Annotated in this window: 58 protein-coding genes (2 of these 58 cut by a window edge); 23 read left to right on the forward strand and 35 right to left on the reverse strand. The window is 59.5% G+C overall.

The window, feature by feature from the left end; genetic code table 11:
- From AC1DX3_RS02125 to fabD, 6 genes are all read right to left on the reverse strand, one after another.
- Nucleotides 1-243, reverse strand: the 5' end (the start) of a protein-coding gene (locus tag AC1DX3_RS02125) for a YicC/YloC family endoribonuclease (RefSeq protein ID WP_476987575.1). It extends 636 nt beyond the left edge of the window; the window shows 243 of its 879 coding nt (coding positions 1-243); the start codon lies at nt 241-243; its stop codon lies off the left edge, out of view.
- A 24-nt stretch (nt 244-267) separates the two neighbouring features.
- A complete protein-coding gene (gene mltG, locus AC1DX3_RS02130; protein WP_476987576.1) occupies nt 268-1,398 on the reverse strand; it encodes an endolytic transglycosylase MltG in 1,131 nt (376 codons plus the stop codon).
- Nucleotides 1,395-2,681, reverse strand: coding sequence for a beta-ketoacyl-ACP synthase II (gene fabF, locus AC1DX3_RS02135; RefSeq protein ID WP_476987577.1), 1,287 nt, complete (start codon nt 2,679-2,681; stop codon nt 1,395-1,397). The genes mltG and fabF overlap by 4 nt, the downstream gene beginning before the upstream one ends.
- A 96-nt stretch (nt 2,682-2,777) precedes the next feature.
- Nucleotides 2,778-3,017, reverse strand: a complete 240-nt coding sequence (locus tag AC1DX3_RS02140) for an acyl carrier protein (protein ID WP_476987578.1) — start codon at nt 3,015-3,017, stop codon at nt 2,778-2,780.
- Nucleotides 3,018-3,245: 228 nt separating this feature from the next.
- Nucleotides 3,246-3,986, reverse strand: a complete 741-nt coding sequence (fabG, locus tag AC1DX3_RS02145) for a 3-oxoacyl-[acyl-carrier-protein] reductase (protein WP_476987579.1) — start codon at nt 3,984-3,986, stop codon at nt 3,246-3,248.
- Between the two features lie 244 nt (nt 3,987-4,230).
- Entirely contained in the window at nt 4,231-5,178 is a 948-nt protein-coding gene (gene fabD, locus AC1DX3_RS02150) for an ACP S-malonyltransferase (protein WP_476987580.1), read from the reverse strand.
- A gap of 207 nt (nt 5,179-5,385) precedes the next feature.
- On the opposite strand from fabD, the gene AC1DX3_RS02155 reads away from it, so the two are divergent.
- From AC1DX3_RS02155 to AC1DX3_RS02185, 7 genes are all read left to right on the forward strand, one after another.
- Nucleotides 5,386-7,347 carry an alpha/beta hydrolase family protein gene (locus tag AC1DX3_RS02155; protein WP_476987581.1) on the forward strand — a complete coding sequence of 654 codons (1,962 nt, stop codon included), beginning with the start codon at nt 5,386-5,388 and terminating at the stop codon, nt 7,345-7,347.
- A 34-nt stretch (nt 7,348-7,381) separates the two neighbouring features.
- Nucleotides 7,382-9,394, forward strand: coding sequence for an alpha/beta hydrolase family protein (locus AC1DX3_RS02160; protein ID WP_476987582.1), 2,013 nt, complete (start codon nt 7,382-7,384; stop codon nt 9,392-9,394).
- 24 nt (nt 9,395-9,418) lie between these two features.
- Entirely contained in the window at nt 9,419-9,949 is a 531-nt protein-coding gene (locus AC1DX3_RS02165) for a peroxiredoxin (protein WP_476987583.1), read from the forward strand.
- A gap of 158 nt (nt 9,950-10,107) precedes the next feature.
- Complete coding sequence (rpsF, locus tag AC1DX3_RS02170) at nt 10,108-10,491, forward strand: 30S ribosomal protein S6 (protein WP_476987584.1); 384 nt, start codon at nt 10,108-10,110, stop codon at nt 10,489-10,491.
- Between the two features lie 14 nt (nt 10,492-10,505).
- Entirely contained in the window at nt 10,506-10,781 is a 276-nt protein-coding gene (gene rpsR, locus AC1DX3_RS02175; protein ID WP_476987585.1) for a 30S ribosomal protein S18, read from the forward strand.
- A 13-nt stretch (nt 10,782-10,794) separates the two neighbouring features.
- On the forward strand, nt 10,795-11,382 hold the full coding sequence (rplI, locus tag AC1DX3_RS02180) for a 50S ribosomal protein L9 (protein WP_476987586.1): 588 nt from the start codon (nt 10,795-10,797) through the stop codon (nt 11,380-11,382).
- A 363-nt stretch (nt 11,383-11,745) separates the two neighbouring features.
- Entirely contained in the window at nt 11,746-11,949 is a 204-nt protein-coding gene (locus AC1DX3_RS02185) for a cold-shock protein (protein ID WP_476987587.1), read from the forward strand.
- Between the two features lie 57 nt (nt 11,950-12,006).
- On the opposite strand, the gene AC1DX3_RS02190 is transcribed toward AC1DX3_RS02185, so the two are convergent.
- Complete coding sequence (locus tag AC1DX3_RS02190) at nt 12,007-12,504, reverse strand: hypothetical protein (RefSeq protein WP_476987588.1); 498 nt, start codon at nt 12,502-12,504, stop codon at nt 12,007-12,009.
- Nucleotides 12,505-12,527: 23 nt separating this feature from the next.
- Entirely contained in the window at nt 12,528-12,965 is a 438-nt protein-coding gene (locus AC1DX3_RS02195) for a hypothetical protein (protein WP_476987589.1), read from the reverse strand.
- 433 nt (nt 12,966-13,398) lie between these two features.
- Here AC1DX3_RS02195 and AC1DX3_RS02200 point away from each other — a divergent pair, with 433 nt between their 5' ends.
- The 9 genes from AC1DX3_RS02200 (at nt 13,399) to AC1DX3_RS02240 (ending at nt 25,262) form a co-directional block, all read left to right on the forward strand.
- On the forward strand, nt 13,399-15,828 hold the full coding sequence (locus tag AC1DX3_RS02200; protein WP_476987590.1) for a TonB-dependent receptor plug domain-containing protein: 2,430 nt from the start codon (nt 13,399-13,401) through the stop codon (nt 15,826-15,828).
- 279 nt (nt 15,829-16,107) lie between these two features.
- The gene (locus AC1DX3_RS02205; protein ID WP_476987591.1) at nt 16,108-17,592 is read left to right on the forward strand and encodes a replicative DNA helicase; all 1,485 of its coding nucleotides are present in this window, start codon (nt 16,108-16,110) and stop codon (nt 17,590-17,592) included.
- Nucleotides 17,593-17,675: 83 nt separating this feature from the next.
- On the forward strand, nt 17,676-18,452 hold the full coding sequence (locus tag AC1DX3_RS02210) for a hypothetical protein (protein ID WP_476987592.1): 777 nt from the start codon (nt 17,676-17,678) through the stop codon (nt 18,450-18,452).
- A gap of 42 nt (nt 18,453-18,494) precedes the next feature.
- A complete protein-coding gene (gene alr, locus AC1DX3_RS02215) occupies nt 18,495-19,541 on the forward strand; it encodes an alanine racemase (protein ID WP_476988025.1) in 1,047 nt (348 codons plus the stop codon).
- A 48-nt stretch (nt 19,542-19,589) separates the two neighbouring features.
- Nucleotides 19,590-20,963: a DNA repair protein RadA gene (gene radA, locus AC1DX3_RS02220; RefSeq protein ID WP_476987593.1), complete on the forward strand. Its 1,374-nt coding sequence runs from the start codon at nt 19,590-19,592 to the stop codon at nt 20,961-20,963.
- A 92-nt stretch (nt 20,964-21,055) separates the two neighbouring features.
- A complete protein-coding gene (locus AC1DX3_RS02225; protein WP_476987594.1) occupies nt 21,056-21,556 on the forward strand; it encodes a CvpA family protein in 501 nt (166 codons plus the stop codon).
- Between the two features lie 48 nt (nt 21,557-21,604).
- The gene (purF, locus tag AC1DX3_RS02230) at nt 21,605-23,116 is read left to right on the forward strand and encodes an amidophosphoribosyltransferase (protein WP_476987595.1); all 1,512 of its coding nucleotides are present in this window, start codon (nt 21,605-21,607) and stop codon (nt 23,114-23,116) included.
- A gap of 16 nt (nt 23,117-23,132) precedes the next feature.
- Nucleotides 23,133-23,873: an SDR family NAD(P)-dependent oxidoreductase gene (locus tag AC1DX3_RS02235; protein WP_476987596.1), complete on the forward strand. Its 741-nt coding sequence runs from the start codon at nt 23,133-23,135 to the stop codon at nt 23,871-23,873.
- 69 nt (nt 23,874-23,942) lie between these two features.
- Nucleotides 23,943-25,262, forward strand: a complete 1,320-nt coding sequence (locus tag AC1DX3_RS02240; protein WP_476987597.1) for an aminotransferase class III-fold pyridoxal phosphate-dependent enzyme — start codon at nt 23,943-23,945, stop codon at nt 25,260-25,262.
- A 49-nt stretch (nt 25,263-25,311) separates the two neighbouring features.
- Here the strand turns inward: AC1DX3_RS02240 and der are convergent, their stop codons facing one another.
- From der to AC1DX3_RS02275, 7 genes are all read right to left on the reverse strand, one after another.
- Complete coding sequence (gene der, locus AC1DX3_RS02245) at nt 25,312-26,961, reverse strand: ribosome biogenesis GTPase Der (RefSeq protein WP_476987598.1); 1,650 nt, start codon at nt 26,959-26,961, stop codon at nt 25,312-25,314.
- Between the two features lie 58 nt (nt 26,962-27,019).
- Entirely contained in the window at nt 27,020-28,429 is a 1,410-nt protein-coding gene (locus AC1DX3_RS02250) for a PQQ-like beta-propeller repeat protein (protein ID WP_476987599.1), read from the reverse strand.
- A 38-nt stretch (nt 28,430-28,467) separates the two neighbouring features.
- On the reverse strand, nt 28,468-29,235 hold the full coding sequence (locus AC1DX3_RS02255) for a tetratricopeptide repeat protein (RefSeq protein ID WP_476987600.1): 768 nt from the start codon (nt 29,233-29,235) through the stop codon (nt 28,468-28,470).
- Nucleotides 29,236-29,391: 156 nt separating this feature from the next.
- Complete coding sequence (gene panB, locus AC1DX3_RS02260; RefSeq protein WP_476987601.1) at nt 29,392-30,210, reverse strand: 3-methyl-2-oxobutanoate hydroxymethyltransferase; 819 nt, start codon at nt 30,208-30,210, stop codon at nt 29,392-29,394.
- Between the two features lie 36 nt (nt 30,211-30,246).
- Nucleotides 30,247-30,663 carry a hypothetical protein gene (locus AC1DX3_RS02265; RefSeq protein ID WP_476987602.1) on the reverse strand — a complete coding sequence of 139 codons (417 nt, stop codon included), beginning with the start codon at nt 30,661-30,663 and terminating at the stop codon, nt 30,247-30,249.
- Nucleotides 30,660-31,244 carry an RNA polymerase sigma factor gene (locus AC1DX3_RS02270; RefSeq protein ID WP_476987603.1) on the reverse strand — a complete coding sequence of 195 codons (585 nt, stop codon included), beginning with the start codon at nt 31,242-31,244 and terminating at the stop codon, nt 30,660-30,662. Before AC1DX3_RS02270 ends, AC1DX3_RS02265 begins: the two co-directional genes overlap by 4 nt.
- A 33-nt stretch (nt 31,245-31,277) precedes the next feature.
- Nucleotides 31,278-31,658, reverse strand: coding sequence for a DUF6249 domain-containing protein (locus AC1DX3_RS02275; protein WP_476987604.1), 381 nt, complete (start codon nt 31,656-31,658; stop codon nt 31,278-31,280).
- Nucleotides 31,659-32,068: 410 nt separating this feature from the next.
- Between AC1DX3_RS02275 and AC1DX3_RS02280 the strand changes: the two genes are divergently transcribed.
- From AC1DX3_RS02280 to AC1DX3_RS02290, 3 genes are all read left to right on the forward strand, one after another.
- Nucleotides 32,069-32,668, forward strand: a complete 600-nt coding sequence (locus AC1DX3_RS02280; protein WP_476987605.1) for a PadR family transcriptional regulator — start codon at nt 32,069-32,071, stop codon at nt 32,666-32,668.
- A 59-nt stretch (nt 32,669-32,727) separates the two neighbouring features.
- A complete protein-coding gene (locus AC1DX3_RS02285; protein ID WP_476987606.1) occupies nt 32,728-33,486 on the forward strand; it encodes a siderophore-interacting protein in 759 nt (252 codons plus the stop codon).
- Between the two features lie 71 nt (nt 33,487-33,557).
- On the forward strand, nt 33,558-34,202 hold the full coding sequence (locus AC1DX3_RS02290) for a hypothetical protein (RefSeq protein ID WP_476987607.1): 645 nt from the start codon (nt 33,558-33,560) through the stop codon (nt 34,200-34,202).
- 13 nt (nt 34,203-34,215) lie between these two features.
- Here AC1DX3_RS02290 and AC1DX3_RS02295 read toward each other — a convergent pair whose 3' ends face one another.
- The gene (locus AC1DX3_RS02295) at nt 34,216-35,175 is read right to left on the reverse strand and encodes an alpha/beta fold hydrolase (protein ID WP_476987608.1); all 960 of its coding nucleotides are present in this window, start codon (nt 35,173-35,175) and stop codon (nt 34,216-34,218) included.
- 356 nt (nt 35,176-35,531) lie between these two features.
- Nucleotides 35,532-35,972 carry a hypothetical protein gene (locus tag AC1DX3_RS02300; RefSeq protein WP_476987609.1) on the reverse strand — a complete coding sequence of 147 codons (441 nt, stop codon included), beginning with the start codon at nt 35,970-35,972 and terminating at the stop codon, nt 35,532-35,534.
- A 581-nt stretch (nt 35,973-36,553) separates the two neighbouring features.
- Here AC1DX3_RS02300 and AC1DX3_RS02305 point away from each other — a divergent pair.
- Nucleotides 36,554-36,679 carry a hypothetical protein gene (locus tag AC1DX3_RS02305; RefSeq protein WP_476987610.1) on the forward strand — a complete coding sequence of 42 codons (126 nt, stop codon included), beginning with the start codon at nt 36,554-36,556 and terminating at the stop codon, nt 36,677-36,679.
- Between the two features lie 11 nt (nt 36,680-36,690).
- On the opposite strand, the gene AC1DX3_RS02310 is transcribed toward AC1DX3_RS02305, so the two are convergent.
- Nucleotides 36,691-37,305 carry a hypothetical protein gene (locus tag AC1DX3_RS02310; RefSeq protein ID WP_476987611.1) on the reverse strand — a complete coding sequence of 205 codons (615 nt, stop codon included), beginning with the start codon at nt 37,303-37,305 and terminating at the stop codon, nt 36,691-36,693.
- Between the two features lie 377 nt (nt 37,306-37,682).
- On the opposite strand from AC1DX3_RS02310, the gene AC1DX3_RS02315 reads away from it, so the two are divergent.
- A complete protein-coding gene (locus tag AC1DX3_RS02315; protein WP_476987612.1) occupies nt 37,683-38,294 on the forward strand; it encodes an SOS response-associated peptidase family protein in 612 nt (203 codons plus the stop codon).
- Between the two features lie 52 nt (nt 38,295-38,346).
- The gene (locus tag AC1DX3_RS02320) at nt 38,347-38,847 is read left to right on the forward strand and encodes a hypothetical protein (protein ID WP_476987613.1); all 501 of its coding nucleotides are present in this window, start codon (nt 38,347-38,349) and stop codon (nt 38,845-38,847) included.
- A gap of 552 nt (nt 38,848-39,399) precedes the next feature.
- Here AC1DX3_RS02320 and AC1DX3_RS02325 read toward each other — a convergent pair.
- The 17 genes from AC1DX3_RS02325 to AC1DX3_RS02405 all read right to left on the reverse strand — a co-directional run bounded on the left by AC1DX3_RS02325 (nt 39,400) and on the right by AC1DX3_RS02405 (nt 56,880).
- On the reverse strand, nt 39,400-40,377 hold the full coding sequence (locus AC1DX3_RS02325) for an RDD family protein (protein ID WP_476987614.1): 978 nt from the start codon (nt 40,375-40,377) through the stop codon (nt 39,400-39,402).
- Between the two features lie 153 nt (nt 40,378-40,530).
- On the reverse strand, nt 40,531-40,902 hold the full coding sequence (locus AC1DX3_RS02330; protein WP_476987615.1) for a type II toxin-antitoxin system PemK/MazF family toxin: 372 nt from the start codon (nt 40,900-40,902) through the stop codon (nt 40,531-40,533).
- Nucleotides 40,902-41,201 (reverse strand): AbrB/MazE/SpoVT family DNA-binding domain-containing protein, encoded by a 300-nt coding sequence (locus tag AC1DX3_RS02335; protein WP_476987616.1) that lies wholly within the window; start codon nt 41,199-41,201, stop codon nt 40,902-40,904. The genes AC1DX3_RS02330 and AC1DX3_RS02335 overlap by 1 nt, the downstream gene beginning before the upstream one ends.
- 304 nt (nt 41,202-41,505) lie before the next feature.
- Entirely contained in the window at nt 41,506-42,666 is a 1,161-nt protein-coding gene (locus AC1DX3_RS02340; RefSeq protein ID WP_476987617.1) for an alpha/beta hydrolase-fold protein, read from the reverse strand.
- A gap of 518 nt (nt 42,667-43,184) precedes the next feature.
- On the reverse strand, nt 43,185-44,048 hold the full coding sequence (locus AC1DX3_RS02345; RefSeq protein ID WP_476987618.1) for a hypothetical protein: 864 nt from the start codon (nt 44,046-44,048) through the stop codon (nt 43,185-43,187).
- Between the two features lie 21 nt (nt 44,049-44,069).
- A complete protein-coding gene (locus AC1DX3_RS02350; protein WP_476987619.1) occupies nt 44,070-45,014 on the reverse strand; it encodes a VOC family protein in 945 nt (314 codons plus the stop codon).
- A gap of 844 nt (nt 45,015-45,858) precedes the next feature.
- A complete protein-coding gene (locus tag AC1DX3_RS02355; RefSeq protein WP_476987620.1) occupies nt 45,859-47,337 on the reverse strand; it encodes an MDR family MFS transporter in 1,479 nt (492 codons plus the stop codon).
- 126 nt (nt 47,338-47,463) lie between these two features.
- On the reverse strand, nt 47,464-49,092 hold the full coding sequence (locus AC1DX3_RS02360) for an ABC-F family ATP-binding cassette domain-containing protein (protein ID WP_476987621.1): 1,629 nt from the start codon (nt 49,090-49,092) through the stop codon (nt 47,464-47,466).
- Between the two features lie 119 nt (nt 49,093-49,211).
- Nucleotides 49,212-50,420, reverse strand: a complete 1,209-nt coding sequence (locus tag AC1DX3_RS02365; protein WP_476987622.1) for a serine hydrolase domain-containing protein — start codon at nt 50,418-50,420, stop codon at nt 49,212-49,214.
- Between the two features lie 79 nt (nt 50,421-50,499).
- Entirely contained in the window at nt 50,500-51,357 is an 858-nt protein-coding gene (locus AC1DX3_RS02370) for an ankyrin repeat domain-containing protein (protein WP_476987623.1), read from the reverse strand.
- A gap of 67 nt (nt 51,358-51,424) precedes the next feature.
- A complete protein-coding gene (locus AC1DX3_RS02375; protein ID WP_476987624.1) occupies nt 51,425-51,790 on the reverse strand; it encodes an arsenate reductase in 366 nt (121 codons plus the stop codon).
- Nucleotides 51,791-51,844: 54 nt separating this feature from the next.
- Nucleotides 51,845-52,264, reverse strand: coding sequence for a response regulator (locus AC1DX3_RS02380; protein WP_476987625.1), 420 nt, complete (start codon nt 52,262-52,264; stop codon nt 51,845-51,847).
- A gap of 120 nt (nt 52,265-52,384) precedes the next feature.
- Nucleotides 52,385-53,524 (reverse strand): sensor histidine kinase, encoded by a 1,140-nt coding sequence (locus AC1DX3_RS02385; protein ID WP_476987626.1) that lies wholly within the window; start codon nt 53,522-53,524, stop codon nt 52,385-52,387.
- Between the two features lie 146 nt (nt 53,525-53,670).
- Nucleotides 53,671-53,910 carry a hypothetical protein gene (locus AC1DX3_RS02390; protein ID WP_476987627.1) on the reverse strand — a complete coding sequence of 80 codons (240 nt, stop codon included), beginning with the start codon at nt 53,908-53,910 and terminating at the stop codon, nt 53,671-53,673.
- A gap of 51 nt (nt 53,911-53,961) precedes the next feature.
- Nucleotides 53,962-55,083, reverse strand: a complete 1,122-nt coding sequence (locus tag AC1DX3_RS02395) for a glycoside hydrolase family 130 protein (protein ID WP_476987628.1) — start codon at nt 55,081-55,083, stop codon at nt 53,962-53,964.
- A 274-nt stretch (nt 55,084-55,357) separates the two neighbouring features.
- Nucleotides 55,358-55,774 (reverse strand): CBS domain-containing protein, encoded by a 417-nt coding sequence (locus tag AC1DX3_RS02400; RefSeq protein WP_476987629.1) that lies wholly within the window; start codon nt 55,772-55,774, stop codon nt 55,358-55,360.
- A gap of 254 nt (nt 55,775-56,028) precedes the next feature.
- Entirely contained in the window at nt 56,029-56,880 is an 852-nt protein-coding gene (locus AC1DX3_RS02405) for a glycosyltransferase family 2 protein (protein WP_476987630.1), read from the reverse strand.
- Between the two features lie 235 nt (nt 56,881-57,115).
- On the opposite strand from AC1DX3_RS02405, the gene AC1DX3_RS02410 reads away from it, so the two are divergent.
- Nucleotides 57,116-57,120: the beginning of a hypothetical protein gene (locus tag AC1DX3_RS02410; protein WP_476987631.1), read on the forward strand. It continues 952 nt past the right edge of the window; 5 of the gene's 957 nt are visible here — the first part of the coding sequence; its start codon is at nt 57,116-57,118; its stop codon lies off the right edge, out of view.

The following is a 57,120-nucleotide window of genomic DNA, read 5'->3' on the forward strand; positions in this document are numbered from 1 at the left end:
ATTGAGGCTAACTCCCGCCGACTTGCCGGCAGCGCCGACGGTCACGGTGACATTCATCTGGYCACGCTGGAAGTGAACCTTGGCGAGGTCGCGTCCGATACGTTCAGCGGCTTCGAAACCCGGCGGACAACGATATTTGACGTCGAGACCGCGGCCATTGACGCTGCGCATTTCCAGCGTCCAGGTCTGGCTGTCGATTCCGCCCTCGCAACGGGCAAATCCGGTCATACTCGAAAGGCTCATGGTCTTTCTCCGGATGATGTTGGGTTAGTGTGATTTGCCACGCAGGCGCACGGCCGAGGGCTGCGACGCTATAGTTTTCGCGCTCGATGTCTCCGCCACGGTCGGAGCCGCATCCGAGGCCGATGCGTCGGAGTACGCCGACGAGGTGTAGACCTCAACCGTGCCTTCCATGGCGCGCCACTTGGCGACATTGGCCAAATGTTCTTCGTAGGTAGCGGCAAAAACGTGACCGCCGGTGCCGTCGGCAACGAAATAAAGGTCATTAGTTTTGGCGGGATTGAGCGTTGCCGCCAGGGCCGCCTTGCCCGGATTGGCAATCGGTGTCACCGGCAGCTTATCGATCGTGTAGGTGTTCCACGGCGTCGGCGTGTCCAGTTCGGCTCGCGTCAAGCCGCGCCCCAGGGGCTCACCGTGCGAAATGCCATAGATCACGGTCGGATCCGACCCCAGGCGAATACCCTGGCGCAGGCGATTGATAAACACGGCCGCGACCCGCGGGCGTTCGCTGGCCAGGCCGGTTTCACGCTCGACGATGGACGCCATGATCAAGGCGTCTTCCTTGGTGGCAAAGGGCAGTCCGGGAGCGCGCTTGGCCCACAGGTCGTCGAGCGTCTTACGCCCGGCTTCCAGCATGCGATCGAGCACGGCCTGGCGCGTTTCGCCACGCTGATAAAGATAGGTTTCCGGCAGAATGGCGCCTTCGGGCGGCACGTCGACATCGCCGACCAGATTCGGCGTCGCCATGAGGATGCGGACCGCCTGGGCCGAGGTCCGGCCTTCGGGGATGGTGATCAGGTTTTGAACGACCTTGCCCTGCTCCATCAGGCTGAGCGCGCCGATCAGCGACGTACTTGCCGGAAAATCATAGGTGCCCGCCTGCAGACCATTTTCGTGACCGCGAAAACGCGCGGCGACGCGGAACAGGGTTGCCGAGCCGATGACACCGTTTTTTTTCAATTCCCGGCCCATGGCGGCAACGCTCATGCCGTGATTGAAGGTGACTTCGGTCATGGCCTTGGGGCCCGGCCCAAACAATTGCGCCCACAGGAAAAGGCCACCCGACAATAGAAGAAGCACGACCCCCGCCGCCAGTCCGGCCAGCGGCGCCGCCAGCTTGCCCGGCTTCTTCATGGGAGGGTGCGGCGCCTGGCTCATCCCTGAACTTTACCGAGGATGAGCGCCGCATTGGTGCCGCCGAAGCCGAAGCTGTTGGACAGGACCATATCGATCTTCATCTTCTTGGCCGTATGCGGCACCAGGTCGATGGGGGTTTCAACGTCGGGGTTGTCGAGATTGATGGTCGGCGGCGCCACCTGGTCGCGAATGGCCAGGGCACAGAAGATGGCTTCGACGGCGCCGGCGCCGCCCAGGAGGTGACCTATCGCCGACTTGGTCGACGACACGGTACCCGTCTGAGCGCGTTCGCCGAGGAATTTCTCGATAGCCTTCAATTCGATGCCGTCAGCCATGGTCGAGGTGCCATGGGAATTAACGTAGTCGATGTCCTTGGGGTCGACGCCGGCGTTCTTGGCCGCGGCCACCATGGCGCGGTAACCACCGTCACCGGTCTCGGACGGCGCCGTGATGTGATAGGCGTCGCCGGACAGGCCATAGCCCAGGACTTCGGCATAGATCTTGGCGCCGCGCGCCTTGGCGTGTTCATATTCTTCGAGGACCACGATACCGGCGCCTTCGCCCATGACGAAACCGTCGCGATCCTTGTCATAGGGACGCGAGGCCTTTTCAGGCGCGTCGTTAAAAGCCGTGCACAGGGCGCGGCACGCGATAAAGCCGGCAATGCCGATCGGCACGATGGCCGATTCCGCGCCGCCGGCAACCATGACGTCGGCGTCGCCGCTCTTGATCAGGCGAGCGCCGTCACCGATGGCGTGAGCGCCGGTGGCGCAGGCTGTGACGACAGCATGGTTCGGCCCCTTGAGATGGTGGCGAATCGACACTTGGCCAGAGGCCAAATTGATCAGCGACGACGGGATGAAGAAGGGCGAAATGCGCTTCGGCCCCTTGTCGCGCAGCTCCAGGGCAGTTTCGGCAATGATGCCCAAGCCGCCGATGCCGGAACCGATGATGGTGCCAGTGCGTTCCTGGTCTTCTTCGCTTTCAGGGTGCCAATTGGCGTCGTTAAGCGCCTCATCCGCAGCCGCGATGGCATAGAGGATGAAGTCGTCGACCTTGCGGCGTTCCTTGTTGGTCAGGACCTTCGAAGGATCGAACGAACCTTCGATATCGGGTCCGCCACCGCCGCGACCATCGACCGTCGGCACTTCGCAGGCCACCGTACAGGCATAGTCGGTCGTGTCGAACGCGGTGATTGGACCAGCGCCGGACTTGCCTTCAAGCAGACGTTTCCACGAAATATCGACCCCGTTGCCGAGAGGCGAAACAAGACCCAGACCAGTGATGACGACGCGACGAACCATAGGCAGAAAACCCCGATAGCAATGCACAAAAAACTAAGCGCGGCCAAACCCTTGGCAAAGGGCCTGAAAACCGCGCTCCAGCCAAAGCTTAAGACCTTAAGAGGCCAGCTTTTCCTGAATGTAGTTGACGGCGTCGCCGACGGTCAGGATGTGCTCAGCCGAGTCATCGGGGATTTCGATATCGAATTCTTCTTCGAAAGCCATGACCAGCTCGACGATGTCGAGGCTGTCGGCTTCCAGGTCGTCGATAAAGCTCGCCTTTTCCGTGACCTTGTCCGGATCGGCATCCAGGTGGTCGATAACGATCTTGCGAACACGTTCGAGAACTTCAGACATTTATAGTCCCTTCAGAGGTTTAGTAGGCGAGAGCCAAAAGCGTTGGGGCCCAGGCGGGGGAGGACAGAATCCAGACTTTGTCTTGTAGGCACAGATTTCCCGTGTTTCAAGCCATTTAAGCGTTGCCTAGCACACTCTTAACCAACACAAAAGCGACTTCCTATATAGGTGCCGCCCGGCGATTATCCAAATTCTGCAAAGGCAAAGCGCTTTGCGTTGTGTGGAGGATCAGATCATGGCCATGCCGCCGTTGACATGCAAGGTCTGGCCGGTGACATAGCCGGCACTGTCGCTGGCCAGGTAGACGGCCGCGGCGGCGATATCGGCGCCTTCGCCCAGCTTGCCGACGGGAATCCGCGTCAGGATGGTGGCGCGTTGAGCGTCGTTCAGTTCGTCGGTCATCGGTGAGGCGATAAAGCCCGGCGCGATACAGTTGACGGTGATGTTGCGGCTGGCGACTTCCTGGGCCAAGGCCTTGGAAAAGCCGATCATGCCGGCCTTGGAGGCGGCGTAGTTGGTCTGGCCGGGATTGCCGGTGACGCCGACGACCGAGGTGATGCCGATGATGCGGCCGAAGCGGCGCTTCATCATGCCCTTGGTGGCGGCGCGCGCCAGGCGGAAATAGGCTTCGAGATTGACCTTGATGACGGTTTCCCAGTCTTCGTCCTTCATGCGCAGGATCAGGCCATCGCGCGTAATGCCGGCATTGGCGATCAGGATGTCGATGCCGGCACCGGCAGCCTCTTCGGCCTTGGCGACCAGGCCATCGACGGCAGCGGAATCCGACAGGTTACAGGCGACGACAAAGGCGCCCTCGCCCAGTTCGGCGGCCAGATCGTGCAAGACGTTTTCGCGCGTGCCGGACAGCACGACCTTGGCGCCTTGCTTCTGCAGGGCGCGCGCCATTTCGGCGCCGAGGCCACCCGTGGCGCCGGTGACGAGCGCGGTTCTTCCGGTCAGTTCGAACATGGTTGAGTCCTTTGGCTATAGGCCGCGCCGTTTACGGCAATGCGGATAACGGATCAAGAAGAAAGGTATGCGACCACGACACACCGTGCGTCCTCTCAGAACGCATTTAAGAAGGCGATCCACAGATTACACAGATTGCACGGATTAAGATGGCGCTTTGCGCCGAGAAATCGGTCGAAACCAACGCGGCGCGGATTCTAAAGAATCTGTGCAATCTGTGTAATCTGTGGATCGCCTTTCTTGTTTAACTCTTCAAACTGGCGGCGAAGGCTTCGAAATCCGCCGCGCCGTTGAGCGCCACGGCATTGGCTTCGGGTGCGATGCGCTTGGCAATGCCGGTCAAGACCTTGCCGGCGCCCAATTCGGCAAAGGCGGTGACGCCGCCCTCCCCCGCCAGCCACTGCATGCTTTCGCGCCAGCGCACGCGGCCAGTGACCTGACTGACCAAGAGGCCGGCGATTTCGCTTTTGTCGCCAACGGGACGCGCCGTCACATTGGCGACGAGAGTCGAAACCGGCTGGTTGATCGTCACCTTAGACAAGGCATCGCGCATTTCCTCTGCGGCCGGCTCCATCAGCGGGCAGTGGAACGGCGCCGAAACATTCAGCATCATGGCCTTGGCGCCGAGCTCCTTGGCTTTTTCCATGGCCAGTTCGACGGCTTGCTTCATACCCGAGATGACGATCTGACCGGCATTATTGTCATTGGCGACGACCACGACACCCGCCGCCGAGCCGGCTTCGCAGGCCGCTTCAGCCAGGGCCAGGTCAGCCTTGCCGATCAAGGCCGCCATGGCGCCGACGCCGACCGGCGTGGCGCGTTGCATGGCTTGACCGCGCAGCTTCAGCAGCCGCGCCGTATCCGCCAGGGAGAAAGTGCCCGCGGCGGCATGGGCGGAATATTCACCGAGACTGTGGCCGGCGACGTATTTGGCCTGGCTGCACGTGATACCGAAGTCCTTCTCGAGGACCCGCGCCACCGCCAGCGATACCGCCATAATCGCCGGTTGGGCGTTTTCGGTCAGGGTCAACTGGTCTTCGGGCCCGCCACGCATCAAGTCGAACAACTTCTGGCCCAGCGCTTCGTCGATTTCATTGAAAACGTCGCGCGCTGTCTGGAAGGTATCGTACAGTTCGGCGCCCATGCCGACACTTTGCGAGCCCTGGCCGGGAAATACAAAAGCCAATGTCATGATGCGCCTCCGAGAAGTTATCTGGCAAAAATTTGGCCGACTCCGTTAGGCCAAACCGGTCGCGAGAGCAAGCGTCAGCGCATTTTTTGCCGCGCTCCACCATTACGAGTTGCGAAATAAAATTCTAAGCCTGCAAAAATCTCTTTGCTTGCCAGAATCCGGAGGCAGCCGTAGTTTGCATGTTACATAATCCTTTGGGGGGAAATCATGACCAATCTGTCTCGCCGCCATCTGCTGGCTGCCGTCGCGGCCGCCGGTGTGCCGATCGCACTGGGAACCGGTTTTGCCGCCCGTGCCGGTGACGCACCCGTACCGCCGCCCTTGACCGTCTACGGCAAGCTTCCGACTATCAGCAATGTTGCCCTGTCGCCCGACGGCACGCGGGTCGTCCTGCAGATGAACAAGGACGGCGGCATCGTCATGTACGATTATAATCTCGCCACTGGCGAGGTCGCCGCAGCCGCCATCGAAGGCGACAAGATCCGCGACCTGATGTGGGCCGATAACAAGAGCATCTTCGTCACCACGTCCAAAACATCCAAGTTCGCCGATCAACTGGTCGAGGAATGGATCGGCTTCATCATCGACGTCCATGCCGGCAAGCGCTATCAGCTATACAGCGATCAGCAGGACTACCGCGCCGTCATCGGCGGAGATACCTATCGCATCAAGGTCAACGGCGGATATCGCATTACCGCACGCAATGCCAGCTTCAGCGGTTATGGCATCACGACCGAGGTCAATACGGCGCTCTATGGCTTTACCACGGACGGGCATCGCGGCTTTAAAATCGACGAGGACGGCCGCCGTATCAACGACTGGGCTATTCGCGGCGACGGCACGGTTGTCGCCCGTTCGGAATATGATGACGACACCAAGATGTGGACCCTGCGATACAAGTCCGACAAGGGCTGGAAGACCATCTATTCAGTCAAGGCCGAACTTGATGTCCCCAATCTGCTGGGATTGGGGCGCGACGGCCAGTCCGTGCTCATCTATCTGCGCGACGGTGAAATGAAGGATAAATATGTCGAGGTCGGCGCCGACGGCACGATGGGTACGCCCATGGATATCGGTGGTTCCAACCACTATCCGATTTTCGACAGCATCAATTTCAATCTGGTCGGCTTCGGCAATGAAAATGGCGTCGACACCTACACCTTCTACGATCCGACCTACGCCAAACTGCCGGCCCTGATCAAGAAGGCCATCGGCGACGGCATGCACATCGATCTGGTCGGATTCGCCGAAGATCCTTTGCATGTCCTGATATTCGTCGAGGGCGAAGGTAATTCCGGCACCTACTATTCCATCGATTTCCGCAAAGGCGGGTACAAAGAAATCGGCCAGCAATATCCCGACCTGCCGCCCGAATGGGTGGCGGAGAAAGCGCCCTACTCTTATAAGGCCGCCGACGGGCTGGATATCCCGGCCTGGCTGACCCTGCCGGTCGACCGCGACCCGGTCAAACTGGCCCTCGTCGTCCTGCCCCATGGCGGGCCTCAGACTGCGGAGGGCGGAAACTTCGACTTCCTGTCCCAGGCACTTAGTTCGCGCGGCTACGCCGTCCTTCAGCCCAACTATCGCGGCTCCGACGGTTACGGCAGCGACTTTACCGCCAAGGGCTATGGCGAATTCGGCCGCAAGATGCAGACGGATCTGTCCGACGGCGTACGCGACCTGGTGCAAAAAGGCATGGTCGATCCGAAGCGCGTTGCTATTTTCGGCGGCTCCTATGGCGGCTATGCCGCTCTGGCCGGCATCACTCTGGACCCGGGCGTTTACAATTGTGCCGTATCCCTGGCCGGCATTTCGGATATCAAAGCCTTCATGGCCTATGAACTGGAGCGATCCGGCTATAAGGGCGACAGCTATGGCATGCTGTACTGGCAGCGCTACCTCGGCGACGACAGCCGTTGGGACGACATCTCGCCGATCAAGCATATCGATGCCGTCAAGGTCCCGGTCATGCTGATTCACGGCAAGGACGATACGGTGGTGCCTTTCAATCAGAGCAACGAGATGTATCAAGCCTTGCAAAAAGCCGGCAAGCCGGTCGAGTTCGTGCAACTGAGCCAGGAGGACCACTGGATGTCACGGGAACCGACCCGCATCCAGATCGTCGAGTCCATGGTCAACTTCATGCTGAAAAACAATCCGCCGGTCTGACGACCGCAACCTCTTTTTGTATCGGAAGACGTCGATGGACAGTTTCGCCTTTTCGCGCAGGGGACTGTTGGGCGCTGCTGGCGCGGCGGCCTTGTCCGTGGCATCGCATGCCCGCGCCGCCGCCACGCCGCCGCCGTTGAGCCTGTACAGCAAGCTTCCTCATGTTGAGAGTGTTGCTTTGTCTCCTGATGCCAAGCGGATCGCTTACGGGACGACTCAGGATGGTCAGAAGATCATCTGCGACTGCATTATTGCAACAGGCCAGACCTACACTGCCCAATTGGTGGGGCCCGTGTTACGGGGCCTGACATGGGTCGACAACACAACCATACTTTCGGTCAGCACCAAGGTTTTCGGTCTGCGTGAATTCGCCGGCGGCAAGAACGAATACCTGCAGGCCGTTATTATGAACATTCCGGCCAAGCGTTTCTTCCAGCTCTATAATAACCTGCAGCTCTTCAACCCGATCGTCACCGGTAACGTCAACCGGGTGACGATCAATGGCGAAACGCGGATCACCGCGTCCAATGTCAAGCTGGTCAATGAAGAATGCAAGTCTCTGTACAGCTTCTCCATTCGCAATGGCCAAGGCCGTGTTTTGGACGAAGCCGAATTCAACATCCTGCAATGGGTCGTGACACCCGAAGGCCTGCCGCTTGGTCGCTCGGAACGCAATCGCATGACCGGGCTGTGGTCGTCGAAATACAATGACGGCACAGTCAGCACAGGTAAATGGCGAACGATTTATAGCGAGAAAACCGAGGCCGACGTCCCCGGCCTGGAAGGCCTCGGCCGCGATGGTAAGTCCCTTCTCGTCTACATGCCGACAGGTGAAAAAGGCGGGAGCTATTACGAAGTCGCACCCGACGGCACGTTCAGCGCGCCCCTGCCGATCGGCGGAAACGACGTCAGTCCGATGTTCCATCCACAAACCCGAGCACTGGCCGGCTTTGCGGACAATCGCCCCAGCGGCGTTACCTACACCTTTTACGATCCTCAACTGCAAAAGGTCAGTCAGGTTATCAACAAGGCCCTGCCCCAGGCCTACTTCAACCGACTCGCTTCTTTCGCCGACGATCCGCGAAAACTGGTGGTTTATAGCGAGGGACCGAGCGATTCCGGCACCTACTACTATATCGACATCGCCACCGGCGATAATCAGATACTGGACAATACCTATCCGGATCTGCCGCCGGAATGGCTGTGCGAAAAAAAGATATTTACCTATACGGCGGCTGACGGCTTGGCTATTGAGGGCTTTATCACCTTGCCGCCGAAAACATGGTTGGCCGGGCGCGAAGCCAAAAATCTCGCCTGCGTCGTCCTGCCCCATGGTGGGCCACAGGCCCAAGACGACATTGCCTTCGATTGGATGGCCCAGGCCCTGGCGTCACGCGGCTATGTCGTTCTCCAGGTCAATTTTCGCGGCTCTGACGGTTATGGCAAGACCTTCATTGAAGCCGGTTACGCCGAGTGGGGTCGCAAAATGCAGACCGACCTGTCCGACGGCGTGCGCGACCTGATCGCTCAGGGGCTAGTCAGGGAACAATGCGTCGCTATCGCCGGTGCTTCCTACGGCGGCTACGCAGCACTGGCCGGCGCCACCATCGATACCGGCGTTTATAACTGCGCCGTCGCTATCGCTCCGGTTACGGACTTGACCAGCTTCGTCGACTGGGTGCGTACCGAGGCGGGCGGCGATCCCGACAGCCCTTCCGTTTTGTATTGGAAACGATTTATGGGCGACAAGTCCGCCTGGTCGGCGGCATCGCCGGCGCAACAAGCGGCCAAATCAACCATCCCCATTCTCCTTATCCACGGCAAGGATGACGATACCGTGCCGATCGATCAGAGTTACCGCATGCGCGACGCCCTGCAGAAAGCCGGCAAGCCATGTGATCTGGTGCTGTTAAAAGATGAGGACCATTACCTGTCCAAGGAACCGACCCGCATCCAGACCCTCGACACCATGGTGACGTTTTTTATTGAAGCACAATCCGCCGGTCTGAGCCCAACCGGTCTTGCAGGTGTTACATTTAAGGCCTAATCTTCGCCAAACAGGAGATACGTCATGAAGGCTCTCGCCCCTACCCTCGCCCTCGCCGCCCTGGCATTTGCAGCTGCTACACCGTCCTTTGCCGCGCTCAAGGTCGGAGATCCGGCGCCAGATTTCCAGCTTCCGGCCGCCACCAATGGCAAGGTTGCCAACTTCTCCTTGAAGGCGGCCCTGAAAAAGGGGCMGGTCGTGGTCTATTTTTACCCAAAGGCCTTCACCGGCGGCTGTTCGCTGGAAGCCCACGAGTTCTCGGAAGCCATGCCAAAGTTCGCCGCCAAACATGTAACGGTTGTCGGCGTCTCCGGTGACGACATCGAAGTCCTGAAGAAGTTCTCGGCCGAAACCTGCGCAGGCAAGTTCCCGGTCGCCGCCGATCCGCATGCCGTGGCTTCGATCCAATATGACGCCAAGATCCCGTTCACACCCATGGCCAGCCGCATCTCCTATGTCGTCGGTCAGAACGGCAAGATCGCCTTCGTCCACGACGATCCGGACGCTGCGACCCACGTCAGTTCGCTTTTAACCGCCGTCGGCGCCGGCAAATAAGGCTCTCGCCTTATCCCCCTTGCCTTTCAAGCGATCTTCCTCTATACGCCCCGTTCCCCCGAAGGGTGGTCGGTCGGCATTGTGCCGTACCCGATCCATCAAAGCCGTGAGACTTCCGCTCACGGCCGCGCCACCCTTCACCACGGAAGAGGATAAACATGCCCTTTTACGAACACGTCGTCATCGCACGACAAGATATTTCGCCTCAACAGGCGGAAGCTCTCAACGAGACCCTGAAAGCCCTGATCGAAGATCAAGGCGGCCATATCGGCAAGATCGAATACTGGGGTCTGCGCAACCTGACCTATCGCGTCAAGAAGAACCGCAAGGGTCACTATTCCCTTCTGGCCATCGACGCCCCGGCCCCGGCCGTGAAGGAAATGGAACGCCAGCTCTCGATCAACGAAGACGTCATCCGCTATATGACCGTCCGCGTCGAAGAGCTCGATCTCGAACTGTCGCCCGTCCTGTCGCGCCGTGACCGTCCCGAACGTTCGGAACGTCCTGAGCGTGGCGAACGCACGCCTGACTTTGCAGAATAAGGAAGGGTTGACCTATGTCTGAAGAAGCCTCCACCGCCCCCGGCGCTCCCGTCGGTAACGGCCCCGCCCGTCGTCCTTTCTTCCGCCGCCGTAAGGTGTGTCCGTTCTCCGGCGCCAATGCCCCGAAGATCGATTATAAGGACGTCAAGCTCCTGCAACGTTACATCTCGGAACGCGGCAAGATCGTCCCCTCGCGCATCACGGCCGTCAGCCAAAAGAAGCAACGCGAACTGGCCAAGGCCATCAAGCGCGCCCGCTTCCTGGCCCTGCTGCCTTACGTTGTGAAGTAAGGAGCACACAACCATGAAAATCGTACTCCTCGAACGCGTCGAGAATCTCGGCACCATCGGCGACGTCGTCGCGGTGAAGGACGGCTTTGCCCGTAACTTCCTGCTGCCCCGCCACAAGGCCCTGCGCGCCACGTCTGCCAACCTGAAGGTCTTCGAAGCCCAGAAGGAACAGATCGTCGCCCGTAACGCCACCGCCAAGGCCGCTGCCGAAAAGGCCGCCGAAGCCCTGGATGGCACGTCCTACATCATCATCCGTCAGGCTGGTGATTCCGGTCAGCTCTACGGTTCGGTCAACGCCCGTGACGTCTCCGACGCCATCGCCGAAGCCGGCCAAAAGGTCGAACGCAACCAGATCGTCCTGAACACCCCGATCAAGACGATCGGCGTTCATGAGATCAAGGTGCGCCTGCACGCCGAAGTCTCGCTGACCATCTCAGTCAACGTCGCCCGCTCGCAGGACGAGGCCGAACGCCAAGCGGCCGGTGAAAACGTCATCGCCTCGCAATTCGAAGAAGATCGCGTCGCTGCCGAAGAGGCTGCCAGCGATATGCGCGAAGGCGGCGCCGGTGAAGCCATGCAAAACGCGCCCTACGAAGCCTAAAGCTTCGAAAGGCGCGTTTTGCTTCTTTCCCCCTCAAGCCGGGCGGGCTTCGCGCAAACGTGCGCGGTGGCCGTCGGCCTTGCCAAACTTCACGATGAAGTTTGGAATAGGTACCAGTTTAACCCTCGGAAGTTCCGTGCTTCCGAGGGTTTTTCTTGTCCAGTAGGCAGTTGAGAGGCCGGTGCGGCCAAACTAACTTGCTATCCCAGAGAAAAGGTCTATGTTCGCCTCATTCGAGATTCAGGTTTGACTTGCACGACCGCCATCACGGCACGCTCCCAAGACGCACTCTTTTCGGATTTTAAGTTCGCGTAATTCCACACGGACTTCATGCACGAAGGTGCGCTAAACACGGAGGCCATCATGGCTACGGGTACTGTCAAGTGGTTCAACCCACAAAAAGGTTTTGGTTTCATTCAGCCCGATACGGGCGGTGCGGACGTGTTCGTCCACATCAGCGCCGTTGAACGCGCTGGTCTGAACAACCTCAACGAAGGCCAAAAGATCAGCTTCGACGTCACGTCCGAAAAGGGCAAGAGCTCGGCGACGAACCTGCAAAAGATCTAAATCTTTACAGATTTTGTCTGAAAGAAACCCCGGAAAGCCAGGCTTTCCGGGGTTTTTTCATTCAACAACCGATACCGTAGCGAAGGTGGCCAGAGGTGGCTTGGGCAACCATGCCACCAGCGCCTCATGGACGACCGGGGCGCACGTGTCATGATTGCCCGGTACATAGCGCGCCCATAGAAGGTCTTCCATATAGATCAACACATATTTTCCGCCGGGCTGGCTCGACGAGAGCGCTCTTATGACATATGGCGACATGCCCGCGGCTTCGGCTGGCGCAGTAACGCCTAGGTCAGCAAGGTCCTTGTCGGTCAAGGCGGCAAACGACTTTTTCTTGAGCCAGACAAGGGTGGAATTGAACTTCTCTTTCGGCACCGGTACGAAAACCGTATTGGCCTTGATGTTTACGTCATTGATAGCATCGCGCTGGCCAGGCGGGTGCTTCCAAGGGTCATCTGCGGGCATGCAACCGAAGACCTTTTTGGTATCGCAGGCGCCGAGCAAACCGGCCACACCAAACACACCCGTCAAGGCCAGTATATTGCGTCGATTCATATCCATTCCCCGTAACACGCGGCTCAGGACGACTTGTCCCTGTAGATGAAGCTGGCCGCGACCTGCCCCAGCAGGCAAGCCAACAATGCCGCTAACAGGTTATAGTATATCATTTTTGTCGGTTCAATACCGAGCGCGAGTTTATCGAAGCTCATCCCCAACCACCCGACCGCCCAAACGACGAGGCCGGCTATATAGGCAGCCCGTAAATTGACACCGACCCATTCGCGAATGGCAGCATAAACGAAAGTGCCAGCCCACCCGGCGATCAAGGCCTGAACGCCCCAGAAGATCAAGGAATTGGCTTCGGGCGGCATGCGGAAGATTTGGGCCGCGACGACGCTCCACGCTTTCCAGTCGCCGGCGAGGATAACGCCGTTCAAAATCGATTCAATGACATAGATAACGATACCCGACACTAAACCGGCCAGGACGAACCGCACAATATCCAGTTGTTTCATGACGCGGCCCTCCCAAGCCGTTTTTTAAGTGAGTCGAGATTACACCATCCATGACAGCTGTACATCAGGGCATTTGGGCCTCTCGTTGTCGCTTTTCTGTCGTATTTTAACCACACCTATCAGGCGAATTCATGATCGGAAAATCTCCATAAAGCATGACGCATGCCTACTTTTCAGGCTTTTGACACATTAGATATTTCACACATCTTGCTGCAATAGATAACATTTCACCTATGAATCTATTGAATAAAAACATAATTTATCGCTTCTTTATAATCGCAATCCGCCATCTGCACACAGGAGAAGTTAGTTTTCCTAATGCGACGCCTGAAATCTTATTGCACCGCACCCCCTTTTAATTGCCAGAATTAGGACGAAATTACAGGCGTTCGGGCAACCCTCCCCGCTGCCCCGCTATCCAGGATACCTCCCCATGCCTAAAGCTGCTTCCCTCTATCTCAGCACTGCCCTCGTCCTTTCCCTTTCAGCTGGCTTCGCCGCTCCTGTTTTTGCTCAGGACACGACGGCTGCTGCTGCCGATGAACCCGTTGAGATCGTCATAACCGGCCAGCGCGCCAGTCACCGTTCGCGTCTCGATACCCTGGCCCCGGTCGACGTCGTCAAAAGCGATGCCCTGCAAGCCCAGGGCTCGACCGAACTGGCCCAGGCGCTTTCGCGGGTCGCCCCCAGCCTGAACTTCCCACGCCCTGCCGGCGTCGACGGCACCGATAATATTCGTCCGGCCTCCCTGCGCGGCCTGTCGCCGGATCAGACCCTGGTCCTGGTCGATGGCAAGCGCCGCCACACCTCGGCCCTGGTCAATATCAACGGCTCCGCCGGCCGCGGTTCCTCCGCCGTCGATCTCAACGCCATTCCCGAAACCGCGCTTGACCGTCTCGAAATCCTGCGCGACGGCGCCTCGGCCGAATATGGTTCGGACGCCATTGCCGGCGTCGTCAACCTGCATCTGCGCGAAGCCGATCACGGCGGCGGCGTCACCGCCTCCTACGGCCAGTACGACACCGACATCAAGGCCGCCAGTTCGTCGCGCCACGCCAGCGACGGTGGCACCAGCGCGCTGAGCGCCTGGGTCGGCCTACCGCTCGGTTCCGACGGCTTCCTGACGCTCTCGGGCGAACTGCGCAAGCGTGAAGCTACCTCGCGCGGCGATATCGACAAGAACTTCTCGCCAGCCATCGTCAGCAGTCGCTACGGCGATCCGGAACAACGCACTGTTTCTCTGTTCGCCAATGCCGGCAAGCCGTTGAACGACGACTGGAAACTCTACGGCAACGCCAGCTATTCCGATACCGACTCCAAGAGCGCCGCCTTCTTCCGCCATTCCTACAGCACCGGTAACGTCCTCTCGATCTACCCTAACGGCTTCCTGCCCATCATCGAAGCCAAGTCAAAAGACTATGGCGCAACTGTCGGCATCAAGGGCACCTGGGGCGCCTGGGCGTCCGATTACAGCCTGACCTATGGCGGCAATACGCTCGACTACAACACGCTCAACAGCGTCAGTCCGTCCTACGGTGCGGATTCGAAGACCAGCTTCTATGACGGGCAACTGAAATATGACCAAACCGTCTTCAATGCCGACATCAGCCGCCCGTTCGACGTCAATGGTCTGGCCAGCCCCCTGACCCTCGCCCTGGGCGTCGAAGCCCGCCACGAAACCTACGCCATCAAGGCCGGTGAACTGCAATCCTACGGCTCCGGACCTCTGTTCAGCTCGACCGTGTCCCCCGGCGCGCAAGGCTTCGGCGGTTTTCAACCGGCGAACGTCATCGATCGTGACCGCAACAGCATCGGCGCCTATGCCGACGTCGCTGCCGACATTAGCGATCGCCTGAGCTTCGACTTCGCCGCCCGTATCGAAAACTATTCCGATTTCGGGGGCAATGTCTCGGGCAAGCTGGCCGGCCGCTACCAGTTGACCGACAGCTTCGCCGTCCGTGGCTCATTGGCCAGCGGCTTCCGTGCGCCGTCCCTGGCGCAACAATACTTCACCTCCACCGCCAGCGTCGTCACCGGCGGCAATGTCGTCCTGACCGGCACCTATCCGGCCACCAGCCCCGTCGCCGCGACCTTGGGCGCCTCGGCCTTGCAACCGGAAAAATCGACCAGTCAGACCCTGGGCGTCGTCTTTAACAAGGGGCCGCTGGAAGTCACGCTGGACGCCTACAATATCCACATCTCGGACCGTATCGTCCTGTCGGAAAACATCTCGGGCGGATTCTCGCCCCAGGTCGCTGCCCTTCTGGCCCCCTATGGCGTCAGTGCCGCGCGCTTCTTCCTCAACGGTATCACCAGCTACACCTCAGGCGTCGACCTGGTCGCCAATTATCGCATCCCGACCGATCACCTCGGCCGCTTCAACCTGCAACTGGCGCTCAACAACACCAATACGGTGATCGACAAATATCCGTCGGTCAATGTCCTGTCGAGCCTGTCGCCCGCTCCGCCCCTGTTCGCACGCGTCCGTCAGTACATCCTGACCAATTCGTCCCCTGAAACTAAGGGCACCTTCGCGGTCGATTGGAACGGCGGTCCCTGGGCCGTCACGGCACGCGCCACCTATTATGGCGACGTCATCGATCCGGCGGCCGTCGCAGCCAACGATATCCACTCGGGCAAGAAAACCATCACCGACCTGACCGGCAGCTACAAGTTCGCCACCGGCACGACGGTGACGCTCGGCGCCGACAACCTGTTCGACGTCTATCCCGATGCCACGCCGGCAGCGCTGAATTCGGTTACCGCTACCGGCAACGGTACCGGCGCCCTTGCGTTCACGCGGTTCTCGCCGTTCGGCTTCAATGGCCGCTACGTTTACGCCAAGGTCGCACAATCTTTCTAAGGCCAGGGTGCGAGCACCCTGGACCCGATACTGACGCTTCATAACAACGGCCGATGCTTTTATCGGCCGTTGGCAGCGGGCAAGCGCCCGCCCGAGCTGATGCGAGGAGCTATGCGGCGTTTGAGCTAAACAGCCCGGTTCACGCCTCCCGCAGCTTTGCCTGCGGGAGGCTTTTTTATCCCCATAGTTCACAGGGTGTGAAAAGGCCGAAAGTGGACAGTCACGAATCAAGGCACTATGTGACGGGACTCCGCTTGCCGCCGTCTGTTTAAATAGTTAATGCCCGCCATGCCCGATACCCTGTCCCCCCCTGTCGCCGAACCCACGGTTCAATCCCTGCCGCACAATCTCGAGGCGGAACAGGCCCTGCTGGGCTGCCTGCTGTTTGATAACGGCGCCTACGAACGTCTCTATGACGGCCTGATGGCGCGACACTTCTACGAACCCTTCCATCAGCGCCTGTTCTCGACCATCGAAGAGCAGATCCGTGTCGGCCATCTAGCCGAGCCCATCGTCCTGCTCGACAAATTCAAGAACGACCAGGCTTTCAACGACCTCGGCGGCATCCGCTATTTCGCCGACCTGGTCGATCGCGCTCCGCCGGCCGCCAATGCCTCCGACTATGCCCGCGTCATCTATGATCTGGCCCTGCGCCGCGAACTGATCCGACTCGGCGGTGAAATCGCCAAGGCCGCCACCGGTGAAGTCGCCGCCCGCGACCAGATCGAAATGGCGGAAGCCCAACTCTTCGAACTGGCGGAAAAAGGTACGTCCTCGACCGGTTTCATGACCTTTGCCGATGCCGTCACCGGCGCCTTGAACCAAGCGGAAGAAGCTTTCCACCGCGATGGCGGCCTGTCGGGTGTTTCCACCGGCCTACTCGATCTCGATCGCCAGATCGGCGGCCTGCATAAGTCCGACCTGATCATCCTGGCCGGGCGCCCCTCGATGGGCAAGACGGCGCTGGCCACCAATATCGCCATGAATATCGCTCGGGTCTATGCCTACGAACCCCAGCCGGATGGTACGCGCAAGACCGTCCGCGGCGGCGTTGTTGCCTTCTACAGCCTGGAAATGTCGGGCGAACAGCTGGCGACGCGTCTGTTGGCCGACGCGTCGGGCGTGTCGTCAGACCGTCTGCGCAAGGGCGAAATCAATGTTGAGGAATTTGGCCGGCTGAAAGAGGCCGCCATGGAAATCAGTGCCTCGCCGCTCTATATCGACGATACCGGCGGCTTGGCCCTGGCCAAGCTGACCGCGCGTGCCCGCCGTCTGAAGCGTACGGCCGGCCTCGATTGCATCATTGTCGACTACCTTCAGTTGGTGACGACCGGCGACCAATATGCCAATAACCGCGTCCAGGAAGTTTCCGCCATCACCATGGGTCTCAAATCCCTGGCCAAGGAACTTCAGGTCCCCGTCATCGCCCTGTCGCAGTTGTCGCGGAACGTCGAAAGCCGCGACGACAAACGTCCGCAGCTCTCCGACCTGCGGGAATCGGGTTCGATCGAGCAGGACGCCGATATCGTCATGTTCGTCTACCGTGAAAGCTACTATCTCGGCCGCGCCGAACCCAAGGAAGGGACCGAAGAGCACCTGAAATGGCAGGAAGATATGGACCTGACGCGCGGCATGGCCGAAGTCATTATCGGCAAGCAGCGTCACGGTCCCATCGGCACGGTCAGGCTGTCCTTCGACGAAAACGTCACCCGCTTCGGCAATCTGGCCCGCCAGGACCGCTATGCCGACTATGATCGGGAGTAATCCGGCGAACCGCGATATCAAAAAACGTATCGAAAATTAACGCTATCCAACCCGATGCTAGGCGCTCACCTTGGGAGGGTTTGATGTCGTTGGAAATCTCGCGTCGTAGCTTTGCCACACTCGCTATTGCCGGCCTGCTGACCCCGGCTATCGCCTTCGCTCGGGTACGTATCCGGCCAGCCACGGTCATGGTCGTCGCCAGCCTGCACAAGGGCCACCTGACCGACCCGAATTACACCTATGACGACCTCAATAAAATCATCAAGGATTTCAAAGCCGACTGGGTTGGTGTTGAGATACGACCTGAAGACATGAACGCCGACCCAGCCTATGTTCAATCCTGGTACCCGCAGGAAATGTGGAATTTGAAAGCCGCCTATGGTGACAAGGCGTTCGGCTTCGACTGGTTCGGCGACGATCTGAACGGCCAACCCATCCCTGCCGACTGGCGAACGTCAAGCGCCATCAAGACACTTGAATCCCAGGCTGACAGCGCGCCTGAGCTGCAAACGCCGGACAGACAGGCGCTTTCCGTTAAACTCGACACGCTGCGTGCCCAGCAGGACGCCCTGCTGGCTAAAACCAATCCGCGTGGGCTGAACGACGGCCGCTACGACGCGTTGTGCGTACAATATTACGACACGCTGAAACAGTATTTCGACGGCACGAAGTTCGCGGATGTCAGTACCTTCTACACCGCTCGCGATGCCCACATCACCGCCAATATCGCCGCCTTCATCAAGGCGCATTCCGGCGATCGTATCGCTATCGTCACCGGGGCCGATCACCACGGACCGGTCACGCGCTATATTCGCGAAAAGATGCCCGATGTGAAATTGCGTCGCGTGACACAAAGATAGCGCTTTTCGCCGCAGCCTTTGCTGTGCTAGCGCAAGTCCATGATGCCGAAGCTTACCGCGGCGCGCCTGGATATCGATCTGGCCGCGCTGCTCGCCAATTACCGCACCTTGCAAACCGTCGCCCCGGCCAGCGAAATCGCCCCCGTGGTCAAGGCCGACGCCTACGGACTCGGTATGGCCAGGATTGCGCCATGGCTAGCGAAACACGGCGCGCAGACCTTTTTTGTGGCCCGGCTACAGGAAGGCATAGCCCTGCGCAAGATCCTGAGTGAGGTCGTGATCTACGTCCTGGACGGGCTCGGAGCCGGCGAACTGACACTTTTCGCCGAGCATGATCTGCGTCCTGTGGTGAACAGTGTCGAACAGGTTGATCGGTTGGGCGGTTCGAAGGTCCTGGCCGCGCTTCACATCGACACCGGCATGAACCGTCTGGGCATCCGGCCGGAAGAGGTCCAGGGCCTGCCCGGCGATTTCAAACCGGTCATGATCATCAGCCACCTGGCCTGCGGCGATGAGTTGGGTCATCCGCTCAATGCGCAACAACTTGAGGCCTTCAAAGCTATCGTTCAACGCTTTCCCGGCGTACCCGCATCCTTTGCCAACAGTGCCGGCGCCTTCCTGGGTAGTGAGTACCAGTTCAACCTCATTCGTCCAGGCAACAGCCTTTACGGCGGCGGACCGTTCGGTATCGCTCACCCGGACATAAAACCCGTCGCCCACCTGCGTGCGCCCGTCCTCCAGGTGCGTGATCTGAAGGCCGGCGAAACCGTCGGTTATGGCGCCACCTTCACCGCATCACGCGACATGAGGCTCGCCACCGTCGGTCTGGGTTATGCCGATGGCCTGCTGCGCAGCTTTGCCGCCAGCGGTTTCGCGACCGTCCAAGAGGCGCGACGTCCGCTGACCGGGCGAATCTCGATGGATGTGTTTAGCCTCGACGTTACCGGCCTCGAGGTCGCGACCGGGGATTGGGTCGAAATCCTCGGCGGCCAGCAAAACCTAGATGAGGTCGCCACTGCTTCCGGCACGATCGGCTATGAGTGGCTGACTCGCTTGGGAGCCCGTTTGCCAAGGCACTACACGACTTGACACCCGGCCCAAATCGGAACATATCAGGAACAATATTCCGGAGTGCCCATGGCCCGCGACCAAGCCGTTTATGTCTGTCAATCCTGCGGCGCCGTCCATAACAAATGGGCGGGCCAATGCAGCGGTTGCAATCAATGGAACACTCTGGTTCAGGAAGCTTTTTCGGCGCCACCGGGTGGATTGCGGCCGGAACCCGCCGGAAAAATATCGCGGCTAAATAAGCTTCAATTCGAATCTCTTGAGAGCGAAGACGAAGATCCGGTCCGCATGGTGACCGGCATCGAAGAGTTCGACCGCGTGTGCGGTGGCGGCGTGGTTCCGGGTTCGGCCATCCTGATCGCCGGCGATCCCGGTGTCGGCAAATCGACCCTTCTGCTCCAGGTTGCCGCCAATGCCGCCATGAAGAACCTGAAGGTCGCCTATATTTCCGGCGAAGAGGCCGTCGAACAGATCCGAGGCCGCGCCAGCCGTATGGGCCTCAACAAGGCGCCGGTCGACCTGGCGGCCGAAACGGCGCTCCGCAGTATCCTCGAAGCTCTGAAGCACAACAAATACGACCTCGTCGTCATCGATTCGATCCAGACCCTGTGGTCGGACGCTATCGAAGCCGCGCAAGGCTCGGTCAGCCAGGTGCGCGCCTGCGCCGGCGAACTGGTGCGCTTGGCCAAGAAGACCTCGACCTCGATCATCATGGTCGGCCATGTCACCAAGGAAGGCCAGATCGCCGGTCCGCGCGTCGTCGAACACATGGTCGATGCCGTCCTGTCGTTCGAGGGCGAGCGCGGCTATCCCTTCCGCATCCTGCGCGGCACCAAGAACCGTTTCGGCGCCACCGACGAGATCGGCGTCTTCGAAATGGGCGACTCCGGCCTGCGCGAAGTGCCCAATCCTTCTGCCTTATTTCTAGGTGACGGGAATGAACGCGCTTCAGGCTCGGCGGTGTTCGCTGGCATCGAAGGCTCGCGGCCAGTCCTGGTCGAGATGCAGGCGCTTGTGGCACCTTCGGCCTATGGCACGCCACGCCGCGCCGTTGTCGGTTGGGATTCCGGGCGTCTGGCTATGATCCTCGCTGTATTGGAAGCGCGCTGTGGCGTCGGCTTCGGCCAAAAGGATGTCTATCTCAATGTCGCCGGCGGTCTCAGGATCTCGGAGCCGGCGGCCGATCTGTGCGCCGCCATGGCGCTGGTATCGGCCTTGACCGACAAGCCCTTGCCGCGCGACTGTGTTGTCTTCGGCGAGATCAGCCTGTCGGGCGACGTCCGTTCGGTATCGCGGTCCGAGGGCCGGATGAAAGAGGCGCTAAAACTGGGCTTTTCCAGCGCCATCACCGCCCAGGCGGCGGCCGACAACGCCCCTCTGAAAGTACGGGGTTATACCACCCTGGTCGACGCCATTACCTCGCTCATGCCGCCCGAGAGCTGACCACGTACGTTAACCTTCATTGTGATTTTGTCGGATCAATGATATCAGGACGGGATTGAAAAGTTGGTCCGGCGGACCATATGGGGGATAATATGGAGCCTTATGACCTGCTTTTCTTAGGCCTTTTGGCCATTTCGTGTTTCGCGGGCTTCGTACGCGGTGGCACCAAGGAACTCGTCAATCTGATCTCCTTCTTCCTGGCCCTGTTCCTCGCCATCGTCGGCAAAGGTTTTATGGTCGGCGCCTTTCACCTGGACACCATTACCGGCTATGTTGCGGCCTTTATCCTCTTCCTGGCCATCTATTTCGGCGTGCGTTACCTCGGTCACGCCCTGTCGGAGAAAATCCAGCAGCAGAAAGCGCTCAACGTCTTCGACCGCGTCCTGGGGATCGCCATCGGAATCTTCCGTACACTGGTGGTTTTGGGCGTATTCCATTTGATTTTTTCCGCGGTCACGCCTATTGACCGGCAACCTCAATGGTTCAAGCACGCCAAGGTCCATGCTTTAGGTGTCCGCTGCGCCAAGTTAATCCAGGCCTTTATCCCCGCGGGCACCAGCGCCGCCAATAAGGTCGCCGAAGACAACCCGTAACCGGTCGTTCCCACAGGGGCGACCTTCGCGTTTTGAAAAGAAGATACCATGCTGTTGCCCCAGCCTGCCATGTCTGACCTCTGTGATCCCCTTGCTACCGAACGTGACTCCGAAGATGACCGGCCCCGCCTCGAATGCGGGGTCTTCGGTATCTACGGCATGCCCGATGCCAGCGCCGTCACCGTTCTGGGGATGCACGCCCTGCAGCACCGCGGCCAGGAAGCCTGCGGTATCGCCAGTTGCGACGGCCGCCGCTTCTATACCGAGCGCGAACATGGTCTTGTCGGTGACGTCTTTACCGGCGCCGATCTGATCAAACGCCTGCAAGGTAACGCCGCCATCGGCCATACGCGTTACTCGACCGCCGGGGGTTCCTTCATTCGTAACGTCCAGCCGATGTTCGCCGATCTCGACTCCGGCGGCATCGCCATTGCCCACAACGGCAATCTGACCAATTTCATGCGGCTGCGCACCAAGCTGGTGTCCGGTGGCTCAATCTTCCAGTCGACCTCCGATTCGGAGGTCATTTTGCATCTGATCGCCCGTTCGCGCGCCTTCAAGACCATCGACCGGTTTATGGAAGCCTTGCACGAGCTTGAGGGCGGCTTCGCTTTGGTCGCCCTTACCCGCACCATGCTGATCGGTGCCCGCGATCCCCTGGGCATCCGTCCGCTGGTCATCGGCAAGCTGGGCGACTCCTACGTCCTGGCGTCCGAAACCTGTGCGCTCGACATGATCGGCGCCACCTTCGTGCGCGACGTCGAAAACGGCGAAGTCGTCCAGATCGACGAAAATGGCCTGAAGTCCTATAAGCCGTTCGACGTCAAACGCGCCCGGCCCTGCCTGTTCGAATATGTCTATTTCGCCCGCCCGGATTCGGTGGTCAATGGCAAGTCGATCTACGACGTCCGTAAGGCGATGGGTCGGCAACTGGCCCTGGAACATCCCGCCGACGCCGACGTCATCGTCCCCGTACCCGATTCCGGCGTCCCGGCATCCCTGGGCTTTGCCGAGCAATCGGGTACGCCCTTCGAACTGGGCATTATCCGCAATCACTATGTCGGCCGTACCTTCATTCAGCCGACCCAGAATATCCGTGACCTCGGCGTGCGCAAGAAGCACTCGCCCAACCGCGTTGTCCTCGAAGGCAAGCGCGTCGTGCTGATCGACGATTCCATCGTCCGCGGCACGACATCGGTCAAGATCGTCCGCATGGTCCGCGAAGCCGGCGCCAAGGAAGTTCATTTGCGCTCGGCCTCGCCGCCGATCATGTGGCCGGACTTCTATGGCATCGACATGCCCGACCGCGAAAAGCTGCTGGCTGCCAATCACAGCCTGGAAGAAATGCGCGAGATGCTGGAATGCGATTCTTTAGGCTTCCTGTCCGTCGACGGCCTCTATAAGGCTATGGGCCACAACCGCCGCGATCCGGACCAGCCGCAGTTCACCGACCATTATTTCACCGGCGACTATCCGACACGCCTGACCGACCGCGAAGATGCCGCCGAAGACGGCGACAAGCCCGGGCAGCAATTGTCGTTGCTGGCCAACACGCACTAACCTCAAGAGAATAACGATGACCGCTTTGTCACAACAGGGCCGCATCGCGCTGGTCACCGGCGCGTCGCGCGGCATCGGCCGCGCCGCCGCCATCGGTCTGGCCAAGGCCGGCGCCACGGTCATCGCCTGCGGTCGCAGCAAGGCGGGGCTGGAAGAAACCGACGATGCCGTTTTCGCGGCGACCGGTCAGCACGCCACCTTAATCCCGTTCGATACTGCCGACGGCGACGCCTTCGACCGCCTGGCCGCCGCTGTGTATCAGCGCTTTGGTCGTCTCGACGTCGTCGTCCATGCGGCTGCCGTGCTCGGCACCTTGTCGCCGGTGACACACCATGAACCCAAGGATTTCGAGCGTATCGTTACGGTCAATCTGACGGCCACCTATCGCCTGCTGCGGGCTCTTGAACCTTTGATGCGCCTGTCACCGTCCGCCCGGGCCATTTTTTTGACAACCGGCGACAGCGTCACCCACGGTCGCGCTTTCTGGGGCCCCTACGGCGCGACCAAGGCGGCGATGGAAAGCCTGGTCCGTGCCTGGGCCGATGAGGTCGAAATTACCAATATGCGCGCCATCCTGCTGGCGCCCGGCGCCATGCGTACCAAGATGCGCGCCTCGGCCTATCCCGGGGAAGATCCCGAGAGCCTGCCCCATCCCGACGAAATCGCGCCGCTGATCGTCGAATTGGCAGATCCGGCGCAGCCGGTACCGACCGAGATTGTGAATTTTCCGACCTGGCAGGCGCAAAAGGCAGTTTAATGTCTAGACATTAAGTCATTTTGTGTGATTTGACTTTCAAATTGTCGGAAAATGGCGTTAAATTGCGTCATGACTCATTATCCCCAGCCGCAAAGCGCCGCCCTGCTCGAAGAGCTCGGCAAATATGTCATCGCCGAGCCCTTCCCGTTCGTGGTCGATCTCGCCAATAGCCGTGGACTTACCCTGGCCACGGTCGACGGCGACCGCATCACCGACTGGACCGGTCTCTACGGCTCGAAGCTGCTGGGCTACAACCATCCGCGTCTGTTTGAGCCCGACTACGCACGCGAGCTGGTTTTGGCCGCCAACAACAAGATGGCCAATCCCGATTTCCTAACGCTGCAGTGCTTGGCCTATTACCGGCTGCTGCATCGCCTGGCGCCGCGTTGCATGCAGGGCCAGCATGTCGAGGTCTACGCAGTCAATTCCGGTGCCGAAGCCGTTGAAAACATGATGAAATACCTCATCAACCTGCACAATCACAAGCAGGCGGCCAAGGGAAAGACCAAGACGGCCCATCGTTTTATCTATTTCGATCAGGCCTTCCACGGCCGCACCGTCTACGCCCTCAATATCACGCAGTTGGGCCACGACCCGATCGCCACCAAGGATTTCCAGGGCATCATCCAGGGCAATCTGCAAGTGCCCTTCCCGGAATACGATTCGCGCCGCTCTCAGGTCGAGAACGAAGCCGAAGCCGACCGCGTTCTTGGACTGATCGAAGCCTTCATGCAGCAATATCGCGACGAGATCGCCGGTGTTATCCTCGAGCCGCTGCAAGGCGCCGGCGGCCATCGCTTGGCCTTGCCACGGTTTTACCAGGGTCTGTCGCGCCTGTGCCATCAATACGATGTCGGTTGGGGCCTCGATGAGGTCCAAACTTCGGGTGGTCAAACCGGCGCCATCTTCTCCATCGACCTGTTCGACGTCCCCTATCCGCCGCAATCCATCGCGGTCGCCAAGAAGTTCGGCAATGGCGCCGTCTATATGCTCAACCCCATGGAGGATGTCGGCGTGCTCGATTCGACCTGGGGCGGGACCCTGGCCGACATGGTGCGCTTCGTCCAGGAATGGCAGATCGTCGAAGACGAGAAGCTGTTGGAGGCCGTACCTGGCAAGGGTCAGCGCCTGTTCGACGGTCTTAAGACTTTGGTTGAGCGGTTTCCCCATCTTATCAGCAATGTCAGGGGGCTCGGCCTCTATCAGGGCTTCACCCTCAACGCCAAAAAGGACAAGGGGCGGCTGGTCGACCTGGCATTGGAAAGTGAAAACCTGCTGCTGCTGGGCGCCGGCACGGACAGCATCCGCTTCCGCCCGCCGCTCGACGTCACCGATGCCGATATCGACGCTATGTTGGCCATGCTGGCGCGGGTGCTGGAAAAGCTTTAAACCTTATAAAAACCGGCCGGATCTGTTTCAGGTCCGGCCGATTACATATCTATCGTTTCTTCGGCGCCGGTTTGCCGCGCGGGATAGGTGCGCCGCGAGCGCGACCGCCCGGTGCCGCTGCGCCGGGCTTGGTGCTGGGGCCCATGGCGCGCGCCTTGACGGCCTTGGCCTTGGAGACATCTTCGCGCGCCTTCACCTTGACCTTCGGGACGGCCACGGTCGTGCCCTTGGCCTTTTGGCGGACGCGGTTCGGGTGAGCGGGCTTTTCACCTGGCTTGAACTTGGGCTGGGCGCGGACGCGTTTGAAGCCGGCAGGCTTGCCGCCGTCGGACGTATCGCCATCGACATAGGGATTGTTCGTCGCATTGGCCTTGACGGTCAAACGGATCGGCACACCCGGCATATCAAAAGACTCGCGCAAGCTATTGATAAGGTAGCGCGTATAGTGATCCGGCATGGCATAGGCTCGCGCCGCGAACAGCACGAAGGTTGGCGGGCGCCCCTTGGTCTGGGCCATATATTTCGGCTTGATACGCTTGCCGGAGACGGCGGGAGGCGGATGCCTCTGGATCGCCAGGGCCAGCCAATCGTTCAAATCGCGCGTCTTGATCTTGGCCGACCAGTTCTTGTGCGTCTTCAACACCGCCGGCATCAGACGCTCGACGCCCTTGCCGGTGGCGCCGGACAAGGTCACCAAAGGCGTGCCGCGTAGCTGCGGCAACATGCGCTCGGAGATTTCGAGGATTTCCTGCAGGCGTGACTGCGGATTTTCGACCAGATCCCATTTCGAGATACAATAGACCAGTCCGCGGCCTTCGCGCTCGACCAGGTCGGCGATCTGCAGGTCCTGGACCTCAAAGGCATTGGCCTCGTCCATAACCAGGACCACGACCTCGGCAAAGGTGATGGCGCGGATCGTATCGTTGGTCGACAGCTTTTCGAGCTTTTCCTGGACGCGCGCCTTGCGGCGCAGACCCGCGGTATCGACCAGGCGGATGGTGCGGCCTTCATACTCCCAGTCGACCGAGATCGAATCGCGCGTAATACCGGCTTCGGGTCCGACCAGGAGGCGGTCTTCGCCCAGCATCTTGTTGATCAGGGTCGACTTGCCGGCATTGGGACGGCCGATAATGGCGATACGGATCGGCTTGGTTTCGTCGTCCTCGTCCTCGCTGTCATCTTCGGCGACGAAATCGCCCTCGAATTGCTGACGGAAGATTTCCGTGGCGTCGTAGAGCTCGCCGATGCCTTCGCCATGTTCGGCCGACAGATGCAGCGGTTCGCCAAAACCAAGTTRGTAGGCTTCATGGGCGCCGGCATTGCCTGCATGGCCTTCGGCCTTGTTGGCGATCAGGAGAACAGGCTTTTCCTTGCGGCGCAGGATTTCAGCGAAAATCTTGTCGAGCGGCGTCACGCCTTCACGGGCGTCGACCACGAAGAAGGCGACGTCGGCTTCCTCAATCGCCTTCTCGGTCTGGATACGCATGCGCGCCTCCAGGCTGAGATCGGCCAGGTCTTCGAAACCGGCGGTGTCGATCAGTTCGAGGTCGATATCGCCCAGGCGGCCGGTGGCGTAGCGACGGTCACGCGTGACACCGGGCTGGTCATCTACGATGGCCAGCTTCTTGCCCGCGAGGCGGTTAAACAGGGTCGATTTGCCGACATTGGGCCGGCCGACGATAGCTATCTTTAAAGGCATGAGGGCCTTATAGCGAAAAGCGCTGAAAAGGCCACCCCTTTGCTGAAAGCTGTGGCGGCTACTGAATCGCCACCAGCTTGCCGTCGTCGGTTACGACGAACAGCTTGTTACCAACGGCGATCGGCGCGATATAACCAGCGCCACCGATCTTGATGGTATCGGTCTTTTCCCCGGTCTTGGGATCGAAGGCAACCGCTTCGCCCAAGGAATTGACCATAACCAGGCGGCTCGAAGCCATAACCGGCCCGGCCCAGATCGGCAGCTTACCGACCAGCTTTTCGCGGCCGAGGCCGAAAGCGCCCTTTTTCTTCTTTTGGATGCCGGCATTGAGATCCTGCATCCAATAGATGCCACCGGTTTCACGGCTGACGCACAGCAGTTCGCCCTGGAGGCTGACCAGGAAGACAACATCGCCGGCGACCCATGGCGAGTTGACGCTGTCGGCTTCGATCTGCCACTTCGGAGTGCCGGTCTTGGCATCCATGGCCTGGAAAACGCCGGAATGGCTGGCGGCGAAGACGACGCCGCTGTCCAACACCGGACGGCCGGAGATGTCGCGGATTTCCGACAGGGCGTTGGTGCGGGTCGATTGCGCCAAAACCTGTTCCCACAGGGGATCGCCCGTGGTCGCGTTGATAGCCACCAGTTCACCCGAAGAGAACGGCGCATAGATGGTGCTGCCCGAAACGATAGGCGCGGAGGTCTTCAAAAGACGCGCGGGTTCGGCGATGGCCTGATAGGTCCAGTCCATGTCGCCGCTATCCTTGTGGAAAGCGAAGATTTGGTTGTCGACATCGGACGCGATGACATAGTCGCCCGCAACCGTCGGAGCGGCATGGAACTGGGTGTCCGTTTGCTTTTCCCACACCACGGCGCCGGTGGAGGCATCAAGCGCATCGATAAAGCGATAACCCGAAGTGACATAGAGCTTGCCGTCGCCGGACAGGGCCAGACCGCCGCCGAAGCCGGTCTTGTCACGCTTGAGCTTCGGATTGAGATCGACGCTCCAGGCCTGAGCACCGGTATTGACGTCGAAAGCCGAGACGCGCGCTTCGCCGTCCAGGGTATAGATCAGCTTGCCGTCGGAGACCGGCTGGGCCAGGACCTGGGTATTACCCTTGCTGGCAGCACCGATCGACTTGGTCCAGGCGACCTTGAAATCGGCGGCCGCGGCAGCGTTCTGGACGGGCTGATCGGACGATCCGCCGGCGACCAGCCAGTCGGTGACCGGTGCGGGCGCCGGAATATAATAGCCCAGGCCTTTCAGGCTTTTAGACGGCTCCAGCTTCTGGTCGAAGGCGACGATGGAAATGCGCTGGCCTTGCGAGGCGACGGCGCTGTCTTCGGCGTCGTGCTTCTTCATCGGATTGAGAGAGGCTATCTTCGCGCAAGACGTCAAACTCAGGGCGGCGACGACGCCGAGGACGACGAGGCTCGCCCCTTTAAATTTGACCGTGTGAGCCTTCATGATGACTGTTTTCCGTATGCTTGAGACGTATGTGGTGATTATTGCGCGGGCTGGACGGCTTCAGCGTCCGACGGCATTTGCAGTTGCTGGCCAGGGGCCAGTTGCGGCATGACGGGCATGGCGGCTTCAGGCAGCTTGACGACGCCCTGGGCGGTCGGGGCAGCGCCCGAATCGATGACTTCCAACACCATGGCGGCGCGTTGTTTGACGCCGTTGGGGACATCGAGGCCGACCGACAGGACCTGCAGGTCGCTGCGCGCACCCTTGACGTCGCCGGCCTGCAGCTTGGCCATGGCCAGGGCTTCCTTGGCCAAAGGCGCCAGCGGACGCTTGTCGGCGGTCAGCGGCGTCAGGCGCTTGGAGACGTCGGCAAACGAAGCCTTGTCCATGACCAGATAGGCGGCCTTTAACGCAGCCAGGTCGGAGACCAAGGGATCACCCCCTGACTTGGCCGCCTGGTCGAAGTCCTTGACGGCTTCGTCAGGCTTGTTGTCTGTGACGGCCAAGGCGCCCAGCTGCATCCAGGACATGGCCTTGAAGGCGGCATTGCCGGACTTGGTCAATTCCTCGAACTTGGCCTTGGCGGTGGCGGTATCGGATTTCGCCGTGGCGTCGACGGCCGCCTGATAGGTCTCGGACGACTTGGCCGTGACACTGTCCTGCCAGCTTTGATAGCCCCAAATGCCGAGCGCGATCACCAAAGCCAAGACCAGAACCGCACTGACCCACGGCAGCGCCTTCTTGACAATGGTCACCCATTTGTCGGCGCGCAGGTTCTCTTCGGTTTCGTCAAAAATGTCGCTCACGGCGCATCCTTCAAGCAAATATCGTTATGGGAGAAGGCAGCGCAACGGTGCACGCCTTTCGGATCGGCGCGAAACTAGCCTTTGCGTCTCGCTTGCGCAACCGGATACAGCGTCCTTTTGCGAACCGGCCCCCAAATTACAGTCTGTTACGTCTATTTATTTAGCAAAATATGTCTCTTCTGGGGCCGGGAAGCTGCGATCCCTGACATCTTTTGCAAAGGCCGCCACGGCGCCATCGATTTGCTCACGCAGGGAGGCATAGCGGCGGACGAATTTCGGCGTCCAGTCGAACAGGCCCAGCATGTCGTCGATGACCAGGACCTGGCCGTCGCAGGCATTGGAGGCGCCGATGCCGATAGTGGGCGCTTTGACGACCGCGGTGATTTCACCGGCCAGGCTGGCGGCCACGCCTTCGACGACGATGGCGAAGGCGCCGGCGGCGTCGCTACCTTTAGCTTCCTCGATAACCTTTTGGCGCTCGATATCGTTGCGCCCCTTGGCTTTGAACCCGCCCTCCAGATTGACCGCCTGGGGGCGCAGGCCGACATGGGCCATGACGGCGATGCCGCGGGCGGTCAGGTAGGCGATGGTGTCGGCGACGGTTGGACCGCTTTCGACCTTGACGGCCTGGGCGCCGGTTTCCTTCAGCAAACGGACAGCGTTCTGGAAGGCCTGTTCCGGGCCTGCCTCGTAGGAGCCGAACGGCATGTCGATGACGACAAAGGCGCGCTTGGCCGCGCGCATCACAGCCTGGCCGTGGAGAATCATCATTTCCATGGTGACGCCGATGGTGTTGGGCAGGCCGTGGACGACCATGCCGACACTGTCGCCGACCAGCAGGATATCGCAATGGTCGTCCATGATGGCGGCCATGGGCGCGCTGTAGGCCGTCAGGCAGACGATCGGCGTCTGGCCCTTATGGGCATAGATTTCGGGAGCGGTGATGCGTTTGGTGGTCTGGGTCTGGCTGCTCAAGGGCGGGCGTCTTTCGATTGCGCCCGCTGCCGGGCCTCAGATGGTTTCTTCCTGGGAGTAGGCGTAATACAGGCCCACGAGCGTTAAACATAGGGCAAAACTGACCCAAAAGAAGAGTGGGGTCTGCATAAAGGTGAGGTAGTGCGCCGACGAATCCATCAGGTTCATGAATTCGACCCGCAGGCCGTCGAACAAGTGGGACCCGGCGCGAAGGGTAGTATCGGTTTCCGTGGCAGCCTTTTCATAGACGCCCTTGCCGCCGGCCGTCCAGTTGGGCAGACGTACGACTTGGGCCAGAGCATAGAGGCCGCCGGTAAAGCCGGCCAGGACGACCAGCCATTGCCGCAGCCACAACTTGACCTGCAGGCCGCGCATGACGCGGCCCTCGAAGGCTTCGCCGTCATCGAAAACTTCGGATGAGGCGAACAAATCGTTCAATTCGTTGTCGTTCATGATCCTGTTTCCAACAGATTGGATCGTGGTGTTTCGTCAGGCCGCAGGATCGCCTTCAGGTGATCCAGGGCGCGCTTGATATGGCTTTTGACCGTACCGAGCGGTATTTTCAGATCGTCGGCGATCTCCTGATGACTCAGTTCGCCGCTAAAGTTCAGCGTCACGCATAAGCGTTCCACAGGTTTGAGGCGGTTTAAGGCCGCATCGAGATTATGGGCGCGAAATTCGCTGACCTCGGGGGCATCCGGTTCATAGGGCGTCATGTCATCGACCAGGAGATATTTGACATTGGCCCGAACCTTCCGGAGGTAACGCCGCGACGCTATCTTTTTCAGCCAGGCAATCAGCGGCCCGTCGAAGCGATATTCGCCAAGCCGTTCATAGGCAATCATAAAGGCTTCCTGCGCCATATCGTCGGCATCGGAGGCTTGAGCCCCTGCCCGCCTCAGATGCGTGCGCAGATTTGCGGCGTGCCGATGTACGAGCTCTGCGAAGGCGGATTTATCGCCCGCCGTACAGAGCCGCACCAGATCGACGTCCGATTGCCGCGTCAGATCAAGCTTGTCGCTTGTCAAAGCCATAGTGTCATTGCCCCGGGTTGCCGCAAAAGGCGCTTATTTGCGGTTACCCATGAGGCCGAGCGCCAGAAGCGCCAAGCCGATAAAGCCCGGAACGGCGGCGAACCCGGAGGTTTCATCCAGAACGTAATTGTTGTCGAGGAAGTTCCAGGTGACGAGAGCAAGGGCAAGGGCGATCAGGATTATGCCCCAGCGGATATCGTTGGCCGGGCTTTTCGGCTTGGTCTGGGCGACCCGCATGCTGTCGAGGAATTCGGGCGGCAGGGGCTGGCCCTTCTCGATCGACATACGCAGCGTCTTTTGCAGTTCCGCGTTGTCGCGGGACTTTGCCAACCGGATGACGGCAACGATGGCGATGGGCATGCCGAAGACCATGATCAGGGCAACGATAGGGATAATTTCGTGAGGAAAGTTCATAAACATGTTCCTTGTGACCTCGATTGATTGGGGCAGCCGAATGCCGCCCTTTGCAAACTAGAGGCGCTGAGAGCGTGGTTTAGATGCACGGAGTCGGATTAAGTTTTCGTAATCCGCGTTCGCGGCCGGATTCGGAGTGTGGCGATTGTAACCCCAAACCGGCGCCGGCGTAAGGCCAAGCCTTGATCCCAAAGGATTTGAGGCCACGGGAAGCCGCACGGTATGGGGAGATTCGGAGTAGAGTCGGTTTTTTTCGCAAAAAATCGACGCTCCGAATCTTTTGGCTCTTGCAGCCGACATATTTTAGATATATCTAAATCGCATCGAATTAAAGCACTTGCAAATCGTTCGCAGTGTAGTTATAAATTCGATATATCGTGTTACAATCTTTAATCATAAAGGAGACTGCCTTGCGAGGCTTTTTTCACCATCGCGGATCGAGCCACGGCTCTGACCGCACTTACAGCCATCGCGACGGCTTTGGTCGCGGTTTCACAAGAGGCCCCGGCCGTGATGAAGGCATGGGCCGCGGTTTCGGTTTTCGCGGCGGGCGCGGCGACGGCCGTGGCTTTGGCCACGGCGGTTTACGCCTGGTTCTGCTCAAACTCATCGACGACAAACCCAGCCATGGATATGAGCTGATCAAGGCCGTCGAGGACCGTTTCAACGGCAGTTACAGCCCCTCCCCCGGCGTCATCTACCCGACCCTTAGCTGGCTGGAGGACGAAGGCTTCATCACCGTGTCGCCCGGCGAGGACGGCCGCAAGTCCGCCCACATTACCGATGCCGGCAAGGCGCACCTGGCCGAAAAGGCCGAGGCCGTCGCCGAACTGTTCAATATGATGGACGGTCAGCGCAACGAGCACGGCGACTATGCGCCTTTGTTCCGCGCCATGCATAACCTCAAGACGGCCTTGCGCATGCGCGGCATGAAGCCGATGGGCAAGACTGAAATCGAGTCGATTGTCGACCTGATCGACGATCTGGCCAAGAAGATCGAGCGTTCGTGATGGACGCCGCGACATCTGAGGACAAGCTTAGTGATGGGCGCGCCCATGATGCGCGGGCCATGCAACGCGTGCGTTATGAAACGCGGCTGCGGACTTTGACGGTGGCGGGGGTCAGGCAACTGACCCCTCACCTCACCAGCATCACTCTGAGCGGCGATTTCAGCGGTTTCCAGTCGCCGAGCTTCTGCGATCACGTCAAGCTGTTCTTTCCCGATCCGGTGACGGGCGTTCTGAGCCTGCCGGGCAGCGACGGCGCCAAGCCGATCGCCCGCGATTACACCCCGCGGCGTTTCGATGCCGATGCCCAAACGCTCGACATCGAATTCGCCCTTCACGGTACGGGGGCCGAGTGCGGGCCGGCGACCCAATGGGCCATGACGGCCAAGGCCGGCGACACGGTGACCATCGGCGGGCCGCGCGGCTCGACCCTTATCCCGCTGGCCTTCGACGCCTATCTGCTGATCGGCGACGACACGGCCCTGCCCGCTATCGCCCGGCGCCTGGAAGAGATGCCGGCCGGCGCGAAGGTCATCGTGATGGCCGAAGTCGATGGTCCCGAGGACCGCATGGACTTTACGACTCAGGCGCATGCGCAGATTCACTGGATCTATCGCCAGACCCAGACCCTGAACGAGGCCTTGAAGCGGATGCATCTGCCGCAGGGCGACATGCACGCCTGGGTGGCCTGTGAATCCGCGGCCGCCAAGCTGATCCGGACGCAGTTAATCGACGATCACGGCGTCAATCCCGCCTATCTCAGGGCATCGGGGTATTGGCGTAAGGGCGACGCCGGCGTCCACGATAATATTGACGGTTGATTTGGCTCTGGACACGACGCTGACTTAGGTACATTTATCCCCCGTTACGATATTTCAGGGGACTCATTTCAGTGTTGATAGCCTTAGCAGCCATGGCGATTATGGCAACCGCGGCGCAGGATTCAGGTGCGCAGGATACATCAGCGCCCGCATCGTCTCCGGATGCTCAGGAGTCTGAAGCGTCTTCGGGCGGTTACCAACGCATCCCGCCCTGGTTTCATTTTCCGCACAAGATCCACCGCCAGCGTCTCGATACCAAGATGCACAAGATCAACCACGGCAAATATGGCTGGCAGGTTGTCGTCCGTACAGATGCCTTTACCGGTGAGATCTCGTGCTTTATTTCGTCGCGCAAGACCGCAACCCAGGACCGGATTACCTATGCCGGGCGCACGCTCGGTTTCGGGTTCGACGACTATGTCGATCCCAATACGACCTGGTTCCGCGCCGACGACAATCCCGCCCAGAAGCTGAGCGACGTCTATCCGACGCTTTATGCCCGCGGTCAGGTCGTGCCGCCGCGCAGCCTCGACAACCTGTCGAAAACCATCGTGCTGATTCCGATGGAAAGCGTCGAAGGCGCCGACCATGTGATGATCCGTACGGACGACAAGTCCAAGCCGCGTTCGTTCAAGCTGATCGGCTTCAAGGAAGCCCTGGCGACGGCGCAGGCCAATGGCTGCACGGAAGACCATTATGTCCGGCATCCGTTTTAGGTGAGTTGAAAGCCTAGTTACCGATAAATTCGCGTAAGGTTGTGATCAGGACCTCAGGCTGTTCCTCGGCCAGCCAATGGCCACTATTGGCAATGACGACCGTCGTCACCTGGGCGACCCCTAATTCGCGCAAGGCATCGGCGATAACCGGAAGCGCCGGTCCCATGGTGCGATCGCCGCCGACAAGCAGAACCGGCACGGTGACTGAGCCGGTTTGGCTCTTATTAAAGATCGAATCCTGATCGAAGGTCCGAAAAAATTCAAAGCCGGCGCGCAGACGATCGTGTGATCCGTAGGCCTTGGCGTAGATTTTCAAGGCCTTGTCAGTCACGGCACCGGGGTGGGCGGTATTGTGGTCATAATTGTACCGGAAGTAGATGGCCTGGCGGCCGCTGACCATGGATTCGGCAAACTCCGGCGCCTGATGGAAGCGAAAATGCCAGCAACATGCATTCGACTCGATTGCATCCCAAGGCGCTATGCCCGGCAGCGGCACGTCGAGAATGGCGACCGCCGCCAGATCCTCGGGATGGGTGCGTGCGTACGCATAGGCCACCATGCCGCCGGTATCATGGCCGGCCAGATAGACAGACTTCAGACCCAGGGCCAGGACAAGTTGGTGAATGTCTTCCGCCATGGTGACCTTGTCGTAGCCGGCTTGCGGCGCTTCGGACCCGCCGACACCGCGCAGGTCAGGGACGATGACCGTGTAGTCGCGCGCTAGATCGGCCTGAACCTTGTAGAATTCATACGAGCTTTGCGGCCAACCGTGCAGGAGGATGACGGTCTTTGCGCCCGTTCCGGCACGCAGATAGTGCAGCTTGATGCCGTTGACGCGGATATAGTTGTCGCTGACGCGGGGCGCGGCCGGAACGGGCTCCGCATTCGCCGCGAAGGCCGAAGCCATCTGAACACCCGCGACTGTGGCTACGAAGGCCATGGTCAGGCAGGCACGTTGCAATAGGTATTTCATAAAATGCTTTCGGGGTTCAGATGAAAAGGACCAGTCCTTCGTTTCGAGAGTACTGGTAGCAGTGTTTCACCGAACACGCATCACCCCGCCTGTTCACTGATCGAACGACGGCGCAGGCCGAAAGCGGGCTGAAATGGGTCGTATTGAGGGGGTTTTCACGCGTTTGAACAGGCTTGGGTGATGCTCAGAGGTGATTAGCGGGGGCTTCACGGAGCTTCACCGGGCTTCGCTGGTCGCAGGGTTTGGCGAAATTAGACCGTCTGACCGGGTGATCGGCCGAAAAAGTTATCCAATTCCATCCAATTAATCCGGCAATATGATGCTATTCATATGGCATCATCGAAATCTTGACATCCTCAGGACGGACAGCTCACCGATGAGCGTTTGTCCAGAGGCACAAACATATGTCCCACCAGCCTAAAACGGACAGCGAAGCAAGTCTCCGGAACGCCATCGCCTGGACCGTAGGTGACGGCTATTGTGTCCTGGTTCAGCTGCGCTCGAACGTCCCAAATCATATCGCCTTCAACCTGGCTCGGAGGCACTTCGATCACGCCGCCTGTATCCCGGTCAACAAACCAATAACTACCGCAGCCGGGTCCGCACGAAACAAAGGCCAGGGAAAAATGCCCATTGAACGTGACCTCAGGGCTCACCTCTTTCTGAATGGCTGCCAGCAAGGTTGCGTTTTCCTCACCGCCAATAAAGTGTGTCGGCTGTTTGCCGACCTCCGCCCTTGCGGGGCAGCTCCAGGCCATGATTAACGCAAAGGCCGCCGAAATTAGACGCCTGTTCACGGAGCTTCCCCCATTTTCGATTGTTGCAATCGCTTTATACGTTTCAACTAGACTAACGCAAACACATCCACGCACACTACATTCTGGTGAGGTCCATCGAAATGGCACCGCCGCTACCCATGGACAGAAATGGACAACTTTTCTGATCGATGAGCCGGCCTATGTTTGCGCAATTCATAAGGCTGCCCCGAAATCTGCCAGGCTTCGGCCTCAGGTGCAAGCTGTGGCGGAGGGGATTGAGCGCGACATAGCGCACAGCCGCCATCAAATGGTCCTCATCCATCGATAGCGACACAAACCGCCAATCGGGAATTACGGTTACATGGCACCAACTGCACAATTAAATTTTCGGTGGCTATTGCCTGATACCCAACCATGTTCACCTGATCCTGACACCCTCGGATGAGACCGGCCTGATACGGAACGTAAGGGAGACCCATCGTCGTTACACGGCTTTCGTTGGCGCACTTAGCCGACGGACCGGCCACCTTTTCCAGGGGCGTTTCGGCTCGTTCGCCACGGACGAAGCGCGCCTGATGGCGGGTTTCGCTATGTCGCTCTCAATCCCATGAAGGCCGGCCTTGCAGCGCGCTCAGGACCGGCCGTGGTCGAGCGTTGCGGCGCATCTGGACGGCCACGACACGCCCTATTTCGAGGTAGCGCCGCCCATTGACCTGGATGCCGTGTTCCGGGGATTTCGCGCCTAAGTCACCGCAGCCTATTGCGCCATAGCCCTGGCAATCGCAGCCGTGACGCCGCCGATTTCGGCCGCCGTCTGAATTTGGCCCTTCAGGAACACGTCCGGCTTAAAAACGGCGACCATTTGCTCTGTGTCCTGCAACCGGTATCCGTCCATACTCATCAGGGTGACAACCACAGCACCCGGTGCCTTGGGCGCGCGCACGACGGAAAACCAATAGACACGTCTGGCATCGCAGACAAGAGCCTGACTTGGCCCATCACCAATCTTACGCGCACCAACGGCCTTGCCGACAAACTCCAGCACGTCCTGGTTTGGATTATCCGCTTCGCCAAAACCACGCTTGTAGCCTTTTAGATAGCCCTGATCATCCGCCGTAAGCTTCGTCTCATCTATATCGATATCAAAGACGCAATTGCTGGCCGTAAACTGCCAGTTGCGATCGTCAGCACTGGTCAACAGTGCGGCTTCAGGCGCGAGTAGGGTTTGCCCCGTGATGGACTGGCCAGTCTCAGCTAACCGAATGCCGAGCCTGACATATCGTATAGCCGTAAACCGGCTTGCCGCATACGACGGCGCCGTGTAGGCAAGCGCCACGAAAGCCATCAAAAATCCTGCCACCCAACGCGACATTCCCCGCCTCCCCAATCATAAACTCTTGGCCACCTTATCCGCCCCCTTTGGCCGATGCAATCCCGGGCTAAAACCTGGATCAGGTTTCTCAATCCAATTCCCTGGTCCACTCAACACCGGTGGCGTGTCGAGATATGGATTACGGTGACATGGCGTAATTGATCTACACTCCTGGACTGAACTGCACCCCTTAGGTGAGACATAATAATTTCGGGTACAAGTTTCACAACAAGGAGAAATGAAGGGACAGGAGCGCTATCCCCCAACGTTTCCGACAAGGACTGATCCTGGGCTCCGCCCCCATTGCCGTCTCTGCCATGTTGGTGCAAGCTGCCCCCTCGCCCCGCCTTCCTATCGCCCATGGAGAGGAACCGGCCATGTGCAACGACTACGAACAACACATCGCCTACGCCCAATATTGCCAGCTCATGCAAGAGCTCGAATGGCAGATACCGACCCAGCAATCGGCGCTCGATCTCAGGCAGGCCGATGATATCCGCATCGGTGACACAGGCTCCGTCATACGCGTCGCCGGCAATTCGGTCGAGCTTGCCCCCATGAAGTTCGGCTTCCCCAACCCCGGAAAAGGCCCGATCTTCAACTTCGTCTCGGAGCGCCGCGACTTCACCAATACCGCACGGTGCGTTATCCCGGCGTCGGCCTTCTTCGAATTTACCGGCAAGAAATCCCCCAAGGCCAAGCACCGGTTCACGCTTAACGACGAACCGTTCATGGGCATAGCCGGCCTGTGGCGCCCCGGCGATGGCAACCAGCCCGACAGTTTTACCATGCTGACGACAGCGCCCGGGCCCGACGTCGCGCCCGTTCACGACCGTCAGATCGTTGTCCTGCGCCCCCGTCAGTTCGGCGACTGGCTCTATTTGACCAAGCCCCAGACCGAGACATTGCGGCACCTGCCCGCCGGCTCTCTCACCGTCAAGACCGTCCGGGCAGGCGTCGATAAAGAGGATAATTTGTTTATCGCTTGACTCCCGCGTTAACGTGAACAAAATGGGAACATCATAGATTATGAGGCCTCCCATGAGCTATCCGCTTGACGATATGGATTGGTTCATCACGTTCGAAGTGACGTGCCGAAAGTGCGGTGTCACCCGGTTTTACAAGGTCCGGGAGCTGTTGAACCTGCGTTACCGCAATCTCTATTACCACGATCTGCAATTCGTCCTGACCTGCGCCCGAGGCTGCGGCGGCTCGCAAAAAGTCGCACTTCCCGGCGGAGAGGCGCCACCCCAGGCGCCCATGGACCTTCGGCTCGACTATGCTTTCGAGCGCGCGCGCCGCGCTAGGCTTCTCGATCAGAGACTGGCCTTCCATCCCATGGTCTATCTCGAACTGCCGCCGTTCGCGAATTCCCACTTCGAGCTCAAAAACAACCGGAATGGCGTCATCGACCAGGACACCTTGCCGGTTCGGGAGCTCCGGGGCCTGGCTATCTATGTCAGTGACCGCATCCCCGGCGGCCAGCTGATGGGCCGCCGCCCTGACGCTCCGCTCGGCTCGTCGGTCGCCATCAATATATGAAACGCCAGACGTGTTGTCCCCTGCGACACGTGCATGGGTGAATCGGCACGTTTATGGACCGGCTTTGCAGCGGCCGTCAGTCCTTGAACAGCAGCGGCGCCAATTCTCTCAGGCTGCGCCGCCACGGCGAGAATCGAGTGACAGGAGCACTATCCCCACACATTTCCGACAAGGACTGATCCTAGCCTCCGCCTCACGCCTTTCTTCCTAGGGCAGCGAGCCCGGCGCTAGGCTCTCACCCAGTTACACCACGTCCGGGGACACGACCTTATATTCCCCTGCCCCCCTTCCATATTCCGRCATGTTGCCTGGAAACAGTGCGCAACTCGCTGAATAGAAGCAAGACACCCCACCAAAATGCAAGAGCGCATCGATCCCCCCTCCCCGCGCAAGTGCGCAAGGAGACATAAGAAAAACCAACTCCGCTGCGATGTATGAATACGATAGCCGCAAAGCGGTACCGCATGAGAAATCAATGATTTAGAGCGCACCGCTAACCGCAATTAGGGCGATTCCGGGGCGAAACGATTTCACGATTCCGACCGGAGGCCTTCATTTATCAAGACAGTTGACATCCGGGTCGGTGCAGCTGGTGGAAAATTGGTTGCTTTGGAAGTTGTTGTAGCTGGCAAATCCCAAATCGAAACCCTGGACGATCTTCACCGTCAGGTGCTGATCAGGCGCAAAGGTATAGGATTTGACCGTCGCGGCGCCGATCCTGGCCAATTCGCGATTGACGTCGGCAGGCCATTTACGAACCCTGGCCGTCACGACCAGGGTGCGGACGGTGTTATTCGGTCGACCCGTAGCGAAATAGGTTGTCGTGTTATCCGTAGCGTCTGTTTCAGCTACTTCGGGCAAGGCGTTTACAGCATCGACAACCTTTTGCGCAGCTGATGTTGCTGCGGTCGCCTTGGGCATCCAGGCAGATAAAATCGACGGCCCGGCGACGGCCAGCCCGGGGGCCGCCAGGATAAGAAGCGCCGCCACAACAACGTGCGCGGGACGCTTCGGAGCTTCAAACGACTCGACATCATCCCGGACGACAATCGACCCGGATATCAAGTCGTGAACCATCCGGCGCGTGGGCAGGTTAAACAGCAACAGGTAGATCTGCGCCAGGGTGACACCGAAGACGGCGGTTATCGCCGCGACACCTATGACAGTGGCAAGCATGGTGTCCTTCGTTTGGAAATACCAGCCATTGAGCATCCACGGCGCGACCAGTACAACGGCTCTGAGAAGGGCGGCCAACAGACCCAGCGGCCGACCGTTCATCCGGGCGACCTTTAGGCCACAGATACGCATGCCGACCGAGCGACCACCGCCCAAGCCACTGGCTGTAACGCCGAAATACAGAATACCGAGCGTGAGCCCGACCACTCGGCCATTTGTCCCCCAGGCCGAGACGTAATCCATGGCCAGCCATCCGATAGCGTAACAGACGGCGCCCAGCACTATGCTGTCGATGATCCAGGCAAACACGCGACGCCAAAAGCCTGACCAGATTGCCGCTTTGTCATTTGCCATGATAGTGCCCCCATTTTCCCGCGGGTAATCTATACCTGCCGGCCACCGCCGACAAGGGTGGCGCCCGAGATACTGAAAGCGCTTTGGGACGACTCTAGCCTGCAACGTGACATTGGACAGGTCGACATTTACCGACGCGTCGCACTTTTTTACCTATTCGTCATCGCCCATAAAAATCGGCGCAATTCTATCCAGAACCTCTTCGACAATATAGGCCGGCAGGTGCTCCACGTAGGATACCTTGCGTTCGGCCGATTTAAAATCAACCGCCCTTATTTGCATGAGATCGATCACACCCGTCGTCTTCGTCCCGGCACCGGATAGCGACACCTGGAAGCCGACATTACGGGCCAGATTGGCTGTGGTGCTGATCGGCGCCACGTAAATGAGATTTGTCATCCGGTTATAGGCGTCGGGCGATATGACGATGGCAAAATGCTCATACTTCATTTCCTGGCCGGCGGCCGGCGAAAAATTTAAATGCCATATGTCCCCCCGCCTGGGGTGCTTCGCACCAGGCGGCATCAGATTTCATTCCCTGTCGGACGCATTTGCTCCCATGCTCCGTGTTCGGCACTTAGATCCACCTGGTCCGGCAATTCGGCCAGCAATTCCGTCAAAGAATATTTTCGCCGCCCTTTGGCGACGGGAATAATGACCTGCTCGCCGGTTTTGGTATAAGCGATCTTCGCTACGGAGCCGTCAGTGACGTGCAAGGCCGCTGCATTGGCGCTTGGCCAAATGACCGACAACGAGCCGCCGGTTTTGCGGAACTTGATTTCGGTAATCGGCCGGCTCTCATCCAGTTCAAATGCGCGGCTCATGGTTGGGCACCTCCGGTTTAACAATGTTCAACATAATCGAAGTTAAACAATTATTCAACCACAGAAACGACGCCATGACAAAGGGCCGCCCCTTGCGGAGCGGCCCTTCCATTGTCTTGCAATGCACGTGGACAGCTTAAGCGCGCTGGCCCCCTGCGATGAAGGCCGTGCTCACTCGATTTGCCGCATGCGGCTTCTGGCGAGGCGAGCGATGGAGCGACCGACGGACGTTCGAGACTGGGAGAATAGCACTCGTACTGCCTCCTCCATTCCCTCCCGGCAGATTGGGTTTTTGCAGCGGCCGTCAGTCCTTGAACAGCAGCGGCGCCATTTCTCTCAGGCTGCGCCGCCACGACAGGAACTCGTGCGCCGTGTTCGGCGAGACATAGAAGACGCTATTGAAGCCGGAAGCCTTCAGCGCCTCGGCATTCTTGCGCGGGTCCTGCGGCGGTGCGCCGGGAGGCCCCATGCGTGGGCCTTCCAGCTCCCGGCTGCCGAAGCTGACGAAAGCCAGCTTGACCTTGTCGCGGAAGCCCGGCGTCTTGGCGACGTCATCGACCGAGATCGTTCCGCCGCTCAACAGGCCGATATAGGCAAACTTGTCCAAGTTGGCGAAGGTGATCAGCTTGGTTTCAAAGCCGCCCATCGAAAGGCCGGCCATGGCGCGGTGGGGTTGATCGGACAATGTGCGGAAATGGCCGTCGATATAGGGGATCAGTTCATCGATCATGACCGTCTGGAACGGCTTGATGTCGAAGCTGAACAAGCCGCCGGGCTTCACGTCGTTGGTCATGCCGTAGGTCATGACGATGATGAAGGGCTTGGCCTTGCCGGCCGCGATCAGATTGTCCATGATCAGGTTGGCGCGGCCCTGGTTCGACCAGGCGTTTTCGTCTTCGCCCCAGCCATGTTGCAAGTAGAGCACCGGATAGCGCACGCCGGGATTTTCATCATAGCCTGGCGGTGTGTAGACCAGGGCGCGGCGCTGCGTGCCGGTGCTGGGCGAGGCGAACAGGACCTGTTCGACGCGGCCGTGCGGGACGTCCTTCAGCGCGTAAAAATCCGCGTCGGCCGCCGGTATTTCGATGCCGCTTTCCCACCGCGTCGAGCCGTAGAAATTCAAGGTCCCCGGGTCGTTAAAGGTGCCGCCGTCGACGGTCAAATGGTAGTAGTGAAAGCCTTGGTCGAGCGGACCTTCGGAGGTGCCCGTCCACGTACCGTCCGGGCCCTTGACCAGCGTGGTGCCGCCGCGCCCGCCCAGGCCGAGGCTGACCTTGACAGCCTGCGCGTCGGGAGCGGTGATGCGGAAACGGGCGTAGCCTTGCGAATTGACCTGCGGGTAGTCTTGCCCCGGCTGATTCAGCTCGGACGGCTTGAAATCCTCCGCGATCGGGGCGGCGGTTTGCGCCGTCGCGGAGCCGGCGATCATGATGGCAGCCAAGGCCGCGGTGACGACGCGTTTCATTTGACATCTCCCAGGTGAGGTCGCCATTTGTTTTGTGGCACGGCGCTTCTATTAGTCAGACTAATTGCAGAAAACCCGGAAGATCGCAACAGCTCCCTGTGCGTTTGCCCGTGCGTGGCGGCATGACAAAGGGCCGCCCCTTGCGGAACGGCCCTTCCATTGTCTTGCAATGCACGTGGACAGCTTAAGCGCGCCGGCCCCCTGCGATGAAGGCCGTGCTCACTCGATTTGCCGCATGCGGCATTTGACAATGAGACATCAGACCACCTCCTTTCGCTTGTTGAACGTTGAATTAAATATAATCCAAAAACGCGGAGGTTCAATCGCCCGGAGGGTGGGAAAATGGAATTTTTCGGTTCGCGGTTCGCGTTAATGGCCGGCTGGCGCGCCAGGCACAGGCGCGGGCGGCGACGACGGCCAGTCGAAAACCATCGTGGGCCGGGACGTGTGGGGGTTTGTGGTCCTACCTAAACCGTTCACACTCGCGCCAAATATGTGACTCTGACCTTTTACTGACGTTATTTAAGCTCGCCGGCGGCATTGAGGAGAACCACATCGGACAGGACGGCTGAATCAGCCGTTTCAGGCACGTGTGAACAAAAGCCAATGCCGACATAGAAGGCCCCTTCCAGATGGAGCGTGATCGGGGGACCGAACTGGTGCATCGGTTCGCCTTCAAGGCTGACAAAAAGCGAAAAGGAGTCGCCGCGCTTTTCGATGCCGATGCGCCTGGCGTTGACGGGAACGAGACTGTCGGGATTGGCGCCGCCGGGGCGGCCCCGACCGCCGATGCGATATTCCATGTCCTTGACGCGAACACCCTTTTCGGGGCGTTGCGCCAGATGGATCATGCCGCCACCATGCAAGGCGACAATGGCTTCTTTCGCGTCGTCATCCAGGCTCTGGCGAATGATCAAGACGGCCTTGCGATCCTCGTAACCCGCGTTTGGGAAGGCGATGTCGGCAGCCAGGGACACGTCGCCCGACATCTGCTTCCACAGATAATGGAACTCGTCGCGCGTATACCAGATATTGTAGCCGGCCGAAGTGATCGCATAGGCCTTCGATACCGGATCATAGCTGGCGCTTCCCGCCACCATGGGGTTTCCGACGTCGGACTGGCCGTCAAAAATGCCAATCGGCTTCATGTCCGTCGTCGTGGGCTGATGAAAATCGCTGGGGGGCRCCACCTGTACATGCGTGGCCGAGCCAGGTTGGGCCCAGGCCGGCGCCTTTTCGGGCGTTGCGGCTGGCGGTGGGTCGCCGGCACGGACGCTGGTAGCGAGGACGCAGACAGCCACAGCGAGCGCGCAGGTTACGGCATCGATGGGCACGGCACCGATGGCTTGGCGCAGCGCCCGCCCTGTACGGCGATTATTCATCAGCATGTCCTCCTCGATGGCCTACTTGTCTGGGTCAGCCGCTGTGAAGGGCGAACAGCAGGGCTTGCCGATCGCATGGAGTTCCATGATTTCCGCGCGTGTACCGTCCGGATCGAACAGGTTGATCTGCCATTTGGCGTCACGCCCGATCTTCGGGAGTTCGTTCTGGCCGGTGAGCCGGTCACCATTCCACAGGGTCGTATAGGCCGCCTCGGCATTGGGCACGCCCAGTGAGAAATGGTTCAGGATCCCGGCGGTCGCCTGACTCATCGTCGCCGGAATGCCCGTCGTTTCAGGCCCGCTGACGATCATGTATTCCAGCCAATCGTGGCCATCCGGCACCTGCAGCGAGATCCAGGTCGGCGTGTCTTCTTTGAAGCCGCCATACCAATAGGGGCGAAAACCCAGCACGTCTTGAAAGAAGCTGTCTTCAACCGCGCGGTTGTGGATGATAAAACCGACGTGAATGATATGGCTGGACAGCGGATTGACCGGAATCGCAGGCGGATTGGGCGCCGGCTGTTCGAACTCTACCCTGTGGCCTTCGGGGTCGTTGACAGAAAACCAAACGCTGCCGTCGCTGCCCTTTTCGACCTTGGCTGGAACGGTGATTTTCCGTGAGGCCAGGTATTGGCGCAAACCCTCGGCATCGGGGGTGGTAAAGGCCACATGGTCGAGGCGATTGGTACTGGCGGGACCTTCCGGCAACGGCAATATCTCGACGAACTGGAGCGGCGAAAAATAATAGCGTACACCGGCCGGGTTTTCCGGATCGGCACCCTTCACCGCACCGAGATCGTGGGTGTAAAAGGCTTCCGTTTTGGCGGCGTCAGAGGTGTAAAGACTGATATGCGAGACACCCGTCAGCTGTGGACGCTGCAGGTCGGCTGCCTGTGCTGAACCCAACGCTAAAAACGGAGCCGCCAGCACTAGGGCGACCGTGACCAGGCCATTTTTGATCGTCATGCTCACACCCTGTGGATTCTTTATTGTCCGGATGGAGCCTAGCTAACATTCAAACGTCTGAGTTGACGAGTTGAATCTTTGTCAGGACAAAAATGCGATGCCTCTATTAACGCAATCCCAGCTTGCCAGTATCCAGGGAAAAGGCGTTGGCGTCCAAGACCTGGTCGAGGCCTTGCCGCCACTTAAAGACGACACAATATAGGTTGCCCGTTCTTTATCATCTCACCGAAGAAATTACGTAAGCGATTCCACCGCAATCAATTAATATTGCAAATATAATAGCTATTCTTTTAAAATGACCAAATTTTTCCTTGTCAGGAAACATTTGAATTTTAAGATCAAAAATATATTTGTGTCCTAATAAAACGAAAACAAGAACTATAAATATAATATATAGAGGGAAATTTTCATTTAACCGTGAAACCGCGTCTGGCCTAATGACGCTACTTTGAATTAAAGCTTCCATGGATATTGCCCACATTTATTACAAGCGTGAGCATTGATACCGGTACCCCGCTTCCACAAAACAATTAGACTATGTTTGCAGGCAGGGCACCTGATCAATTTGTAGGACAGAAACCTCATGGCGGGAATGCTAATTAGAAGAAACAAACCAACGGCATAAGGCGCAGAAAAGATGTTTGCAGCCAAGTAAATGAGAGTGATAGAGACCGAAATTTCAATACCTATCAATATCAGTGACATAGCGTAGCTCATTCGCGCCATATTACCATCCGTTTTTACTCTTTGCGCCCTGCCCTCGCGTTGGTGCAGGCGACATTTCCGCTATTGTCCTACATAGCGATGCACGCCCGCAGGTGTCAACTCCAGCACGCCGTTCGCGTTAGTGGCCTGCTGGCCCGCCGGGCACGGGAACGTCCGGTTTTTTAATGAAAAACGCAGCGACGACGGCGCCAAGAGAGATAATGGCGCCGCACAGGAAGGCGGCCTTGATGCCTCCGGTCGTCACCGCATGCGGGTCGGCGCCGCCGGCGGCAAGCGCCGCGCTCCGCAGGGTCATGATGGCGACAAACAAGGCCACCCCCGCGGCGCCGGCCACTTGTTGCGTGGCGCCGAGCATGGCGCTGCCGTGCGAATAGAGGTTCGGCGGCAAGGCCCCCAGGCTGACCGTAAAGAGCGGCGTGAACATCATGGCAAGGCCGACGCTTAAGGTCAGGTGGGCCACCAGCAACAGCCAGAAAGGCGTGTCCTGCTGGATGAAGGTCAGCCCCCACAGGGCGACGCTGAGCAGAATAGCGCCCGGGATAACCAATGGTACGGGACCGTGCTTGTCAAACAACCTGCCAATAGTCGGCGCGCATAGCCCCATGACCAGACCGCCCGGCAAAAGCAGAAATCCGGTCTGCAAGGTCGTGAGGCCCAGGACATTCTGCAGATAGATCGGCAGGAGGATAAAGGCGCCGAACATCGACATCATCAGGATGGCCATCATCGCCATGGCGATGGTGAAGCGGCTGTAGGTCAAGGTGCGCATGTCGAGCAAGGCGCGGTTCTCTTTTTGCAGAAATCTCTGCCGAAGGATGAAGATCGCGATGACGGCGGCGCCCAGGAGTAAGGGAATCCACGGCGATATGACGGGCGGATGGATCGCCATGTCCCCCAATCCGCTCAGGCCATAGACGAAGCTTCCGAAGCCGATGGCCGACAGGAAGACCGAGAGGATATCGATCGGCGCCTTGTTCGGAACAGAGACATTTTTGATCCGCACCGCCCCCAGGGCCAGGGCGCCCAAGGCGATCGGCAGCACGAGCAGGAACATCCATCGCCATTCCAGAACCGACAGGATCAGTCCGGAAATGGTCGGCCCCAGCGCCGGGGCGACCGATATGACGATGGAAATATCGCCCATGGTCTTGCCGCGCGATTCCGGCGCGACAAGGGTCATGATCGTCGTCATCAGAAGCGGCATCATGATGGCCGTGCCCGACGCCTGGACAATGCGTCCGATGACAAGGACGGCGAAGCCCGGCGCCAGGGCCGAGATCAGGGTCCCCAGGCAGAACAGCGACATGGCCAGAATAAAGACAGGCCGGGTATTCAATCGCTGTAACAGGAAACCGGTGATGGGGATCACCACGGCCATGGTGAGCATGAAGGCTGTCGACAGCCATTGTGCGGCGCTGGCCGTAATGCCGAGATCTTTCATCAGGTGCGGCAGGGCCACAATCATCAGGGTCTCGTTCAGGATCACCACAAAGGTCGAGATCAACAGCAGGCCGATCACCAGCTTGTTGCGTTCGCCGTGGTCTTCAGCGATCGCGACGGGCTCAGTATCCGATGGCAATTGCATGTCTGTGGTCATGAGATGTCGCGCCGTTCTCGTTCATGTGGGGTCGGCCTTTACCGAGCCTTCGTGCCAAAAGGCGGCAGTTACCGCAAGCTGTCAATCGCAACTTGGTGTGAACACGGTGTGCGTTTTGCCGGCCGGTTAGCCGCCCGGGTGCAGTCCCGGGGCTTCCTGGCCCGTGCGGGCGACATATTCGGTATAGCCGCCGTCGTAGCGATGCACGCCTTCGGGGGTCAGTTCCAGCACGCGATTCGACAGAGCCGCCAGGAAATGGCGATCGTGCGAAACAAAGAGCATGGTGCCTTCGAAATCGGCCAGGGCCGCCACCAGCATTTCCTTGGTGGCCATGTCGAGGTGGTTGGTCGGTTCGTCGAGCACCAGCAGGTTCGGCGGATCGAACAACATCTTGGCCATGACCAGGCGCGCCTTTTCGCCGCCGGACAAGACGCGGCAGGGCTTTTCGACATCGTCGCCCGAGAAGCCGAAACAGCCGGCCAGGGAACGCAGGGCGCCCTGCCCCGCCTGCGGAAAAGCGCCGTCGAGGGATTCGAAAATCGTCTCTTCGCCGTCCAGCAGGTCCATGGAGTGCTGGGCGAAATAGCCCATCTTGACGCTGGCGCCGACGGTCACCGTGCCTGCGTCCGGCTTTGTCGCGCCGGCCGCCATTTTCAGCAGGGTGGATTTGCCGGCACCGTTGGCGCCCAGGACGCACCAGCGCTCCTTACGGCGGACCAGGAAGTCCAGGCCCGCATAGATCGGCTGGCTGCCATAGCCCTTATGGACATTGCGCAGGTTGAGGACGTCGTCGCCCGAACGCGGCGGGGCGCGGAAGTCGAACTGAATCGATTGACGGCGGCGGGGCGGCTCGACGCGCTCGATCTTGTCGAGCTTCTTCACCCGGCTCTGGACCTGGGCGGCATGCGAGGCCCGCGCCTTGAAGCGTTCGATGAACTTGATTTCCTTGGCGAGCATGGCCTGCTGGCGTTCGAACTGCGCCTGGCGCTGTTTTTCGGTGAGCGCCCGCTGCTGCTCGTAAAAATCAAGATCGCCGGAATAGGTGATGAGCGTGCCGCCGTCGATTTCCACCACCTTGCCGATGATGCGGTTCATGAAGGCGCGATCATGCGAGGTCATCAGCAAGGCGCCGTCGTAATTCTTGAGGAAGGCCTCCAGCCAGATCAGGCTTTCGAGATCCAGGTGGTTGGAGGGTTCGTCGAGCAGCATGCCGTCAGGACGCATCAGGAGGATGCGGGCGAGCGCCACGCGCATCTTCCAGCCGCCGGACAGGAGGCCGACATCGCCGTCCATGCGTTCCTGGCTGAAGCTCAGGCCCGCCAGGACTTCGCGGGCCCGGGCTTCCAGTGCGTAGCCGTCCAGTTCTTCGAAGCGGCCCTGGACCTCGCCATAGCGTTCGATGATGGCGTCCATCTCGTCGGCCTGATCGGGATCGACCATGGCCGCTTCCAGCTTGTGCATTTCGGTGGCGAGCGCGCTGACGGGGCCGACGCCGTCCATCACGGCGGCGACGGCGCTTTGGCCCGACATTTCGCCGACATCCTGGCTGAAATAGCCGATGGTCATGCCGGCATCGATGCCGACCTGGCCGTCGTCGGGCTGTTCCTGGCCGGTGATCATGCGGAAAAGCGTGGTCTTGCCGGCGCCGTTCGGGCCGACGAGCCCGACCTTCTCGCCCTTCTGGATGCCCATCGAGGAGTCGATGAACAGGATCTGGTGGCCGTTCTGCTTGCTGATATTGTCGAGGCGGATCATGCGATGCTTACTGACTAAAAACAGGGATGTGGGAGCGTTCGCCTGCGATCTACAGCGACGAGAAGGGTAAGGGAAGAGCGGTTATGAATTTTTGGCTGAGTTCAGGCTATCCAGCGGGCTTAGGTCAATCCAAGCTCGGCGAGGCCAAGGCGGGCGGCTTCGAGGCGGATGGCCTTTTGACCGGCGGAGAACTTGCCCATGCCGGAGCCGTCGCTGTTGTACAGGGCGGCGACGGTCAGGCGCGCGTCGGGGAAGCTGCGCAAATGGCCGGTAAAGCCGTTGATGCGCCCCCCATGCGATATCAGCGGCAAGCCGCCGTTCACGCCCAGAGCCACGCCCAGCCCGTATTCCATCGGCTCGGTGCCGCGATTTTCAAATGCCGGCTGGCCGTCGTGCAACATGACCGGCGTGAACATGGTCCTGACGGTATCGAGCTTGAGCACCTTGCCGGCGATCAGGGCGGCGTGCCAGCGGCAAAGATCGTCGCTGGACGAACGCATGGCGCCGGCACCGCCGCCAAAGCTGGGCGAAATCGGCGGATTGAGGACGAACCCGGTGTCGGTGCGGTAGTCGGGGCTATAGCCGTAACAGGCGCTGGCGACGGTGCACGAGCGATCTATGCCGGTGTGTTCCAGGCCGGCCGGCTTGAACAGCCAGGTATCGAGCGCATCGGCGAAGGCCATGCCCGACACGCGTTCGATAATAATGCCAAGGATAGCGAAGGCGCTGTTGCTGTACATCCAGCGCACGCCCGGCGGAATGCGGAACAAGGGCGCGCGCTTAAGGACGATGTCGAGCAAGGCGTCGGCGCTGTAATCGGTATGTTGGGCGGCGGTCAGGATCGTCTTGTCCTGACCATTTATATAGTCGCCCATGCCCGAGGTATGGCTGAGAAGCTGGCGCAGGGTCACCTTATCGGCGCCGGCGATCGCGGGCATGAATTTCGCCAACGGATCGTCGAGCGACAGCTTGCCCATCTCGGCCAGTTTGAGCGTCGCCGCGGCGGTGAACTGTTTGGTGATGGAGGCGATGCGAAAACCGGTCTGCGGCGTCGCCGGCGTTCCGGAGGCGATGTCGGCCAGACCGAAGCCCTTCGAATAGAGCAGAACACCGCCCAGCATGACGCTGAGGCTGATGCCCGGCGTCAGTTTTTCGGTGATCAGCTTCTGTGCCAAGGCATCGAGCGACGGCCAGGTCTTGAGCGGCGGCGCCGGGGCTTTCGCTTCTGTCTTCGCCGCCGGTGTCCTGGCCGTGCAGCCAGCCAGCGCCCCCAAGGCGCCCAAACCTGCCATCAAACCGGCGCGGCGTGTCATCTGAAGTGTCGTCATACGCTTACTCTTACGCTGAAATCACGGCGAGTTTAGGGTGATTGCAACCGTCTTGAAAGGGTGTCACGAAAATGTCAGGTCACCAATATTGGCCGGTCTTGAGGCACTTTTGCCAGCGGTTCTGTGACCTTGTCCGGCAGGACATGTCGCTGCACAAGGCGACATCCGCCTGATATTTTTGCGCGCATTCCGTCTTCAGCTTGCTGTTTCCGGTGACGGGGGCTTTTTTTGCCGGTCCCAACAAGGCCTTCATATCGGGGGATGTCGCATAGGCTGCCGGATTATTGCCGAACTTGTCAGGCGCCGAAATGTCCGCCTTGTGATCCAGCAAGATTCGCGCGATGGCGACACGGTCGCGTTCCGCGGCTGTATGCAGCAGGGTTGACCCGTTGTCGTCCGGGGAATTCACCTCGACACAATCGTCGAGAAGCTCGGCAAGTTGCTCCGGGTGATTGTACCACACATCGTCACGCGCCGTCAGGCGTGGACGGTTTTGCGGTGTGCGGCCGTCGTGAATGGTCGAGGCGGCCAGTTGCGCGCACAGGCCATTCGGCTTGCCGCCCGGTAACGGCGCTTGAGGTAAGGAGGGCGCCACCATGCGGACGCGTATCGCGGCCTGCACACCAGGATAGGCGCGCCCGACGTCCAAAGCCGTCTTCCCCGTCTTCGTTTTGAGATCGGTTCGCGCGCCATGATCGAGCAATAATTGCACCATGGTCACGTTGCCGTCCTCGGCCGCGACATGAAGCGCCGTCCAGCCGTCGCTATCCTGCATATTGATATCCTGGCCGCCCGCCAGCATCTGCAGGACGTCTCTATCCTTGTGATACGCAACGGCATATCGCCAATTGTCCCAGCTCTCGGCCCAGACGGTGGCTCCGATACCCATCAGGCCGAACGCCACGACAGCGCACACGGCAACGGCCAGCTTCTTCATCGTCCCACTCCCTCGAACCGGCATTATTTGCCTTTTCAATGAGCATGCGACCCATTTCGGCGAACATTCAAGCTTGCGCCGCGATTAAAATACGAACAGCGTTATCGTCAGATCCGTTTTTAAAGCCCGCGAAGCATGTCCTGCCGTCGTCGAAGATCGGACGTTTGATCATCGATGGTTGAGCGATCATCAGCTTGATAGCCTTCGCCTCGTCGAGATCCTGCTTATCGGAATCGGGCAAGGCCTTGAAGGTCGTGCTGGCGCGGTTCAGGACCTTCTCCCAACCCAGTTTCTTGCACCAGGCCTTAAGGTGCCTGGCGTCGATGCCGAGCTTTTTGTAGTCGTGGAAATCGTAGGCGACGTCATTGGCCTTCAGCCAATCCAGGGCCTTTTTTACCGTGTCGCAATTGGGGATACCGTAGACGGTCAGCATGCCGAACTCCAAGTCAGGCGCTGTCTATAGCGCGACTCGATTTGTTGTCGAATCCTATTGCGGGAGCTCGCTGACGCCGCCCCAGAAACTGACTACCTGGTGCAGGGCCTCGGCATATTGCAGCCGGTCGAACGGTTTGACGACATAACCGTTGGCGTAACGGTCGTAACATTCGCGGATGTCGTTCTGGGATTCCGAGCTGGTGAACATCACCACCGGAATGGATCTGAACTCCGGTGAGGACTTGACGACGCCCAGGAACTGTTTGCCATCCATGCGCGGCATATTGATATCGAGCAGGATGAGGTCCGGCGTGACAGCGCCATCATACTGGCCTTCGCGGTTGAGGAATTCCAAAGCCTGGCTGCCATTATTGGTCACCGAAACGCGCACGGCCGTGCTCGCCGAGTTAAGCGCACGCTTCGTCATTTCGACGTCGCCGTGATTGTCTTCGACCAGGAGGATATCGAGCATCTTGCGCACTTGGCTTAGCTTCCCCGCTCTGACGGCGGCTTTTTAAGCTCATGCGCCGCATGGCTCCTCGCAACAGCTCGGGCGGGCGCTTGCCCGCTGCCAATGGCAAATGAGCGAAAATCATTTGCCATTGGCATTATCCGGCAAGGTGAAGGTGAAAACGCTGCCGTGGCCCGGCTGTGAGGTAAAGGTGATATCGCCGCCGCACAGGCGCGCGAATTTCCGGCAGGTCGACAGGCCGATCCCGGTGCCGGGATAGTCTTCTTCGCGATGCAGGCGTTGGAAGATGGTGAAGATGCGATTGGAAAAAGCCGAATCGATGCCGATCCCATTGTCGGCGACGTCGAAGCGCCACATGCCGCGTTCATGGCGGCAGGCGACCCGGATCTCGGGTGTCGCGCTGCCGTCCTGGAATTTCAGGGCATTGCCGATCAGGTTCTGCAGCAGGACTCGTAGCAGGGTCGGGCTGGTCATCAGGACCGGCAAACCCTCGGTGGTGATGCGCGCCTGTTTTTGCTGGATGGTGTCGGCGAATTCGCGCACCACGTCGTCGAACATTTTCTGGCTGTCGACCTCTTCGAACACCAGTTCTTCGCGGCCGACGCGCGAGAAACTGAGGATATCGCGAATCATCTTCTGCATGCGCGCGGCATTTTCGCCGATATAGCGGACATAGTCCTGGGCGCCGGCGTCCAACTGGTCCCTGGCGTCTTCCGCCAGCAGGCCGGCGAAGATGTTCATATTGCGCACCGGCTCCTGCATGTCGTGCGAACAGACATAGGCGAAGCGTTCCAGCTCCTCATTGGACTGACGCAAGGTTGCATTCAATTGCAGGATCTGTTCGCGTTGGCGGTACAGGTCGAGATAGACCTTGACCTTGCTTTTGAGGATATCGGGGTTGATCGGCTTGAAGATATAGTCGACGGCGCCGATGGCCGCGGCTTCTGTGGCGAAGTGGTCTTCCTTGCTGATGGCCGTTACGAAGATGATCGGGACATTCTGCATATTGGGCCGCGTCTTCATCAGCCGCGCCGTCTCGAAACCGTCCATGATCGGCATCTGGACGTCGAGCAGCACCACCGCGAAGTCGTTATCGAGGACCAGGTTGAGCGCCGCTTCGCCGGAATCGACCGTCAGTATCTCCGCCTCGAGCGGCTTCAGCAAAGCCTTGGTCGCCAGCAGGTTTTGCCAGCGGTCGTCGACGATCAATATCTTCGGGCGCGCGCCTGCCCCTTGCGCGAACTCTGTGCGGTCTGTCACTATGGCGCTCACAATGGCACTCGCGTCACGAACATCGTCGACTCCGGAAATTGACCCGGACTTAACCTAAGTCCTCGGATTCAAGGCGAGAAATCACTTTTTGGTTTATTGTCGTCCTCATAAGAGACGTACATTACAACCGTTAATCAGTCTTCTACATCCGTTTCCGGACGATCGTCACCACCGGCCAGTTCTTCGTGCCAGACGCCGGACGAATCTTCCCAGGAAATGCCGGCCGCGGCGCCCGGTTGCTGCTGCTCGCGCGCCACGGCTATGGCGGCGGCCCTGGCGGCATCGTGGCTGGCGAAGGCTTCGGAAAAGGTGCCGTTGGCGGTATAGGCCCAACCGCCTTCGTGTTCGACGATCTTGTAGACGACCTTGGTCATGCGGACTCCTTTTCGGGTTTCAAACGAGGTAGCACAAGCTTAGGGGCTTCGCTATGCCGGTTTAAACACGTTCTTTGGGATATGGGTGATGCGGCAGGCGAGATCCGCCTCCCCCGACGCCACGACATAATGATCGCCCGCTTCGACGATGCCGGTGGTGAAGACGACGTCGCGAAGATACATCTGGTGCTCGATCGGCCGCGTCAGTTCGGGACTGGCCTCCAACAGGGGTAAGGGAGACGACGCGATCACGCGGCTGGGGTCATCCTTGTCCATCAGCGACCAATAGGTGCGGTAGATACCGACGATTTCCTTGGGTTCGACGCCGTGCCACAGGCTGAGCCAACCGTCTTCGGTCAGGATCGGCGGTGTGCCTCCCCCCATGCGCGCCGTCGCCAGCGTGCCCGAATGCGGCCGGATGCCGGGTTTGCGATGGGGTTTCCAATAATGGCCGTCTTTCGAGGTCGCCAGGTTGATCGATGGGCCGGCGCGCCATTCGCTTCCCGGCGGGTAGGCGAAATAGAGATCGCCGAGCGGCCGGGTCTGGGCCCAATATTCGCCGCCGACCTGGCCTTCGAAGATCAGCATGTCCTTGTTCTGGTGGTCGAGCACGATATCCTCGAACGTCCAGTCAAGCCCGTTGGTCGAGCTATAGAGTGTGGTCGAATGGCGCTCCGGACTGACCGAACAGGTGGTCATCAGCCAACGGTCGGGCAGTTTGCTGACGCGAGCGTCTTCCAGACCGTAGCACTGGAAGCTGTCGTGGGGCGCCACGGCCTTGTCATAGTGCATGGTGACGACGTCGAGGCCGTCGGAGGACATTTCGACCGGCAAGAGCCACGACAGTGAGGTCAGGGCCATGATCTTCCAGCCCCCGCCCCTGAGCATGAATTTGCGCGGGTCGGCGGTGTCGACAAGGTCGAGCGGCCAGGCGTCGAGGACATAGCGGCCGTCCTGCCAGCGAATGGCGTGCACATTGCTGCCGACAATGGGCGTGCGCAGGGCCTCGGCAACCCGGACCATCATCAGCAAATTACCGTTGGGCAACTTTGTCAGGCCGGGGTTGAAGGCGCCCAGGACATAGGTCTCGGCATTCAGGTGTCCGGCCAGTGGCGAGCGCGACAGATCGATGTCGTCCGGGGTCAAGACGAGGCGGTCGATATCGTAGGTCATGGCGGGCCTCGTGGATTGTGATTCATCAACACTAGTATCGTGAATTCGAAGTTCGCCTCATTTTGATATCAGGCGCATAGCGAACTTCGAATTCAAAAACGATACTAGAATCAATAAATTGCTAGTGTCCTGTTGAATCTGAAATTCGCCCGAGGCCGATATAGACATCATGCGAATTTCAGATTCAGGACACTAGGCCAAGGAAACTAAGTTTTTGACAGGCGACCGCCTCCGGAAAATAAGAAGCCGGAAAAGGCCGCCCGCGGCATGTCCGTCACGCCATCTGAACGACGCCGACCTCGATCCGCCCGGTGAGACGATCGTCCTTGCAGATGCGGGCGATGTCACCCAGGGACAGAACGCCCACCATGCGTTTGTCGCGGTTCAGCACGACCAGGCGCCGGATCTGGTTGCCTTCCATCAGGGCCGCGGCACTATCGATATCGTCGTCGTCGTAGCAATAGATGATGTCCTCGGACAAAGCCCGGCTCACCGGCGTGTCGAGGTCATGGCCTTCGGCAAGGCCGCGAATGACGAGGTCTCGATCGGTAACGGCGCCCTGGAGCCGGTCGTTTTCACCGACGGGTAGGTAGCCGAAGTCGCCGTCGCGCATCAGCCTGGCGGCCTGCTCGAAGGTGGTATCGGGGGAAACGACGGTGAATTCCGTCGACATAACGTTTTTGACTTGCATGATCCGGTCTCCTGTAAAGTACGTCTTGGCCGCAGCCATGAGGCGTGCCGACACGCTTTATCGGCACGTCAGGGAACGTGGTACGGCCACGACGGCGGAGAATCAGACCTCTTCTGGCTGACTTTTCCGGCTGACTTTTTGGCGAATCTTCGGGCACCGGAGCGTGGCCGGGCGCGTGGCGGACTATATGAGCCTAGCCGCAAGATTATCATGCGCTTGAACCGGTGCCGGCGTAAATATGCCATAAGGACCGGTCATCCGGCCAATTCATCGCGCGCGGGGCTAGGCAACGAGATTTCTTCCGTCGCCACTACAGCTGTTTTTATGGATAGTTTTGGCGGGGCCTTGATAATCAGCCTCAGCATGGCCCAGTTCTGCCCGACTACCCGCCACGGCGACAGAACGCGGAAGACGTCGGCCACCATGGTGACTTCGGCCAGCATGCCCCGCCATTGCCCAAGTTTCTGCGACTTGCGAATATTGAACACGCCGCGCCAGTCGACCACGGCAATCGACAGTCTTTCCCGCGTGATCAGGCTGTTGATAAAGGCTTCGCCGCCCCAGCGCGGCAGGCGCGCCATCACGTTGGCAAAGCGTTTGACCAGACGCGCCGGGATCACCCGTTCGCCGGAGACGAAATCGAGACCGATAAAACGATAAATCGCCAGGCTGTTGCGGCGCAGGCTGATGCTGACCTGGGCCCAGCCGTTAAGCACCGGTTCGGCCAGGGCCTGGATATCGGCGGGCGTCACGCCGGCCAGATCGGCGTCGAGCAACATCAGATAATCGCCGGTGGCCGCCGCAATACCCTGGCTGAGGGCATAGGTCTTTCCGCGGTTGGGCATATAGGAAATGATCCGGACACCAGGAAAGGCCCAGTTGCACATGCCGGTATCGTCGGTCGAACCGTCATTGACGACGATAACTTCGGCCAGCACCGGATGGTGTTGGACGGCCGAAAGTATGTTCATGATCTTGTCGGCCTCGTTATAGGCGCAGACGACGCACGAAATCCGCGTCGCCGGCGACGGCGGTTTCGGCTTCTCCGGGGCGGCGCCGTTGTCATCTCGAAAGGCCAGGCGTTTGTCCGTCAGAAACGTGCGCATGTCTCGATCCCATCGATGCTCGCGCCGGGGCACCCGGCGTCGCGAGATGCGGCAGGCGCATGAGGTACAGCCGCCGCTCCGTTAACCCTGGTTACGCCGGGGCCGATAAGAATTCATGATGCTTCGCCGGGCAAATTGTCAGGATTTCATTACTGGCTGCTTTCGCGATCACGGGCTTTTGAGGGCCATGACGCGCGAAACATTGTAGCCTGTCCCCACATCCGGAGGCTAGGCCATGCC

The sequence above is a fragment of the Asticcacaulis sp. P2_B1 genome, from assembly GCF_056404915.1.

Bases quoted from the DNA above. Each gene is read 5' to 3' on its own strand.
- mltG (WP_476987576.1), bottom strand. From the start codon at position 1,398: ATGAGCCAGGCGCCGCACCCTCCCATGAAGAAGCCGGGCAAGCTGGCG.
- fabF (WP_476987577.1), bottom strand. From the start codon at position 2,681: ATGGTTCGTCGCGTCGTCATCACTGGTCTGGGTCTTGTTTCGCCTCTC.
- AC1DX3_RS02140 (WP_476987578.1), bottom strand. From the start codon at position 3,017: ATGTCTGAAGTTCTCGAACGTGTTCGCAAGATCGTTATCGACCACCTG.
- fabG (WP_476987579.1), bottom strand. From the start codon at position 3,986: ATGTTCGAACTGACCGGAAGAACCGCGCTCGTCACCGGCGCCACGGGT.
- fabD (WP_476987580.1), bottom strand. From the start codon at position 5,178: ATGACATTGGCTTTTGTATTTCCCGGCCAGGGCTCGCAAAGTGTCGGC.
- AC1DX3_RS02155 (WP_476987581.1), top strand. From the start codon at position 5,386: ATGACCAATCTGTCTCGCCGCCATCTGCTGGCTGCCGTCGCGGCCGCC.
- AC1DX3_RS02160 (WP_476987582.1), top strand. From the start codon at position 7,382: ATGGACAGTTTCGCCTTTTCGCGCAGGGGACTGTTGGGCGCTGCTGGC.
- rpsF (WP_476987584.1), top strand. From the start codon at position 10,108: ATGCCCTTTTACGAACACGTCGTCATCGCACGACAAGATATTTCGCCT.
- rpsR (WP_476987585.1), top strand. From the start codon at position 10,506: ATGTCTGAAGAAGCCTCCACCGCCCCCGGCGCTCCCGTCGGTAACGGC.
- rplI (WP_476987586.1), top strand. From the start codon at position 10,795: ATGAAAATCGTACTCCTCGAACGCGTCGAGAATCTCGGCACCATCGGC.
- AC1DX3_RS02185 (WP_476987587.1), top strand. From the start codon at position 11,746: ATGGCTACGGGTACTGTCAAGTGGTTCAACCCACAAAAAGGTTTTGGT.
- AC1DX3_RS02190 (WP_476987588.1), bottom strand. From the start codon at position 12,504: ATGAATCGACGCAATATACTGGCCTTGACGGGTGTGTTTGGTGTGGCC.
- AC1DX3_RS02195 (WP_476987589.1), bottom strand. From the start codon at position 12,965: ATGAAACAACTGGATATTGTGCGGTTCGTCCTGGCCGGTTTAGTGTCG.
- AC1DX3_RS02200 (WP_476987590.1), top strand. From the start codon at position 13,399: ATGCCTAAAGCTGCTTCCCTCTATCTCAGCACTGCCCTCGTCCTTTCC.
- AC1DX3_RS02205 (WP_476987591.1), top strand. From the start codon at position 16,108: ATGCCCGCCATGCCCGATACCCTGTCCCCCCCTGTCGCCGAACCCACG.
- AC1DX3_RS02210 (WP_476987592.1), top strand. From the start codon at position 17,676: ATGTCGTTGGAAATCTCGCGTCGTAGCTTTGCCACACTCGCTATTGCC.
- alr (WP_476988025.1), top strand. From the start codon at position 18,495: ATGCCGAAGCTTACCGCGGCGCGCCTGGATATCGATCTGGCCGCGCTG.
- radA (WP_476987593.1), top strand. From the start codon at position 19,590: ATGGCCCGCGACCAAGCCGTTTATGTCTGTCAATCCTGCGGCGCCGTC.
- AC1DX3_RS02225 (WP_476987594.1), top strand. From the start codon at position 21,056: ATGGAGCCTTATGACCTGCTTTTCTTAGGCCTTTTGGCCATTTCGTGT.
- purF (WP_476987595.1), top strand. From the start codon at position 21,605: ATGCTGTTGCCCCAGCCTGCCATGTCTGACCTCTGTGATCCCCTTGCT.
- AC1DX3_RS02235 (WP_476987596.1), top strand. From the start codon at position 23,133: ATGACCGCTTTGTCACAACAGGGCCGCATCGCGCTGGTCACCGGCGCG.
- AC1DX3_RS02240 (WP_476987597.1), top strand. From the start codon at position 23,943: ATGACTCATTATCCCCAGCCGCAAAGCGCCGCCCTGCTCGAAGAGCTC.
- AC1DX3_RS02250 (WP_476987599.1), bottom strand. From the start codon at position 28,429: ATGAAGGCTCACACGGTCAAATTTAAAGGGGCGAGCCTCGTCGTCCTC.
- AC1DX3_RS02265 (WP_476987602.1), bottom strand. From the start codon at position 30,663: ATGAACGACAACGAATTGAACGATTTGTTCGCCTCATCCGAAGTTTTC.
- AC1DX3_RS02270 (WP_476987603.1), bottom strand. From the start codon at position 31,244: ATGGCTTTGACAAGCGACAAGCTTGATCTGACGCGGCAATCGGACGTC.
- AC1DX3_RS02275 (WP_476987604.1), bottom strand. From the start codon at position 31,658: ATGAACTTTCCTCACGAAATTATCCCTATCGTTGCCCTGATCATGGTC.
- AC1DX3_RS02285 (WP_476987606.1), top strand. From the start codon at position 32,728: ATGCAACGCGTGCGTTATGAAACGCGGCTGCGGACTTTGACGGTGGCG.
- AC1DX3_RS02295 (WP_476987608.1), bottom strand. From the start codon at position 35,175: ATGAAATACCTATTGCAACGTGCCTGCCTGACCATGGCCTTCGTAGCC.
- AC1DX3_RS02310 (WP_476987611.1), bottom strand. From the start codon at position 37,305: ATGTCGCGTTGGGTGGCAGGATTTTTGATGGCTTTCGTGGCGCTTGCC.
- AC1DX3_RS02315 (WP_476987612.1), top strand. From the start codon at position 37,683: ATGTGCAACGACTACGAACAACACATCGCCTACGCCCAATATTGCCAG.
- AC1DX3_RS02320 (WP_476987613.1), top strand. From the start codon at position 38,347: ATGAGCTATCCGCTTGACGATATGGATTGGTTCATCACGTTCGAAGTG.
- AC1DX3_RS02325 (WP_476987614.1), bottom strand. From the start codon at position 40,377: ATGGCAAATGACAAAGCGGCAATCTGGTCAGGCTTTTGGCGTCGCGTG.
- AC1DX3_RS02330 (WP_476987615.1), bottom strand. From the start codon at position 40,902: ATGCCGCCTGGTGCGAAGCACCCCAGGCGGGGGGACATATGGCATTTA.
- AC1DX3_RS02335 (WP_476987616.1), bottom strand. From the start codon at position 41,201: ATGAGCCGCGCATTTGAACTGGATGAGAGCCGGCCGATTACCGAAATC.
- AC1DX3_RS02340 (WP_476987617.1), bottom strand. From the start codon at position 42,666: ATGAAACGCGTCGTCACCGCGGCCTTGGCTGCCATCATGATCGCCGGC.
- AC1DX3_RS02350 (WP_476987619.1), bottom strand. From the start codon at position 45,014: ATGACGATCAAAAATGGCCTGGTCACGGTCGCCCTAGTGCTGGCGGCT.
- AC1DX3_RS02355 (WP_476987620.1), bottom strand. From the start codon at position 47,337: ATGACCACAGACATGCAATTGCCATCGGATACTGAGCCCGTCGCGATC.
- AC1DX3_RS02360 (WP_476987621.1), bottom strand. From the start codon at position 49,092: ATGATCCGCCTCGACAATATCAGCAAGCAGAACGGCCACCAGATCCTG.
- AC1DX3_RS02365 (WP_476987622.1), bottom strand. From the start codon at position 50,420: ATGACGACACTTCAGATGACACGCCGCGCCGGTTTGATGGCAGGTTTG.
- AC1DX3_RS02370 (WP_476987623.1), bottom strand. From the start codon at position 51,357: ATGAAGAAGCTGGCCGTTGCCGTGTGCGCTGTCGTGGCGTTCGGCCTG.
- AC1DX3_RS02375 (WP_476987624.1), bottom strand. From the start codon at position 51,790: ATGCTGACCGTCTACGGTATCCCCAATTGCGACACGGTAAAAAAGGCC.
- AC1DX3_RS02380 (WP_476987625.1), bottom strand. From the start codon at position 52,264: ATGCTCGATATCCTCCTGGTCGAAGACAATCACGGCGACGTCGAAATG.
- AC1DX3_RS02390 (WP_476987627.1), bottom strand. From the start codon at position 53,910: ATGACCAAGGTCGTCTACAAGATCGTCGAACACGAAGGCGGTTGGGCC.
- AC1DX3_RS02395 (WP_476987628.1), bottom strand. From the start codon at position 55,083: ATGACCTACGATATCGACCGCCTCGTCTTGACCCCGGACGACATCGAT.
- AC1DX3_RS02400 (WP_476987629.1), bottom strand. From the start codon at position 55,774: ATGCAAGTCAAAAACGTTATGTCGACGGAATTCACCGTCGTTTCCCCC.
- AC1DX3_RS02405 (WP_476987630.1), bottom strand. From the start codon at position 56,880: ATGCGCACGTTTCTGACGGACAAACGCCTGGCCTTTCGAGATGACAAC.